56 protein-coding genes, 2 tRNA genes and 1 pseudogene (1 of these 59 only partly in view) are annotated in these 57,492 nt (G+C 40.2%); 41 read left to right on the top strand and 18 right to left on the bottom strand.

The window, feature by feature from the left end:
- The 7 genes in view from AC056_RS17820 to AC056_RS17790 are tightly spaced (at most 52 nt apart) and all read left to right on the top strand, a layout consistent with a single transcriptional unit that may run on beyond the window.
- A protein-coding gene (locus tag AC056_RS17820) for an acyl-CoA dehydrogenase (RefSeq protein WP_077164414.1) crosses the window boundary here: on the top strand, positions 1-1,163 show its 3' portion. Its footprint begins 613 nt before the window's first position; only the last 1,163 of its 1,776 coding nucleotides appear in the window; its start codon lies off the left edge, out of view; its stop codon occupies positions 1,161-1,163.
- Positions 1,160-1,420 carry an acyl carrier protein gene (locus AC056_RS17815; RefSeq protein ID WP_001030690.1) on the top strand — a complete coding sequence of 87 codons (261 nt, stop codon included), beginning with the start codon at positions 1,160-1,162 and terminating at the stop codon, positions 1,418-1,420. The genes AC056_RS17820 and AC056_RS17815 overlap by 4 nt, the downstream gene beginning before the upstream one ends.
- On the top strand, positions 1,417-5,376 hold the full coding sequence (locus AC056_RS17810) for a non-ribosomal peptide synthetase (RefSeq protein WP_077164367.1): 3,960 nt from the start codon (positions 1,417-1,419) through the stop codon (positions 5,374-5,376). The genes AC056_RS17815 and AC056_RS17810 overlap by 4 nt, the downstream gene beginning before the upstream one ends.
- A 24-nt stretch (positions 5,377-5,400) precedes the next feature.
- Positions 5,401-9,051: an outer membrane lipoprotein-sorting protein gene (locus tag AC056_RS17805; protein WP_039252870.1), complete on the top strand. Its 3,651-nt coding sequence runs from the start codon at positions 5,401-5,403 to the stop codon at positions 9,049-9,051.
- A complete protein-coding gene (locus AC056_RS17800) occupies positions 9,048-10,319 on the top strand; it encodes a DUF1302 family protein (RefSeq protein WP_077164366.1) in 1,272 nt (423 codons plus the stop codon). Before AC056_RS17805 ends, AC056_RS17800 begins: the two co-directional genes overlap by 4 nt.
- Positions 10,320-10,371: 52 nt before the next feature.
- Positions 10,372-12,237 (top strand): alpha/beta fold hydrolase, encoded by a 1,866-nt coding sequence (locus tag AC056_RS17795; protein WP_039252875.1) that lies wholly within the window; start codon positions 10,372-10,374, stop codon positions 12,235-12,237.
- Entirely contained in the window at positions 12,230-12,991 is a 762-nt protein-coding gene (locus AC056_RS17790) for a 4'-phosphopantetheinyl transferase family protein (RefSeq protein WP_039252877.1), read from the top strand. The genes AC056_RS17795 and AC056_RS17790 overlap by 8 nt, the downstream gene beginning before the upstream one ends.
- A gap of 180 nt (positions 12,992-13,171) precedes the next feature.
- On the opposite strand, the gene AC056_RS17785 is transcribed toward AC056_RS17790, so the two are convergent.
- Positions 13,172-13,247: transfer RNA gene (locus AC056_RS17785), tRNA-Gly, on the bottom strand.
- A 45-nt stretch (positions 13,248-13,292) separates the two neighbouring features.
- Positions 13,293-13,368: transfer RNA gene (locus AC056_RS17780), tRNA-Gly, on the bottom strand.
- 230 nt (positions 13,369-13,598) lie between these two features.
- On the opposite strand from AC056_RS17780, the gene AC056_RS17775 reads away from it, so the two are divergent.
- The 5 genes from AC056_RS17775 (at position 13,599) to AC056_RS17755 (ending at position 16,432) form a co-directional block, all read left to right on the top strand.
- Positions 13,599-13,907 carry a BolA family protein gene (locus AC056_RS17775; RefSeq protein WP_039252878.1) on the top strand — a complete coding sequence of 103 codons (309 nt, stop codon included), beginning with the start codon at positions 13,599-13,601 and terminating at the stop codon, positions 13,905-13,907.
- A 12-nt stretch (positions 13,908-13,919) separates the two neighbouring features.
- Positions 13,920-14,312, top strand: a complete 393-nt coding sequence (locus tag AC056_RS17770) for a SirB2 family protein (protein ID WP_039252881.1) — start codon at positions 13,920-13,922, stop codon at positions 14,310-14,312.
- A gap of 75 nt (positions 14,313-14,387) precedes the next feature.
- Entirely contained in the window at positions 14,388-15,230 is an 843-nt protein-coding gene (locus AC056_RS17765) for a ParA family protein (protein WP_019457983.1), read from the top strand.
- 10 nt (positions 15,231-15,240) lie between these two features.
- A complete protein-coding gene (locus AC056_RS17760; RefSeq protein ID WP_005071968.1) occupies positions 15,241-15,627 on the top strand; it encodes a hypothetical protein in 387 nt (128 codons plus the stop codon).
- Between the two features lie 214 nt (positions 15,628-15,841).
- Positions 15,842-16,432, top strand: a complete 591-nt coding sequence (locus tag AC056_RS17755; protein ID WP_004883927.1) for a LysE family translocator — start codon at positions 15,842-15,844, stop codon at positions 16,430-16,432.
- An 8-nt stretch (positions 16,433-16,440) separates the two neighbouring features.
- On the opposite strand, the gene AC056_RS17750 is transcribed toward AC056_RS17755, so the two are convergent.
- Positions 16,441-17,082 (bottom strand): DedA family protein, encoded by a 642-nt coding sequence (locus AC056_RS17750; protein WP_025465185.1) that lies wholly within the window; start codon positions 17,080-17,082, stop codon positions 16,441-16,443.
- A gap of 194 nt (positions 17,083-17,276) precedes the next feature.
- Between AC056_RS17750 and AC056_RS17745 the strand changes: the two genes are divergently transcribed.
- Complete coding sequence (locus AC056_RS17745; protein ID WP_213033514.1) at positions 17,277-17,714, top strand: DoxX family protein; 438 nt, start codon at positions 17,277-17,279, stop codon at positions 17,712-17,714.
- A gap of 59 nt (positions 17,715-17,773) precedes the next feature.
- On the opposite strand, the gene AC056_RS17740 is transcribed toward AC056_RS17745, so the two are convergent.
- Positions 17,774-18,991: a DUF445 domain-containing protein gene (locus tag AC056_RS17740; RefSeq protein WP_171057791.1), complete on the bottom strand. Its 1,218-nt coding sequence runs from the start codon at positions 18,989-18,991 to the stop codon at positions 17,774-17,776.
- Between the two features lie 387 nt (positions 18,992-19,378).
- Here AC056_RS17740 and guaA point away from each other — a divergent pair, with 387 nt between their 5' ends.
- The 8 genes from guaA (at position 19,379) to AC056_RS17705 (ending at position 25,571) form a co-directional block, all read left to right on the top strand.
- Positions 19,379-20,947, top strand: coding sequence for a glutamine-hydrolyzing GMP synthase (guaA, locus tag AC056_RS17735; protein WP_004705956.1), 1,569 nt, complete (start codon positions 19,379-19,381; stop codon positions 20,945-20,947).
- A gap of 65 nt (positions 20,948-21,012) precedes the next feature.
- On the top strand, positions 21,013-21,801 hold the full coding sequence (locus AC056_RS17730; RefSeq protein WP_077164364.1) for an ANT(3'')-II family aminoglycoside nucleotidyltransferase: 789 nt from the start codon (positions 21,013-21,015) through the stop codon (positions 21,799-21,801).
- A 219-nt stretch (positions 21,802-22,020) separates the two neighbouring features.
- Complete coding sequence (locus tag AC056_RS17725) at positions 22,021-22,548, top strand: PadR family transcriptional regulator (protein ID WP_077164363.1); 528 nt, start codon at positions 22,021-22,023, stop codon at positions 22,546-22,548.
- A gap of 13 nt (positions 22,549-22,561) precedes the next feature.
- The gene (locus AC056_RS19725) at positions 22,562-22,951 is read left to right on the top strand and encodes a Fur family transcriptional regulator (RefSeq protein ID WP_151749757.1); all 390 of its coding nucleotides are present in this window, start codon (positions 22,562-22,564) and stop codon (positions 22,949-22,951) included.
- Positions 22,952-22,972: 21 nt separating this feature from the next.
- On the top strand, positions 22,973-23,278 hold the full coding sequence (locus tag AC056_RS19720) for a DUF3861 domain-containing protein (protein WP_004705953.1): 306 nt from the start codon (positions 22,973-22,975) through the stop codon (positions 23,276-23,278).
- 159 nt (positions 23,279-23,437) lie between these two features.
- Positions 23,438-24,385, top strand: a complete 948-nt coding sequence (locus AC056_RS17715; protein ID WP_077164362.1) for a pirin family protein — start codon at positions 23,438-23,440, stop codon at positions 24,383-24,385.
- Positions 24,382-24,789 carry an OsmC family protein gene (locus tag AC056_RS17710; RefSeq protein ID WP_077164361.1) on the top strand — a complete coding sequence of 136 codons (408 nt, stop codon included), beginning with the start codon at positions 24,382-24,384 and terminating at the stop codon, positions 24,787-24,789. Before AC056_RS17715 ends, AC056_RS17710 begins: the two co-directional genes overlap by 4 nt.
- Before the next feature lie 113 nt (positions 24,790-24,902).
- Complete coding sequence (locus AC056_RS17705; protein ID WP_039252904.1) at positions 24,903-25,571, top strand: glutathione S-transferase; 669 nt, start codon at positions 24,903-24,905, stop codon at positions 25,569-25,571.
- 43 nt (positions 25,572-25,614) lie between these two features.
- Here AC056_RS17705 and AC056_RS17700 read toward each other — a convergent pair whose 3' ends face one another.
- Complete coding sequence (locus AC056_RS17700) at positions 25,615-26,235, bottom strand: SPOR domain-containing protein (protein ID WP_004705949.1); 621 nt, start codon at positions 26,233-26,235, stop codon at positions 25,615-25,617.
- A 139-nt stretch (positions 26,236-26,374) separates the two neighbouring features.
- Entirely contained in the window at positions 26,375-28,165 is a 1,791-nt protein-coding gene (gene argS, locus AC056_RS17695; protein WP_077164360.1) for an arginine--tRNA ligase, read from the bottom strand.
- 496 nt (positions 28,166-28,661) lie between these two features.
- Between argS and AC056_RS17690 the strand changes: the two genes are divergently transcribed.
- Positions 28,662-30,359 (top strand): NAD-dependent malic enzyme, encoded by a 1,698-nt coding sequence (locus tag AC056_RS17690; RefSeq protein WP_039252907.1) that lies wholly within the window; start codon positions 28,662-28,664, stop codon positions 30,357-30,359.
- A 239-nt stretch (positions 30,360-30,598) separates the two neighbouring features.
- Entirely contained in the window at positions 30,599-31,036 is a 438-nt protein-coding gene (locus tag AC056_RS17685; protein ID WP_077164359.1) for a hypothetical protein, read from the top strand.
- Between the two features lie 134 nt (positions 31,037-31,170).
- Here AC056_RS17685 and AC056_RS17680 read toward each other — a convergent pair whose 3' ends face one another.
- Positions 31,171-32,091 carry a Dyp-type peroxidase gene (locus AC056_RS17680; protein ID WP_039252912.1) on the bottom strand — a complete coding sequence of 307 codons (921 nt, stop codon included), beginning with the start codon at positions 32,089-32,091 and terminating at the stop codon, positions 31,171-31,173.
- Between the two features lie 157 nt (positions 32,092-32,248).
- Between AC056_RS17680 and AC056_RS17675 the strand changes: the two genes are divergently transcribed.
- On the top strand, positions 32,249-32,875 hold the full coding sequence (locus AC056_RS17675) for a LysE family transporter (protein ID WP_004705944.1): 627 nt from the start codon (positions 32,249-32,251) through the stop codon (positions 32,873-32,875).
- A gap of 1 nt (position 32,876) precedes the next feature.
- On the opposite strand, the gene znuB is transcribed toward AC056_RS17675, so the two are convergent.
- From znuB to AC056_RS17660, 3 genes are read right to left on the bottom strand one after another with little or no spacing between them, the layout of a single operon-like run.
- Entirely contained in the window at positions 32,877-33,686 is an 810-nt protein-coding gene (znuB, locus tag AC056_RS17670) for a zinc ABC transporter permease subunit ZnuB (RefSeq protein ID WP_077164358.1), read from the bottom strand.
- A gap of 3 nt (positions 33,687-33,689) precedes the next feature.
- Positions 33,690-34,478: a zinc ABC transporter ATP-binding protein ZnuC gene (znuC, locus tag AC056_RS17665; RefSeq protein ID WP_004705942.1), complete on the bottom strand. Its 789-nt coding sequence runs from the start codon at positions 34,476-34,478 to the stop codon at positions 33,690-33,692.
- Positions 34,451-34,948 carry a transcriptional repressor gene (locus AC056_RS17660; protein WP_002054239.1) on the bottom strand — a complete coding sequence of 166 codons (498 nt, stop codon included), beginning with the start codon at positions 34,946-34,948 and terminating at the stop codon, positions 34,451-34,453. Before AC056_RS17660 ends, znuC begins: the two co-directional genes overlap by 28 nt.
- Positions 34,949-35,075: 127 nt before the next feature.
- Between AC056_RS17660 and AC056_RS17655 the strand changes: the two genes are divergently transcribed.
- The 10 genes from AC056_RS17655 to AC056_RS17610 all read left to right on the top strand — a co-directional run bounded on the left by AC056_RS17655 (position 35,076) and on the right by AC056_RS17610 (position 43,252).
- Positions 35,076-35,915, top strand: coding sequence for a metal ABC transporter solute-binding protein, Zn/Mn family (locus AC056_RS17655; RefSeq protein ID WP_139344675.1), 840 nt, complete (start codon positions 35,076-35,078; stop codon positions 35,913-35,915).
- A gap of 170 nt (positions 35,916-36,085) precedes the next feature.
- Positions 36,086-36,484: an ATP synthase subunit I gene (locus AC056_RS17650; RefSeq protein WP_004705940.1), complete on the top strand. Its 399-nt coding sequence runs from the start codon at positions 36,086-36,088 to the stop codon at positions 36,482-36,484.
- A gap of 104 nt (positions 36,485-36,588) precedes the next feature.
- Complete coding sequence (atpB, locus tag AC056_RS17645) at positions 36,589-37,464, top strand: F0F1 ATP synthase subunit A (protein ID WP_004705939.1); 876 nt, start codon at positions 36,589-36,591, stop codon at positions 37,462-37,464.
- An 84-nt stretch (positions 37,465-37,548) separates the two neighbouring features.
- The gene (atpE, locus tag AC056_RS17640) at positions 37,549-37,794 is read left to right on the top strand and encodes a F0F1 ATP synthase subunit C (protein ID WP_000424060.1); all 246 of its coding nucleotides are present in this window, start codon (positions 37,549-37,551) and stop codon (positions 37,792-37,794) included.
- A 38-nt stretch (positions 37,795-37,832) separates the two neighbouring features.
- Positions 37,833-38,303, top strand: coding sequence for a F0F1 ATP synthase subunit B (locus AC056_RS17635; RefSeq protein ID WP_002054137.1), 471 nt, complete (start codon positions 37,833-37,835; stop codon positions 38,301-38,303).
- Between the two features lie 12 nt (positions 38,304-38,315).
- Positions 38,316-38,852: a F0F1 ATP synthase subunit delta gene (locus tag AC056_RS17630; RefSeq protein ID WP_004705938.1), complete on the top strand. Its 537-nt coding sequence runs from the start codon at positions 38,316-38,318 to the stop codon at positions 38,850-38,852.
- A 46-nt stretch (positions 38,853-38,898) separates the two neighbouring features.
- A complete protein-coding gene (gene atpA, locus AC056_RS17625; protein WP_004705937.1) occupies positions 38,899-40,443 on the top strand; it encodes a F0F1 ATP synthase subunit alpha in 1,545 nt (514 codons plus the stop codon).
- Positions 40,444-40,520: 77 nt separating this feature from the next.
- A complete protein-coding gene (atpG, locus tag AC056_RS17620) occupies positions 40,521-41,390 on the top strand; it encodes a F0F1 ATP synthase subunit gamma (RefSeq protein WP_002114131.1) in 870 nt (289 codons plus the stop codon).
- A gap of 30 nt (positions 41,391-41,420) precedes the next feature.
- A complete protein-coding gene (gene atpD / locus AC056_RS17615; RefSeq protein ID WP_004705936.1) occupies positions 41,421-42,815 on the top strand; it encodes a F0F1 ATP synthase subunit beta in 1,395 nt (464 codons plus the stop codon).
- Between the two features lie 17 nt (positions 42,816-42,832).
- The gene (locus AC056_RS17610) at positions 42,833-43,252 is read left to right on the top strand and encodes a F0F1 ATP synthase subunit epsilon (RefSeq protein WP_004705935.1); all 420 of its coding nucleotides are present in this window, start codon (positions 42,833-42,835) and stop codon (positions 43,250-43,252) included.
- Positions 43,253-43,313: 61 nt separating this feature from the next.
- Here the strand turns inward: AC056_RS17610 and AC056_RS17605 are convergent, their stop codons facing one another.
- The 4 genes from AC056_RS17605 to AC056_RS17590 form a co-directional block, all read right to left on the bottom strand.
- The gene (locus AC056_RS17605) at positions 43,314-43,913 is read right to left on the bottom strand and encodes a hypothetical protein (RefSeq protein WP_004705934.1); all 600 of its coding nucleotides are present in this window, start codon (positions 43,911-43,913) and stop codon (positions 43,314-43,316) included.
- Positions 43,914-44,059: 146 nt separating this feature from the next.
- A complete protein-coding gene (locus tag AC056_RS17600) occupies positions 44,060-44,605 on the bottom strand; it encodes a glutathione peroxidase (RefSeq protein ID WP_004705933.1) in 546 nt (181 codons plus the stop codon).
- Positions 44,606-44,726: 121 nt separating this feature from the next.
- A complete protein-coding gene (locus AC056_RS17595; protein ID WP_077164356.1) occupies positions 44,727-45,491 on the bottom strand; it encodes an AraC family transcriptional regulator in 765 nt (254 codons plus the stop codon).
- A 20-nt stretch (positions 45,492-45,511) separates the two neighbouring features.
- Positions 45,512-46,726, bottom strand: coding sequence for an MFS transporter (locus AC056_RS17590; RefSeq protein ID WP_039252932.1), 1,215 nt, complete (start codon positions 46,724-46,726; stop codon positions 45,512-45,514).
- A gap of 135 nt (positions 46,727-46,861) precedes the next feature.
- On the opposite strand from AC056_RS17590, the gene AC056_RS17585 reads away from it, so the two are divergent.
- Together AC056_RS17585 and AC056_RS17580 are read left to right on the top strand one after the other, a co-directional pair.
- Positions 46,862-47,515, top strand: coding sequence for a TetR/AcrR family transcriptional regulator (locus AC056_RS17585; RefSeq protein WP_077164355.1), 654 nt, complete (start codon positions 46,862-46,864; stop codon positions 47,513-47,515).
- 105 nt (positions 47,516-47,620) lie between these two features.
- Positions 47,621-48,541, top strand: coding sequence for a DMT family transporter (locus tag AC056_RS17580; protein ID WP_077164354.1), 921 nt, complete (start codon positions 47,621-47,623; stop codon positions 48,539-48,541).
- 390 nt (positions 48,542-48,931) lie between these two features.
- On the opposite strand, the gene AC056_RS17575 is transcribed toward AC056_RS17580, so the two are convergent.
- From AC056_RS17575 to AC056_RS17565, 3 genes are read right to left on the bottom strand one after another with little or no spacing between them, the layout of a single operon-like run.
- Complete coding sequence (locus AC056_RS17575; RefSeq protein ID WP_019458003.1) at positions 48,932-49,501, bottom strand: L-threonylcarbamoyladenylate synthase; 570 nt, start codon at positions 49,499-49,501, stop codon at positions 48,932-48,934.
- A gap of 50 nt (positions 49,502-49,551) precedes the next feature.
- Entirely contained in the window at positions 49,552-50,682 is a 1,131-nt protein-coding gene (gene dprA / locus AC056_RS17570; RefSeq protein ID WP_077164353.1) for a DNA-processing protein DprA, read from the bottom strand.
- 20 nt (positions 50,683-50,702) lie between these two features.
- Positions 50,703-51,857, bottom strand: a complete 1,155-nt coding sequence (locus AC056_RS17565; RefSeq protein WP_019458005.1) for a LysM peptidoglycan-binding domain-containing protein — start codon at positions 51,855-51,857, stop codon at positions 50,703-50,705.
- Positions 51,858-51,979: 122 nt separating this feature from the next.
- Here AC056_RS17565 and def point away from each other — a divergent pair, with 122 nt between their 5' ends.
- From def to AC056_RS17545, 4 genes are all read left to right on the top strand, one after another.
- Complete coding sequence (gene def, locus AC056_RS17560) at positions 51,980-52,510, top strand: peptide deformylase (protein WP_004705924.1); 531 nt, start codon at positions 51,980-51,982, stop codon at positions 52,508-52,510.
- A 35-nt stretch (positions 52,511-52,545) separates the two neighbouring features.
- Entirely contained in the window at positions 52,546-52,971 is a 426-nt protein-coding gene (locus AC056_RS17555) for a DUF2946 family protein (RefSeq protein ID WP_004705923.1), read from the top strand.
- 72 nt (positions 52,972-53,043) lie between these two features.
- Positions 53,044-55,158 (top strand): TonB-dependent copper receptor, encoded by a 2,115-nt coding sequence (locus AC056_RS17550; protein ID WP_077164352.1) that lies wholly within the window; start codon positions 53,044-53,046, stop codon positions 55,156-55,158.
- A gap of 49 nt (positions 55,159-55,207) precedes the next feature.
- Positions 55,208-55,414 carry a hypothetical protein gene (locus AC056_RS17545; protein WP_039252952.1) on the top strand — a complete coding sequence of 69 codons (207 nt, stop codon included), beginning with the start codon at positions 55,208-55,210 and terminating at the stop codon, positions 55,412-55,414.
- A gap of 68 nt (positions 55,415-55,482) precedes the next feature.
- Here AC056_RS17545 and AC056_RS17540 read toward each other — a convergent pair whose 3' ends face one another.
- Positions 55,483-56,697, bottom strand: coding sequence for an oxygenase MpaB family protein (locus tag AC056_RS17540; protein WP_077164351.1), 1,215 nt, complete (start codon positions 56,695-56,697; stop codon positions 55,483-55,485).
- 87 nt (positions 56,698-56,784) lie between these two features.
- On the opposite strand from AC056_RS17540, the pseudogene AC056_RS17535 reads away from it, so the two are divergent.
- Positions 56,785-57,352: pseudogene (locus AC056_RS17535) on the top strand (TetR/AcrR family transcriptional regulator).
- Positions 57,353-57,492: the final 140 nt, after the last annotated feature.

Genomic DNA, 57,492 nt, shown 5'->3' with positions numbered 1-57,492 from the left:
TGCGTGGTCTAGATATTAGCGGTATTGGTTTTAACAATGCTGAAATTCACAAAGATGCCCTGATCGGTGAAGAAGGCCAAGGCCTAGAGCTTGGGCTTAAGACGCTACAGGTAACACGTGCATATTGCAGTAGCTTCTCTCTAGGTGCTGGCGATACGATGCTACGCATTGCGACCGAGTTTGCTATTGAACGCGAGTTATATAACAAAAAAGTAATCAGTATTCCATTGGTACGTGAGCAACTCGCGACAGCCTATGCCTACCTTTTAGCGGCTGAGGTGTTATCACTTGTTGGTGCGCGTGGTTTGCACGTATGTATCAATCAGTTCAGTACATGGTCACCAATCGTGAAAGTACTAGTACCTGAGTATGTAGAGTCGCTTGCCAAGATCACTTCTTCAGTGCTTGGGTCACGCTTTTTCTTAAGAAATGCGTATGCGGATGGAATGTATCAGAAAGCATTCAGAGACCATCTGATTGTTAGTGTGTTTGACGGTAGTAGCACCGTTTGCCTAGACAGTCTGAGTTTTCAGCTCAAATCTGCCAATAAAGGTCGTAGCAAAAAAGCCGACCATCTCAATCAATCCGAAGCTAAAGCACGTTATCGCCAGTTGTTTGACTTGCAGGTAGAGACAGGCGCTATTGATTTCCGCGAGCTTGAGATTTTCAACCGAGATGGTGATTTGGTGATGGAATCACTCGAAACAATCATCGAAATGCTCAACGATGCCGATGTCACAGCAGGATTGTCTACTGAGACACTCACTACGCTACGTGAACAAGCAGACCAACTTCTAGTTGAACAACGTTCTTTGGATCAAAAAATTCAGGATTACTTCTCAAATTCTGAGCAGAGCAAAGAGTTTGAAACGTTGCGCTTTAGTCTTGCTCGTAGCTACGCCGAGTTATTTGCTCGTATTGCCGTGTTGGGTTTCTGGGTCTTTAACCGTCAGGGCCTAAGACCAGCTTTACAGGATGGTGCATGGCTGATCATTTTCTTAAATGCCGCTGAAGGACAGACAGCTCCTCCTATGATGTCATTGCGTGAAAGTACATTGGCAGATTTGCTAGACCGAATTTCAACTAACCATATGTTATCCGTCATCGATTTTGCACTGGCACCACGTGATGCCAAACCGGTTAAAGAGGAGATTACCCCATGAATAAAGATAAAGCTTACTGGAGCGCAATTATTCGTACGCTAGTAGCCAAAGAAATGCGCGTAGAGCCTGAGACGATTGATCCAGATCAAAAATTTACCAGTTATGGTCTTGATTCGATCGTTGCTTTGTCTGTATCTGGGGACTTAGAAGATCTGACAAAACTGGAGCTTGAGCCGACCCTCTTATGGGATTACCCAACAATCAATGCGTTGGCCGAATATCTTGTTTCTGAGTTGCAACAGGGAGTTGCTTCATGAACAACCTTGCACGACTAGAACCGGAAGTTCTGTCGCGTCATGCGATTTCTGCGGAACAGCTTGGTATTTGGTACATCCAGCGTCTTGAGCCAACTTGCAGTGCCTACAATATGGTGGTGGCCTTTGATGTGAAGGTCAATCAACCATTAGGCAACAAGCCGATGGAGATTCTGGAAGCGGTCATGCATGATTATCCGCTGTTGCGTGTCAGCATGCCTGCCAATGATCAGGGAATTGAGCAACTCATCTGGGATCGCGTCTATCCGAATATCATCTTTTCTGATGCTCGTCATATTGAAGCTTCTGATTTAACGCAATTGGTTGAGCAAGATACTAAGCAGCCATTTGACCTGACTCAGCCACCATTGTGGCGTGTTCATTGTTATGAGCGTGGACAAAATCACTATGTGATTGCCGTTGTGATTCATCATGCGCTCATGGATTTTTGGTCAATTGGTCTATTGCTGCGAGACGTCAGCAAACGTTTTGGACTCGTTGCAGAGTCGGATACAGTGAACGGAATTGAGTTTGCACAGTATGCCGATAAGCAGCAGAGCAGCGTAATCGATGATGCTGATGAAAGTTTAATTTTCTGGAAAAATGCACTGAAGCATGCACCACATGTGCATAGCATTCCACTTGATTATCCTCGTCCAGCTGTACAGCAGCATAAGGGTAGCTCACTGGCTTTCCGTGTACCTGAATCAGTGTCATATGGTCTTGTAAACTTGGCGAAAGATTATGAGATCACATTGTTCGGACTTGTGCTATCGGGGTTCTATATCCTGCTGCACAAACTCTCTAATGAAAATAATCTAGTTATTGCCACACCTGTAGCTGGTCGACTTGAACGCTCTTTGCGTAATGCATTGGGGCAGTTCGTCAACACAATAGCTATCCAGATGGACATCGATGCTGATTTGACTTTACGTCAATTTACCCAGCAGGTTCAGGAACAATTAAGACAGAGCCTTAAGCATCAAAAAGTTGCTTTTTCTAGAGTAGTTGAGGCGGTCTCGCCAAAGCGTGATGGCAGTATTAACCCATTGGCTCAGGTAGGAATGTTCTGGGAACGTCTAGGTGGTATGGATGAGTTTAAAGAACTACTTCTGCCAATCCAGACCCCAGCTACTTTGGTTGGTCAAGATTTAACTTTAGGAAGTTTTCCAGTTCGTCAGCAAGAAGGACAGTTGGATATTACGCTAGAAATGGGCGGTGAATATCAGGGTGAACTTGTTGGTGTATTGAAATATAACACTGAGCTATTTTCTGCGCAGTCTGCCGAAAATATGGTACAGCTGCTGCAAGCTGTACTATCTGAGATGGTGGCTCATCCTGAACGTAAGATCGTTGAGTTAAATATCGCACCTGATTATAAAGATGGCATTCAGTTCGAGGCCCTCCGTGGAAAGGCGACTGATTATGCTCAGCATGATCTATTCGCAATGATTTTAAAGCAGATCGATGATCGTGGTGATCATCATGCTTTGACCTCGAACGATCATGCGGTTAGCTACCGTGAGTTAGGTCAACATATTGCTGGTATTGCTGAATATTTGCGTGAACACGGCATTACACGTGGCGATCGTGTAGGTCTCATGTTAGACCGCACAGCGTTACTGCCAGCAGCAATCCTTGGGATCTGGGCGGCAGGGGCAGCTTATGTGCCACTGGATCCTAACTTCCCAACTGAACGTCTACAAAACATCATTGAAGATGCCGAACCTAAAGTCATCTTGACTCAAACCGAGTTAATGGATGCTCTTAACAGTTCTGTGCCTCGCTTAGATATCAATCAAGCTGGTGTTGTAGCACTTGAGAAAGTGCGCGAGACGCTTGCTTTTGGTGACATAGCTTATGTGATGTACACATCAGGTTCGACAGGTAAGCCTAAAGGTGTTCGTATTGGGCATCCTTCAATCATCAATTTCTTGCTATCTATGAATGATAGATTGCAAGTAACGACTGAAACTCAGTTGTTAGCAATCACCACGTATGCATTTGATATTTCAATTCTTGAATTACTCATTCCGCTTATGTACGGCGGTGTGGTGCATGTTTGCCCACGTGAAGTATCACAAGATGGTAATCAACTCGTAGACTATCTAAATGCTAAGTCTATCAATGTTTTGCAGGCTACACCGGCTTCTTGGAAAATGCTCTTAGATAGCGAGTGGAGCGGCAATGCAGGGTTGACTGCACTCTGTGGAGGCGAAGCGCTAGATACTATTCTTGCAGAAAAACTGCTGGATAAAGTTGGTTGTCTATGGAATGTCTATGGCCCGACTGAAACTACAGTGTGGTCTAGTGCAGCTCGTATCACCGATGCAAAGTATATTGATTTAGGTGAACCACTGGCGAATACCCAGCTTTATGTTCTTGATGAGCAGCAGCGTTTGGTTCCACCAGGCGTTATGGGTGAGCTTTGGATTGGTGGTGATGGTCTGGCAGTTGATTACTGGCATCGACCTGAATTGACAGATGCACAATTTAGAACATTACCATCTCTACCAAATGCCGGTCGACTTTACCGAACAGGGGATAAAGTCTGTCTGCGTGCAGATGGACGCTTGACTCATCATGGACGTCTAGATTTCCAAGTCAAGATTCGTGGATTCCGTATCGAACTAGGTGAAATCGAGAATGTTCTCAAACAGATCGACGGTATCACAGATGCGGTAGTGCTGGTTAAGACCACAGCTGACAGCGACCAGAAACTGGTGGCGTATGTAACTGGACAAGAGCTTGATATTGCTGGTTTAAAAAAGACCCTGCAAATCCATCTTCCAGCTTATATGGTGCCAAGTGCGTTTATCCGATTGGATGAATTTCCAATGACGGCCAACAATAAGTTGGATCGTAAGGCATTTCCTGAGCCGATCTTTGAGCAGAGCAATGATTATGTTGCACCGCGTGATCCGATCGAAATCGAATTGTGTACTACCTTTGAACAGATCTTGTCGGTCAAGCGAGTGGGTATACACGATGATTTCTTTGAATTAGGTGGGCATTCTTTATTAGCTGTGAAGCTTGTCAACCATCTTAAAAAGGCTTTCGGTACCGAACTGTCAGTTGCTTTGTTGGCACAATATTCCACTGTGGCGAGTCTGAGTGAGATCATTCGCGAAAATAAAGAAATTAAGCCATCTATCGTAATTGAACTACGCCGTGGAACCTATGAACAACCGCTGTGGTTGTTCCATCCAATTGGTGGCAGTACCTTCTGTTATATGGAGCTTTCGCGTCACCTCAACCCGAATCGTACTTTACGTGCTATTCAGTCTCCTGGACTGATTGAAGCCGATGCTGCGGAAGTGGCGATTGAAGAAATGGCGACGCTCTATATTGCTGAAATGCAAAAGATGCAGCCTCAAGGCCCTTATTTCCTCGGTGGCTGGTGTTTCGGTGGTGCGATTGCATATGAGATCAGTCGTCAGTTACGTCAAATGGGGCAACAGGTCACAGGTATTGTCATGATCGATACTCGTGCTCCAATTCCAGAAAATGTGCCTGAAGATGCTGACGATGCCATGCTTTTGTCTTGGTTCGCCCGTGATTTAGCTGCACCTTATGGCAAAAAGTTAACGATCCCAGCGCAATACTTGCGTGAATTGAGTCCAGATCAAATGTTTGATCATGTACTTAAAGAAGCTAAGGCCATCAATGTTCTACCGTTAGATGCTGATCCATCAGATTTCCGACTTTACTTTGATACCTATTTGGCGAATGGCATCGCACTCCAGACCTATTTCCCAGATCCTGAAGATTTTCCAATTCTACTGGTCAAGGCCAAAGATGAGCAGGAAGACTTCGGAGAAAGTCTAGGTTGGGATCAACTGGTCAAAGAAACGTTTACACAAGTGGATTTGCCTGGTGACCATTCATCAATTATGTACGCTGAGAATGTCGTGGCTGTAGCCCAGACCATTGATCAGATGTATCCAATTCCTGCATAAGAAATACAAGAAGGTAGAACCACTATGGTGACCATAGAACATGCTTTCCTCATACCGGCCGATATTGACAAGGTTTTTAACTACCTTGCAAACCCGGCCAATGATGCAGGTTGGCAATTGTCGTGTAAGCATTCTGAACTGCTAGACAGTACTCCGCGTGTGGGCAGTAAGTACGAGATTGGTTTTAGCTTTATTGGTCGTGAAATGTCCTTTAAAGGTGAAATTACACATCTGGTACCGAATGAATTGTATGCGTTTAAAGTAGTGGAAGGACCCTTTCACTACACCGGTACTTACCGCTTTAAACCACATCCGGAAGGTACGTGGATTGAATGGGTGTTTGAGGCAGAACCGGGTAGCTTTTTTGGTGTATTACCGCCAGCGCTACTAAAAAAGATGGTACTCGCTCAGTTCAAAAAAGATGTTGATAATCTTCAAGCATTGGCTCAAAAGGGTGAAGCCTATGAGTCGGTTGGCAATGAACATAAACCAACTATCGAGACCAGTAAACCACCTCGTAAGACTCAACAAGTAATGGAGAAATACGCACGTTGGATTCTTAGCCATCGTCGTATTGTGTTGGCTGTGGTGATGCTCTTAACACTTGCTCTAGCGTATCTGGCATCTGGCGTAAAAATTATTATTGACCCAGATGCACTTGCGCCTAAAGGGCATCCGTACATCACCTCGACCAAGCTGATTGAAAAGAAATTCGGCTCCAAATATATGGTCGTGATCGGTATTACTCCAAAGCAGGGTGATATTTATCAGCCACAAGTGTTGGAGAAAGTCAAACGCATTACCGAAGAAGTGGATAATGCACCTGGTGTAGTTCGCTCAACTATGATGAGTCTAGCTGCACGTCAGGCGAAAGGAATCGAGGCGAATGCAGAAGGGTTTGATGCCAAGAAACTATTGCCGAGTAGTTCAGTCACTCAAGAAGATATCGATCACCTGAAAAAACTACTGGCACTGAATCCAACCTATATGAATTCAGTGGTATCTAAAGATCAACGAACTGCTGCGATTTTGCTTGAGCTTGAGGAAAGTCCAGAGGGCTTCCAAAAGATGATGGGCCCAATCAACAAAATCGTAGAGAGTGAACAATCTAAAGATATGACCATCAGTGTCGGTGGCAATCCTGTGTATCTGGATAAAGCTGAAGATTACTCTAAACGTATCAATATCTTGTTCCCGATTGCCGTATTAGTAATTGGTTTATTGCACTTTGAAGCATTCCGCAGCAAGCAAGGTTTGATTCTGCCACTCGTTACAGCTTTATTGGCTGTGGCATGGGGTATGGGCATGATGGGCTTGTTCAAACAGCCAATGGATATCTTTAACTCGCCTACGCCAATTCTGATTCTGGCCATTGCGGCAGGGCACGCCGTGCAGTTGCTCAAGCGCTACTATGAAGATTTTGATCGCCTGATTGCTCAAGGGATGGAGCCTAAAGCTGCCAATAGCGAAGCTGTAGTGCAGTCTTTGGTTCGTGTGGGTCCGGTTATGGTATTGGCTGGAGGTATCGCAGCGGCTGGTTTCTTCTCTCTGTTGACTTTCAATATTCCTACGATTCGTTCATTCGGTATTTTTACAGGAATCGGGATCATCAGTACGCTGGTGATTGAGATGACTTTTATTCCGGCACTTCGCTCAATGTTGCCACCGCCTTCGGTTGTGAAGGTCAAACGTAAAGGCTTGCCGATCTGGGATTGGATTCCAAACCGTATTGGTGATGTCATTTTATCAGTTCGTCCAAGAATGATGCTAATGACTGCGATTGCGGCAATGGGCGTCTTTCTTGCTATTGGCACGAGCCGTATTGTGGTAGACAACGACAGCCGTAATTTCTTCGCTCGCGACTTACCAATGCAGCAAGACGACAGATTCTTGAATCAGTCTCTTGGTGGCACAAACAGCCTTTATATTATGGTTGATACGAAGGTTCGTGATGGTATTGAAAACCCTGAAATCCTAAAAGCGATTGATAATACAGAAAAGTTTGCAAACTCAATTCCAGAGGTCGGTAAAACCATCTCTATCGTGGACTATATCAAACGAATGAATCAGGCAATGAATGCTGATCAGCCTCAAGCATTTCAGGTTCCTGCAACCAAAGATGTCGTTGCTCAGTATCTGCTGTTGTATTCAATGTCTGGTGAGCCGACTGATTTTGATTCATACATTGATACCACTCAGCGCTATGCCAAGATCACTGTTCTTCTGAAAACAGGCAGTAATCATCGCATTAAAGAAATCCTAGAGTCGCTAAAAACGTATATGGCGGGTCAATTGGGTGATAAAGCTGTAGTAAGTTTTGGTGGTGATGTGACGCAGACCATTGCCTTAACTGAAACAATGGTTCACGGCAAGCTCATGAACATTTTACAAATTTCATTTGCCGTATTCTTTATTTCAGCATTGGTTTTCCGTTCGATTTCAGCGGGACTGATTGTTCTTACACCACTTCTGTTCTCAATTCTTGCGATCTTTGGCGTGATGGGATGGCTCGACATTCCGCTCAATATTCCGAACTCTCTCATCTCGGCCATGGCTGTAGGTATTGGTGCGGATTATGCCATTTACTTCCTCTACCGCTTGCGTGAAATTTTGCGCGAAGAAGGCGGCGATATCAAAGACGCAATTCGTAAAACTTTAAGTACTGCTGGTAAGGCATCTCTTTTTGTCGCGACTGCGGTTGCCGGTGGGTATGGCGTATTGTCTTTGTCGCAAGGCTTCCACGTTCATCAATGGCTCGCAATGTTTATTGTGATTGCGATGCTGTTCAGTGTATTTGCAACCTTAATTATGGTACCTACAATGATTCTGATGTTGAAACCTCGTTTTATCTTTTCTTCAAATAAAAAGAGCATTCCTGTTGCACAAACAGTTGTGACAAGCCTTTTGTTGGGTACAGCGCTCACTTTTTCATTACCTAAAACATCTCATGCAGATGAAGTTCAAGACATTGTTAATCGTAGTGATGATGCCTCTAAATTCTTGTCTTCAACCGCTAGCGCCAAATTTATTTTGACCTCTAAAAATGGCGAGCAACGTGTACGTTTAACTAAAAATATGACCAAGCTTGCTGGAAATACTCAGAACAACATGCGTTTGACTGAGTTCATCTCGCCAGCAGATGTTCAAGGAACCACGACGCTGTTAATTGAAAATGCGAAAGGCAGCGATAGCATGTTTGTCTATTTGCCAGCATTGAAAAAAGTACGTCGTCTTGCATCAGCGAATAAAGGTGATGCTTTTATTGGTACGGACTTTAGTTATGGTGATGTGCTTGGCTATAAGCTCAGTGACTGGAAGTATACGAAACTGGCAGATGGCAAATTTAATGGTAAAGATTGCTACATGATTGAAGCAACGCCAATTAACAATACTGTGAAGAGTGACTTTGGTTATAGCAAACGTCGTATGTGCATACTCAAAGATAACTTTGTTACAGCAACCATCGACATTTGGGATACAGCAGGTAAGCCTTTAAAACACATTGAGTTCACCGATATCCGTCCTTACGGCAAAGTGAAACCAAGATGGCAGGCTATGAAATCTATGGCGAAAAATCTGCAAACTCAACATATGACGCAAGTGATCGTCAATGATTTTGTGGCAGAAAAAACTTTATCCGATAAGCTTTTCTCACCGCAGAGCCTTGAAAAATGACGCAAGGTGCCTATTGGGTATTTGCATGCTGCAGTAGCTTTATGCTACTGCAGCATGCTTATGCAGATGACAGTGAAATTAGTTTTGTTAGCCAGAACTCAGCCAGACTCGATGTGTGGTCATCAGATCGTGATTTAAGTTCGTTAAAAAACATTGGACAGGCAAGTTTCTGGTCCAATGGTACGCTCAAGTTTAACCCCGCATTTAAGCTGCATTACGACATCGTGGTTGGAGACGAAACGGACCATACTGTGAACCCAGATCAAGTGAGTAAGGTAAACCGTAACTTACGTGAGTTATATGCCTCTTATAACTGGGATCAGACAGTTTATGTTGATGTTGGTCGTCAGATTGTCATCTGGGGAAGGGCTGATGGCATTAACCCAACGGATAATCTCTCGCCTCGTGACTATACGCGTCTAGTACCAGATGAGACAGATCAACGTCTTGGAAATGATGCACTCAAATTGACGTATATTCCTGAATCTGGAACCAATAAATGGACTGCATTGTGGTATCCGCGTAGTCGTTCAGATGTGATTCCATTGCGTCAGATTGCTGGTGTTCAGTATGACATAGACCGTAAGAGTCGTCCTATGTTTGCAGTACGTTGGGATTATTCTGTAGATGGTCTAGATGTCGGGGCATCGTATTTTTCAGGTTTGGATCACATGCCTGATTTGTCACTACAGTCGTTATCTTCAGCAGGGGCAACATTACAGCTGAAAAATAATCCTATGTCTGTCTATGGAGTAGATTTCAGTTATAACCATAATGATATCGTATGGAGAGGTGAAGCTGCTTATACAAAGACTGACTCGGATGGCAATGAAGATCTTACACACAAAAAAAATAATTTAACTGTGGTTGTGGGTCCAGAATTGTCATTAAAAAATTCCACGCTGAGTTTAATGGGCGTGTACAAACATACAGAGGATGTAAGGTCTGCCGACAGCTTAACAGATCCATTATTGAGAGAAGTTTATCGTTATCAGCAAACCATCAGTGACCAGTATCAACAGAATCAGTATGGGGCTATGCTGCGTTATGCACTTAACCTAATGAATGACAACCTAAAGCTAGAGTTTACAGGGTTTTATTTTGCACCAGAGCCTAATGAGTTATTGAGAGTGCGTATTAACTACAACCTCAATGATCACTGGCAGTTGAATGCAGGTGGAGATCGCTTCTGGGGCAAAAATGATACGGTATTAGGACAATTTAGAGATAACAGTCTGGTATATGCCCAGATCCGATATAACTTTTAAGATAATTCGCTCCAAAACAATGCTGGATTGCCCAGCCCTAATAAGGTGACTTATGGATAATTTAAAGAACGCAAAAAAAGATAATTTTTCACGGAAGACCATATTAGTAACAGGTGCAGCAGGTTTTATTGGCAGCAGACTGGTGGTTGATCTTTTGCGTGAGGGTCACCAAGTCATTGCTGCACTACGTAATGCTGCAACTAAGAAAGATAAGCTGCTAGGTTTTATTGCAACAGAAGGGCTTGCTGATCCATCTATTTCATTTGTTGAATATGATTTGAGCCGTGATTTTAAGCTGGACTCTCTGCTAGCGGATGCTCAGGCAAAGATCCATGTAATTTATCATCTTGCAGCGTCATTTAATTGGGGTATTAGCAAAGCTGAAGCTGAGCGTACAAATGTTAAGTCAGGACTCGCCTTGATTGAATGGGCCGCAACATTGAAGCAGCTTGAGCGATTTATCTGGATTGGTGGATATCGTGTGGCTGCTCCGCCACAAGAATCGGCTGATGAGTTGTATTGCAAACATGGTGGCTATGAAGCTTCAAAAATTTTGGGTTATCAAGCTTTCATTGAGGCTTGTAAGCGTTTAAATGTGCCATGGACTGCAATAAATCCAGCCACAGTCATTGATGGTTTTTATAATTATGGTGATATGCAATATATCGGTATTGCTGACATGATTGATAAGCTCTATCAGGGACGTCTACTGGCACTGCCGGGTGGCCGTGACACATTTCTGCCACTATGCAATATGCAGTATATCGTGAGCTTTTTGATCCGAACGATGTCTTATCCTGAGACGATTGCTCAGGAGTATATGCTGCTTGATCCTAAGACACCGAAATTTCATCGCCTAGTTCACCTCGCTGCCGAGCATTTAGGGGTTAGCTCACCACATTTACAGCTACCTAAAGGTCTATTAGAAAAACTACCTGAAGTATTACTTGACGGTTCTAAAGAACAACTCTCTTTCATTTCTACTGAGCACTATCATGTTGATGGGGCAGAGGCGATGGCAGCGAAGATGGGCATCGCGGACTTGATTAATATCACTCCATATTTCTCTCGTTGGATTGATCGTCTGGTGCTTACACGCTTTGGTCGTATGCAAGTTTCAATACCTAATTCTTTTAGCTATCAAAACCGGTATTGGACAGAAATCTATACTAAACAGTCAGTTGGTTCGGAAAAATCTTCTGCATTATTTTTACACGGCATTCCATTTGATAGTGCATGTTGGTCTCCAATTATCAATAAAATTACATACGATCAGGTTGCTATGATGGACTTACCCGGACTTGGGCGTTCGGGTAGTTATGAGGTGATTGAAGATAATAATCATCAGTTTATCGATACTGCTGCAAAGCTTTTAGCGCCAAATAGTGTTGTGGTTGCCCACTCGTTAGGATGTCTCTTTGCATTGAACCTTGCAAAGAAATACCCAGATAAAGTTGCACGTCTTATTCTCATCTCGCCTTATTTTGTTCAGGCACAGGCTGCTAAAATGTTTCAGATACAAGCGGTATCTAATCTGATTTTCCGTTTTGTGCCCAAAGATGTGATTGCTAAAGACTTACATCCAGAGGGGCAAAAAAATCCATCTGTTGGTTATGCGATGGATTCATTACGCCGGGTGTCGGTAGCCAAGCATATTAGTGAGTATATGCACCGTATTAGTTTGCCTCAGCAGCGAGCATCTCAAACAGCTTTGTTAAACGAGCTTAGCTCTAAAGTTGAAATCATTGTTGGAGAGAAGGACCCACTTGTTACTACAATCAGTCCTAATATTCCGGTACATATGATTGCTGGTGCAGGTCATAATCCGCATGTGACCCATGTAGAAGCAGTTTATGATTATCTCACGCCAGTTCTAACTAAATACATCAGTACTACAGCACAGCTTAGTGATGTCTAATATAGCCCAAGTAAAAGTTTTTGTTTGCCCAGTTTCACGGGTACCACAAGATCATGTGATATTGAGTCATTATCTCAGCTTTCTCAATGCAGCAGAAAAGTTGAGATATGATCAATATCTTCCTCAAGCAGCACGTCTTTTCTTAATTTCTCGTGTCTTAACGAAGTCTGTTTTAGCAGATAAGCTGGGTATTTCACCCCATCAAGTCAATATTCAATTACAACCGAACGGCAAACCTTTTGTACAAGGCGGTAAGACTATTTATTTTAATCTTAGCCACTCAGCGGATGTTATTGTCCTTGCTGTGACTGAAGAAGGAGAAATAGGCGTCGATGTTGAACGAGTGAATCGAGAGTTCGAATGGAGGCGTGTCGACAGTGTGTTAGCGCTGAGTGAAATAGAGTGGATTCAGGAAAATGAAAGTACTGATCCATTCAGCGTATATCAGCGGTTTTTTCAAATATGGACCTTAAAGGAATCCTATATTAAATGTACTGGTCATGGAATGAGCAGCCATTTAAAGAAGCTTAATTTCCATGTCTTGGCTGAACATATACAGTTTTTTGATGCAACTCATGATGCTCAAAACACAGAACAATATCATTTTCAAAGCTATATCTATGATTGCAATTTTATCTTTTCCATATGTTTACAGCAGAGCCACAATATAGAACGCTTTAATATGGAATGTTTCCAATTACTGCCGTGTATATCTATGCATCCAATGAAGCCGACACTTTGCGAATATACCTAAATTAAATGAAGAACTGCAATTTAAAAAAGTGAATCTGGTAGAAGGTAGAAAGTAGAAAGTCTTTCGTTGGAATTGAATTGAGTTCTTTTCAGTAAGTTATGCTGTGAATCAATAGAGTACAAAAATAAGAATCGATAAAAAGAAAAAAGCCCCAGTCTTTCGACTAGGGCCTTTTAAATTTGGAGCGGGAAACGAGACTCGAACTCGCGACCCCAACCTTGGCAAGGTTATGCTCTACCAACTGAGCTATTCCCGCATATATAAGCAGTTTTTACGAAAACTTTCTCAAAAAAAACCAATTTGGAGCGGGAAACGAGACTCGAACTCGCGACCCCAACCTTGGCAAGGTTATGCTCTACCAACTGAGCTATTCCCGCGTGCCGCTTATAATACATTAAGCAAAACAAGGGTCAACAACTTTATGCAAATAATTATGCTGATTGCATAAAATAAAAACAGAAATGAGCATTTAGAGTTATTTTTATTGATAAGTTGCCGAATAAATAGACATTTTATTCGAAGTCAAAGCATACAAGAGCAACTTTTGTTTGTCCGTAGACAGGGTATACTAGGTCCAAATATACGAATAATCGTAAAAGGAAAAGCTATGAGCCTTGAACAACAGTTGATTGAACGGTTACAAACCCTTGCACCTAGCCATTTGGAAGTTATTAATGAGTCTGCTGGCCACGGTGGTTATTTCCCTGGTAAAGAATCACATTTTAAAGTGATTGTGGTAAGTGAAGAGTTTAACGGCTTGCGTTTGGTTCAACGTCATCAAAAAGTGTATGCGTTGGCTTCTGATTTAATGAATCCAGGTCAAATCCATGCTTTAGCAATTCATGTTTATTTGCCAAGTGAGTGGCAAGGTCAAGCGCCAGCGAGCCCAGAATGTGCACATGCACCTAAAAGCTAAGGGTTAACTTTCATGGATGCACATTTACTCACTAAAATTATTCATATGACTGCGGTGGCTGCCGCACTTATGGTGTTTGTTTTTCGCGCTTCTACACTATTCATTGGTGTGCAAGGTCAACAACCTAACCCAGCAGGGCGTAAAGTATTAGTTGCTTTGCAGCATTTATCCTTTACTGTGGTTTTTATTACGGGTGCAGTTTTACTGGTGATGAAGAACTTTCAGGTTCAACCATGGTTTTACGCGAAAATTATCTTATTTTTAGTGCTGTTATCATCACTAATGAAGGCTTTTAAAAAGGATGACACTATTTTATTGGCACAGCGCCGTGCAGGTTTAGCTATTAGTGCAGTCGCATTTATTGCCATTATTATTTTGGTCATTGTGAAACCAGTTTTTGCTTAATTGTTCTACATTCTTTGCCTTTTTGCTTAAGCTCTAGGTTAAACTGCATACAATAAAAAATATGCAGAGGGAAACATGTTAACTCGTGTGGTATTTAACCAAAAAGGCGGTGTAGGGAAATCAAGTATTACTGTAAATTTGGCTGCGATTAGTGCCAAACATGGCTTTAGGACCTTGGTTATCGATCTGGATCCTCAAGCCAACTCTAGCCAATATCTTTTAGGCGAAGAAGCAACATACGCTGCTGATAAAGCCGTTTTAGAACCAAATATTGAAAACTTCTTTGAAGATGTGCTGGGGAACAATCAACAAAAAGGTCTAATTGGTAATGCATTAGGCTCAATTTTAAAAGCCCCTCGGAACAAAGACCTCGACAGTTTTGTGCACTCAACATCCTTTGATAAATTAGATGTACTTCCAGCAAGCCCTACGCTTGGTGCACTTGAGCATGCACTTGAAAGCAAGCATAAAATTTATAAATTGCGTGATTCTATTCAAAGCTTAATTGGGCGCTATGACCGTATTTATATCGATACACCACCAGCTTTTAACTTTTTCACGTTGTCCGCCTTAATTGCAGCAGATAAAGTCCTGATTCCTTTCGACTGTGATGTCTTTTCAAAGCGTGCGTTACAAACATTGATTGAAAATGTTCTCGAAACGCAAGATGATCATAATGATCGCTTGGAAATTGAAGGAATTGTGGTGAACCAGTTCCAATCCCAAGCAAAATTACCTCGGGAAGTGGTCCAGCAGTTGAAAGATGAAGGGTTACCTGTGCTCAATAGCATGTTACCGCCTTCAATTTTAATGAAAGAATCGCATCAGAAAAATTTACCTTTGGCCCATTTGGCACCAGAACATAAATTGACTCAGGCTTATGAGACATTATTTGGTGAGATTGAGCCAAAACGATAAGAGAAAAATGATGAAAGGCTTATATATTGCGCCTTTGGTGGCAGCCACGTTACTTCTTGGCGCTTGTGCTACAACGGTAAAACCGACTTATGTGTCTCCGACACAATATCAATCTTTGAGTTGCCAACAACTGCAAAGTGAATATAACCGTATTCAACAATATATCGATAATGGCGTACAAACTCCAAAAAGTACAGGTATGGGTGTTGGGCTTGGACTTGGTGGTGGCTGGGGACGAGGCGGTTGGGGATTCGGTCCATCCATCTCTGTTAATATGGGGCAATCTTCTTCAACCAAGAACACCGAACTTTCACGTGTTTTAGGCCAACAAGAAGCAATTGTTCAGGCAGCTCAGTTTAAGAATTGTCCAATAATTGTCCGCAAAAAGGCGAATTAATAGTCATCTTTGCATCACAATATGCTAATAGAAGCATATTGTGATGATTAAAGTTTAGCAAAATGTTTCATAATCAAATAAATATAAATCAGTATCTTAGTTTAATATGGTTACAATGATACTTGTATTTTTTCTCGTCAAGTTATGCTCTTAACTTGCTATATTTTGTCTATTTCGTTTAAGGTGGCCCCATCTTTACCAATGTGGAAACTTTATGATTGAAAGCTGGTTTTTTGTATTAGCAATGTTGGCTGTTTTGCTTATTCCTGGGCCGACAAACGCACTACTTGCAACCGCAGCTCATTCACAAGGTTTATCTAAAACATTCTGGCTTATTCCAATGCAATGGTTAGGTTATGCCTATGGGATTAGCTTTTGGGCTGTCTTTATTCATTTAGCAGCTCCAGTTTGGCCTGCGTTACTGCTCATTTTGCATATTACGAGCGTGTTATATGTGTTCTGGATGGCATTTCGTTTATGGAAAACTACACATTTACAGCAGTTTAGTCAGAACCACCGTAATATTCGCCCACGTCAGTTATTCTTCTCTACTTTAAAAAATCCTAAGTCCTTACTGTTTGCAGCTGGTATTTTTCCTGCCGAAACATGGAATTCGCCTGAAAATTTTCTTATGGTCTTTGCGGCTTTTACATTGACGCTTATTCCTGCGGCGAGTTTCTGGATGATTTTTGGTCGTGCTTTATTGACAGGTTCAATGCAAAAAATAAAAGCCGATCATTTATATAAAGGATCGGCCATGTTACTCATTTTATGTATGCTTCCGGTGGTATTCCGTTTCTTCTAAATGAAGCTTTAAACGTTGGCTTTACGGTTTTTTAACTTCTCACGTATAAACCCGATAATACCCGGTAGAACACTAATAATAATGATGCCGAAAATAAGGTGGGTGAAGTTATCTTTAACGATTGGCATATTTCCAAATAGATAACCTAAGGTTACAAAAGAAGCTACCCAACAGAATGCTCCAATTAAGTTATATGTCAGGAAAAACTTATAATTCATGCTACCAGCACCTGCAACAAAAGGAGCAAATGTGCGGGCAAATGGAATGAATCGAGCAAAAATAATCGTTTTGCCACCATGGCGGGCAAAGAATTCTTGAGTTTTGGTTAAGTGCTGCTTATTAATGAATCGGGAGTTCATTTCAAACACACGTGGACCGATAAAACGTCCAATATGATAATTGACTGTGTCACCTAGAACTGCAGCAATAAAGAGCAGAGTACCTAGCAACCATGGATCCATCTTACCTGTAGATGCAGCTAATGCCCCTGCTGCAAATAATAAACTATCGCCCGGTAAGAACGGCATGACCACTAAACCAGTTTCGACAAAAATAATTAAAAATAATATGCCATAAATCCAGACTCCGTAATTTGTAATAAATTCGGCGAGATGCTGGTCAACGTGTAGAATAAAATCAAGAAGTTCCATGAGATAGCTAAGTGGTAAACCGTGCTCAAATCCTAGCAGTGAGCCTATAGAAAGTCAGTATAGAACATCAAAAAGATACAAATTAATCATCCTATTTGTGCAACGATATATATGGATTTTGAGTATTTAATTATCAATGTCCCAAACCTAGAATGAGTTCATCAACAAATAAGCATTTAAATAAAGGTGGCTGTATGTTTAATCCAAATGTGGTGGTCAAAAATATCGTAACGCAAACAGGTGCGGACAGTTTTATTAGTCTGGTTGCTCGCGTACTTATTGCGTATATCTTCCTTGTTGCTGGCTGGGGAAAAATCACCGGTTACGCAGCAACAGCAGGTTATATGGAAGCTATGGGGGTTCCTGGTGGAATTCTACCATTAGTCATTCTGGTTGAGTTTGGTGGTGGTTTAGCTTTGTTACTTGGTTTCCAAGCACGTTTTGCAGCTTTTGGTCTTGGAATCTTTAGTATTTTGACTGCGTTCTTGTTCCACCAAGGTGGAGCTGATGCAGCAGCGCAATATAATAATAGCATCCACTTTATGAAAAATTTTGCAATGGCAGGGGGATTATTCTTCCTAATGCTTCACGGTGCTGGACGTATTAGCCTAGACCACGCAATTGAAAAATAATATTCAAGACAAAATAAAAACCGGATGAGCAATTCATCCGGTTTTTTTATATTTAAAAATTAGAGCATGAACTGGATTTGTAGCTCACCAACAACAAAACCAAGTACTGCACCTACTGCAATAAGTGCCCACTCATCTTCTTTGAACGCTGGACGCAACATCCCTTCAAATTCGGATGGTGTTAATTTTTGCATACGTTCAATTAAAGTGCTGCGAATATTCATCGCATCTTCTGCATAAGACTCAACATATTTCATGGTCTCTGGCAGCTGTTGCATAATACGTTCTGCAACTTGTGTTTTCATATTCTGGTATTTTTCTCCACCAATTGCATATACAACAAGTGGACGAATGACACCTGCCTGCATATCAATTTCCTGTTTAACATGGCGGTTCACCAAGTCAATCACACGTGCAGAGTGAGTGCCGGAAAATAGCTCTTCCATCATATGACGTGAAGTTAAAAGCTGTTTGGAAATCAAGGCTGCGTAGTCAGCTGCTACTTCATTCTGACGTTTAATAAACAGACCTTGCCATGTATAGCCCAATATCTTTTTAGGATAGAGCGGTCTAAACATCATTTGCAGCGCAATCCAGTCACTGAAAAATCCTACAAATCCACCAAACATCGGTAGCATCCAAGGATATTTACCTTGCGTAATAATCCAGCACAACATTTGGATTACACCAATACCAAAACCGAATACAAAGCCAACATTACTGAAAAATTTAAACTCTTGTTTGCCGACACGTTTAAAAATATTGTTGAGTAAACGCTTATCTTTAAGCAAATTACTAATCACCAAATGCTTAATATCAAAATATCGATTTACGTCACGTTGCACTTCACTCATGATGTGCTCGACAATTTCAGGCGCTTTGGATTGAACTCTGCGGATCAGTCTTTGACGGGCAAACTCAGGCATGCCTTCCCATAAACCGGGTTGATACTCTTGCGCAACTTCACGCGTAATATCTTCTGCTGCTGCCATTAATGGTTTTTCAATTTCTTTGGCAATACGCTTTGGGTCAAGACGAGCAAAAATTTCTTCGGGCTTAATCAGCTTGGCTGTCATGAGTTCAACAGCAATGGTTGCCATTTTTTCAGCTTTACGAGGCACAATACCTTGCCAGCCAAAAAATGGTTTAATACCTTTAAATTCAAGTGGTGAGAACATCATTTGAATGGCAATCACTTTAGTGACATAGCCAATTAAACCACTCATGAAAGGAATAGAGACATACAACCAAAAATGTTGCTGGAAATCTGCAATCATAGTTTGAAGCATTGTTGTTCCTTAGATTTCTATTGATTTTGATATGGGGCAACAAGCCATAAAAAACGGATCACTGTTTAAGGACAGACAAATATCGCTTAATGGTATTTACCTTTCCATGGTAATGCCTGTTTTATCGGGTCATCTTAACATCAAATTCATGAGGATGTTGCATAGAATGTGATGAATTTATCAATGTGTATGAAGATTTTAAGCGGTATACAGTACATTGATAAATATCAATAAATTTGTATTTATATCAATCAATCTAAATATCAAAATGATTATGATATGAAAAAAACAAGATATATGATGATTTGCGGTGCGCCGAAGCGTGAAAAATGTTAAAATGGCGCGCTTAATTCTTTTGCCATTTAGTGGTTTGTCATGACTACCAATACTCAAATTACTGAAGATCGTATCCTGATTCTGGATTTCGGCTCTCAATATAGTCAGCTCATTGCACGTCGTGTACGTGAAGCTGGTGTTTACTCTGAAATGTATGCCTTTGATATGTCTGAAGAAGACATTCGTGCTTTTAATCCAAACGGTATTATTTTGTCAGGTGGACCTGAGAGTGTGCATGAAGAGGGCAGCCCACGAGCACCACAGGTGGTGTTTGAGTTAGGCGTTCCAGTATTGGGTATTTGCTATGGTTTACAAACCATGTCTGAACAGTTAGGCGGTAAAGTTGAGCCGGGTACTGTACATGAGTTTGGTTATGCCGAAGTTGATATCGTTAAACGTGACCAACTTATTGGTAACTTACAAGACCGTGAAAACCAACTTCATGTTTGGATGAGCCACGGCGATAAAGTGAGCCAGATTCCAGAAGGTTTTACGATTACTGCAAGCACACCAAGCTGTCCAGTTGCTGCTGTAAGTGATGAAGCGCGTCGTTTCTATGGCGTGCAGTTCCACCCAGAAGTAACGCACACGGCAAAAGGTGAAGAGTTACTTGCAAACTTCGTTCATAAAATTTGTGGATGTGGTGGCCTTTGGACACCTGAACACATTATCGATTTACGTGTAGAACAATTACGTCAGCAAATCGGTGATGAAAAAGTTCTTTTAGGTCTTTCTGGTGGTGTTGACTCATCTGTTGTTGCTGCGCTTTTACACAAAGCAATTGGCGACCAGTTAACATGTGTATTTGTTGATAATGGCTTACTTCGTTTAAACGAAGGTGACCAAGTAATGCAAATGTTTGCTGAAAACATGGGTATACGTGTGATTCGTGCAGATGCTGAACAACGTTTCTTAACTGCATTGGCTGGTGAAGTTGATCCAGAGAAAAAGCGTAAGATCATTGGCCGTGAATTCATCGAAGTATTTGCTGAAGAAGCACGTAAACTTGATGGCGTGAAATTCTTGGCACAAGGCACGATTTACCCAGACGTAATCGAATCTGCTGCAAGCAAACAAGGTAAAGCACACGTTATTAAATCTCACCACAACGTGGGTGGTTTACCTGACGATTTAGAGTTTGAATTGGTTGAACCTTTACGTGACTTGTTTAAAGACGAAGTACGTAAGTTAGGTACTACACTTGGCTTGCCACACAGCATGATTTACCGTCATCCATTCCCGGGCCCTGGTTTAGGTGTTCGTATTTTGGGTGAAGTTAAAAAAGAATATGCAGATATTCTTCGTCTTGCTGATGACATCTTTATGCAAGAGCTTCGCGACAGCGGCTGGTACGACAAAACTGCTCAAGCATTTGCTGTATTCCAACCAGTTAAGTCAGTTGGTGTAGTAGGTGATGGTCGTCGTTATGCATGGGTAATCGCACTTCGTGCAGTTGAAACGGTTGACTTTATGACAGCTCGTTTTGCACATTTACCATATGAACTAGTTGATAAAATCTCAACGCGTATTATGAATGAAATTAAAGATGTATCACGTGTTGTATACGATGTGTCATCTAAACCACCAGCAACGATTGAGTGGGAATAATCAAATGAAAAGGCAGGATTTAATCCTGCCTTTTTTATGTCTGTTTCTTCCGAAGGAGGTGAGAGATGCCTGATTTAATTCAGTTAGAATATCTTCAAGAAAAATTACAGCAACTTTTAGCGGAATCATTATTTGCAATTTATCTTTATGGTTCAGCTGTTGACGGTGGTTTAGGGCCAGAAAGTGATCTTGATGTACTGGTCGTGGTCACTCAACCATTAACATCTGCTTTACGTGAGCAGCTTGCACAAGAATTACTAAAAATTTCACAGCCTGTTGGGGAATTACAAAGGCCATTAGAAGTTACTATTTTATTAAAAGATGAGATTCAGTCTGGAATTTATCCTTTAAGTTATGAAATGCAGTTTGGTGAATGGCTGCGTGAAGAGCTTAAAGAAGGTGGAACATTGAGCTCACAGAAAGACCCAGATATTAGTATATTACTTAGGAAAGCGAGATCTCATCATACAGTTTTATTTGGGCCAGCTTTAAACCAATGGGCACCTGAAATTTCTGATCAAGAATTATGGCAAGCAATGTCTGACACATATCCCGAAATCGTAGCGCATTGGGATGAGGATGCCGATGAAAGAAACCAGATTTTAGCTTTATGCCGGATCTATTTTAGTTTAGTGATGAAGAATATTGCTTCAAAAGACAATGCAGCACGATGGGTTATGTCTCAGCTTCCTGATGAGATGAAATTCGTATTGCAGCGACTTATACAAGAATATAGAGGGGAAATCGGCAAACAAAATTGGCAAGAGGAGCATTATGCTTTGCAGCCTATTGTCAATTTTTTGAGTTCAAAAATTGAAGAGCAGTTTAAGCAGAAAAGAAATTTGACCACATAATAATTTTTTGATTCTGACTTTATTTACCGACTTTGCTAAACATGTGGCTATATAAGAGTGCTTAAGCACTCTTTTTTTATTGCTTAACTTTTAAAGCTAAAAATTAATCTTGATAACTATCAATACAATAGATCATATATTATTACTTATACTTGATAAAAGATGTATTAAGATATATCTTAATATGCATAAATTAAACATATTAGAGAATCTTCAAAGATGAAACAACAATCAGAACATCATCATACTGAGCACAATGAACATCACCACGGCCATCACCGTTCGGGGCGTCGTGGAAGACTTTTTGAAGCTGGACGAATGAAACTTTTAGTCCTTCACCTTATTCAGCAAAGTCCTAAGCATGGTTATGAAATTATTAAAGAAATAAGTGATTTGGTCGGTGATGGCTATACGCCTAGTGCGGGAACAATCTATCCGACTTTGACCAGTCTTGAAGAAATGAATTTGATTAGTTTGCTAGATGTAGAGCGCAAGCAATATCAAATTACGGAGTTTGGGGAAGCTTATTTAGCTGAACAGCAAGACAAACTAAGTGGACTTTTAGAGAAATTACGTTTGAGACGTGAAATTCACAGTAATGATCAATTAATTGAAATTCACCGCGCCATGGAAAATTTAAAAACTGCCTTACGCTTGAAACTTAATACAACTGATTTGCAGCAAGAGCAGATCTATCAAATTGCCGAAAAAATTGATCAGGCTGCGGTTGCAATCGGGCGTCTATAAGTTGAGATACAACATGTTAGAGCTACAGCAAAAAATCAAAGAAGCGGGCCTAAAAGTCACTCATCCAAGACTTGCTGTTTTGTCTTTAATTCAACAGCAAGCAGAAGATTTAACGGTTAAACAGATTTATCAAAAGCTATATACCCAAAAACAGAAGTTGAGTTTGGCAACAGTTTATCGGGTGGTCAGTGATTTGGTAGGAGCAGGCCTAATTTCAAATACTCAATTTCAACGAGGTGAAGCCAAATTTAACTTATCAGACTTAGCCAATAATCAACTGCTACAGATTCAATGTGCAGAACTGACAGAAGCCAAACAAGAACAATTTCTAGCGAGTTTGCAATCGGTATTTAATCAATTTCAAGTTGATTTGAAGCAGATTGAAATTATCCAAAACCATTAATTTTTGATAGAGAATTTATATATGAAACAGCATCAATATCACGTTACTGTACAACATTTAAAAGATGCCAAAGGCGAAGTTTCTACCTATACGGAAAGACTTGAGTTCTATACTGGTAATCATGACGATATTTTTGAGATTGTTGAAAAGCTAAAGAATGCAGAATTTTTCGATGATCAAACTACAAAGTCTTTTGCTGTTGGTCTAAAGTTATTTAGTGAAGTCATGCTGGAAAATCGAGATCATGCATTGTTTCAAGAGTTCTTTCCGCAGTTCGGACAATTTATGAAAAATCTAAAACAGCTCGTTAAGACTCAGTCATCTTAAGCTGCTGAATGCAGCTTTATTTATTTTTATAACTAAAAAAAGGATTGTCTCATTCATAACACCCTGTGTATTACTAAAAGACTATATTGAATAATGAGTGTATTGTTAAGATCAGTATAACAACTCATTGCAAAAGCATAGGTAAAAGAGAGTAATATCATGAGCAATAATAATGATTACGATATTTCTGATTCAAAAGATTGTGAGAAATTTGCCAATCAATTTATTCAGGAATTTCCAATTCGCTCTGCTGAAATTGGACAGGGGACAGTCATTAAGCGGGCTTTACCTAGCCGTCAAAAGCGAATGATTGGTGCGTGGTGCTTCCTAGATCATGCAGGCCCAGTAACTTTTCCAGCTGGTGATGGTCTAGATGTTGGTCCTCATCCTCACATTGGTTTGCAAACCTTCACGTGGATGATTGAAGGCACCATGATGCATACTGATAGTTTAGGTTCAAAGCAATTGATCCGTCCTAAACAAGTAAACCTGATGACAGCAGGTCATGGTATCTCTCATACAGAAGTTGCCCCTGATACAGAAACTCAAATGCATGCTGCCCAGCTTTGGATCGCATTGCCTGACCATAAGCGCAATATGGATCCTAAATTTGAACACTACCCAGAACTACCCGTTGTTGAAAAGGATGGTTTAGAGTTTACCGTCCTTGTGGGTGAATACTTGGCAACTACTTCCCCAGTTGCAGTGCATACGCCGTTAGTAGGTGTTGATTTAATTGCTACCGAAGATACTAAAACACGTATTCCACTGAATCCTGAGTTTGAATATGGTTTTATGGCATTAGATGGGGTTGCCCATGTGAATGGCAATGAACTCACTGCCGACAACATGGTTGTATTAGATATGGGTTTAAGTGAAATTGAAATTGAAGTAAAGAAAGGGAACCGTGTGCTGTTAGTAGGTGGTGAACCGTTTGAAACTCCAATTTTACTATGGTGGAACTTTGTTGCACGTACAATGGATGATTTAAAAGAAGCGCGGGAGCAGTGGATTAATCATGATGTGCGTTTTGGTGAAATTCCAGACTACGTGGGTGCGCGTTTAGAAGCGCCAGTTCTTCCAGATCAAATGAGAGCATCAAAATGACAGCAGTAATCGCAAGCAGTAAAGCAAAGCCTCTTCCTGAGCAGTGGAAGGGCGAAATCACCAGTGGTCGTCATCAATATTTTTGTGACGAACCAGAGAAGTTAGAAGGGCATGACCAAGGTCCAGCCCCTTATGATTTACTTACCGGGAGTCTGGCAGCTTGTACACTTATTACTTTAAGAATGTATGCAAAGCATAAAGATTATGACTTTGGTGAGTTTTCAGTTGAAATTGATTTTCATACCAATCGTGAGCATGAAGAACATATTGAACGTCGTATTGTTTTTAAAGAGTTACCAAGCGAAGAACTACAGCAAAAAATATTAACAGTGTGTAGTAAAACGCCTGTTACTAAAACTTTGTTACGTAGTTTAGACATTCATACTGTGCTTGTTACAGTGTAAAAATGCTATTTTGTTGAGGTGGATGATTTTATATCCATCCCACAAATGGAATAAAACAGCATGTTCACATGCTGTTTTTTATGTAAAAAAGAAAAATAAAAGTAGGCAATAGCATGATTAGTGTACACCACCTGGAATGTTCGCGATCGTTTCGGATTTTATGGGCTTTAGAAGAGTTAGGTTTGGATTATGATATTCATTATTATCAACGTCTTCCCAACTATTCTGCGCCAGAAACACTGAAATGTATTCATCCCCTCGGCAAAGCCCCAATTTTGACAGACGATGAACAAGTCATTGCAGAGTCAGCGGTCATTTTGGAGTATTTACAGCAGCGTTACGATCAAAATCAGCAATTTAAACCTAAGCAATCTCAGGATTTACAGCAATATATTTACTGGATGCACTATGCTGAAGGTTCACTTATGCCTTTATTGGTCATGACTTTAGTTATGAATAGTGTAAACAAACACGTGCCATGGTTAATCCAACCTGTAGCAAAAAAAATCACAGAAGGGGTTAAAGCAAGTTTTGTTCGTCCACGTATGAAAGATCATATTAGTTTTTTAGAAAACTACTTGTCCGAACATGAATATTTTGCAGGGGATTTTTCATTTGCTGATATTCAAATGAGCTTTCCACTAGAAGCTCTTCAGTCGCGTTTACAAGGTAAATATCCGCATATTCAAGCCTTTTTACATCGTATTCAGCAGCGGCCAGCTTTTCAAAAGGCAAAACAAAAGAGTTTGGGTTCAAACGAAAGAAATTGTGCTGACATATAAAAGAAAAGGAACAAATATTTGTTCCTTTTTTATCACTCTTGCTTTATTTGCGTTTAATTACGATAGAGTCAATACCACTATGTTGTAATGTTTGCTGGGCTGCAAGCGCAGCATCTTGAGTATCATATGGACCAGAAATAACTCGATACCAAGTCTTACCATTTTCAGAACTTTTGACTACATCGGCAGATAAGCCATTTAAAATAATTTCTGCACGACGAGCATCTGCTTGATCGGGGTCTGTATAGCTACGGACTTGTAAAATGTAATTTGGTTGTTGAGGTGCAGCAGCTGTAGAGTCATCGCTATCAGTAGTAGCAACAGACTCTGATGCAGCAGGTTGTGCTGTACTAGGCGCCTCTACAATCATTGCTGTACCCTGATTTTTACTTTCAGGGATTGCTTGTTCCGGAATAGGGGTTACTTGTTGCTGAGGCAATAGATCATAAAAGCGATAGTCTTTATTGGTCTCTTCTTCTTTATAGTGATCAGACGTAATCTGATTTTTTGAAGAAACAGGTTGCCACGGTTTCCACAGCATGAGCATTACCGCAATGCATAAGACGACTAAAATAGCGACAAGTGTCCCTAGCCATTTAGGGATTAAAGGCTTTTTAGGCTTATTAGGTCTTTCAGATACACCGCGTTGCGTTTTGCCAAACACGTGGATTATTCCTCTGTCTTTTGATTGTTTTCTTTCGAGTTTACTTTAAAACATCGCTCTGTAAGGTTTATATCATCACAAAGCGATGTCTTTTACAGCATGGCTGAATATGTAGTTCTACCAAATATCCAGCATTTATTTACATGGCTTCAGGTGCAGAAACACCAAGTAATTCTAAGCCATTACGCAATACTTGTTGTACATTGATTGAAAGTAATAAGCGTGCTTGTGTAAGTTCAGCATCATCACTTAAAACTTTGTGTTCATTGTACCAACCGTGGAATAGCGCAGCTAATTCCTTTAAGTAGTTACCTACTTGGTGTGGTTCATACGCATTAGCAGCACGTAATACAACGTCTGGATATGCAGCAAGTTTAGCAAGAATTTCAGTTTCTGCATCAAGTGATAAACGTGCAGCATGCGAACGAGCAGCATCCACTTCAAACTGTAAGCCAGTGCTTGCTGCTTTTTCTAACATACGGCAGATACGTGCATGAGCGTATTGAATATAATAAACAGCATTGTCTTTGCTTTGTGATACAGCAAGATCTAAGTCAAAGTCAATGTGTTGTTCGCTCTTACGCATTACATAGTAAAAACGAGCAGCATCGTTCCCAACTTCTTTACGTAAGTCGCGTAAAGTCACGAATTGACCTGAACGAGATGACATTTGAACCATCTCGCCACCGCGCCACAAACTTACGAACTGAACTAAAAGAACAGTCAATTTTTTCGAGTCATAACCCATCGCATCAATCGCAGCTTTTACGCGAGAGATATAGCCGTGGTGGTCAGAACCCCAAATATCAACAAGGTCAGTATAACCACGTTGTAATTTATTTAAGTGGTAAGCAATGTCAGAGGCAAAGTAAGTCGTTTGACCATTACGGCGCTTAACAACACGGTCTTTTTCATCGCCAAATTCAGTCGATTTAAACCAGATATTGCCATCTTTTTCATAAAGGAAGCCACGTTGATCAAGTGTTTCTAAAGCTTCATCAATTTTTGCGCTAAGAGATGCTTCACTGAACCATTGATTGAAAGTTACGCCAAAGTCAGCAAGGTCATCTTTAATGTCATCTAAAATCGCATGAAGAGCGGCTTGATGGAAAACACGGTAGCCTTCACCTAATAATTGTTGTGAATTGGCAATAAGACCATCAATGTGTTTTTCTTTGTCACCAGACAATACAACTTTATTGCCTTCGCTATCGAGTTCATCTGCATATTGCACGTCTTCTGGCACATCTTTATAGACGTCTGCTACATCATGAACATATGCATTGTTATCTTTGTCGATAATACTTTGGGCAATCTCTTTAACGTAGTCGCCTTGATAAGCATTTTTTGGAAATACAAGGTCTTGGCCCAATAATTCTAAATAACGTAAATAGGTAGAAGTCGCCAAAATATCCATTTGACGGCCAGCATCATTTACATAGTATTCGCGATCAACTTTAGCACCTGTTGCTTCAAGCAAGTTTGCAACAGTCATACCATAAGCAGCACCACGGCCATGACCTACGTGTAGGCTAGATGTCGGGTTTGCAGAAACGAATTCAACTTGAATCTTTTTCGCTGCATTTGATTGGCTACGGCCAAAGATTTCTTTTTGAGCTTGAATTTGATCAAGAATCGCAAAACGTTGGTCTGCATTTAAGAAGAAATTGATAAAACCAGGACCTGCGATTTCCGCTTTACTGATATCTGCAACTTCTGGTAGAGCCGCAAGAATTTTTTCAGCTAAATCACGTGGTTTCATACCAGCAGCTTTAGAGCCGATCATGGCAATATTAGAAGCAAAGTCGCCATGGCTTCGGTCTTTGGTGCGCGTTAAATTGCTTGAATTATTCCAATCCGAAGGAAGCACGCCTTCTTGCTGAAGGGTTTGCACTGCATGGTCGAGAGCTGCTTGTATTGCCGTATTCATATCAATCGAAAATAGATGTCGCAGAAAAACGTCAAATATAGCAAATTTCCTATGAGTTGGGGGAGTGCATTTAACGCTTTCACTGAATTTCTTTCTTTTCGTTCCCTACAACTATTTTTTTTGTAAATATTGGAAAATAAGCCTAAGAAAACTCTCAAAGCACGTAAATATAGGCTTTTTAGACAATATTTTCTAAATTATAAGCTAGTAAAACACTTGGTATTTCTTGTAAAAATGTAAGAGGCTGAAAAATTATAGGATTGTAAGCCAAGTATAGTGTTAATAAAGAATGATTTTAAAAAACTTGTAAATAATAAGTAATTAATTTTTAATATTTATTTTATATTATATATTTACTAAATAGTCTTTAATTTTAATATCACAGTTTAAAATACCTATTTCGTCTCAAATAGTCTTAAGCTTACGCATACAACGAGCTTTAGAGAGTGCTGAAACTGTACTTTTCGGAGTTCTAAGCTGGAAAATGAGATAGGCAATGATATCAGGACACCCAAGTAAACACCCACTTTATATCCCTTATGCAGGCTATACACTTTTAGAGTTACCCCTTTTAAATAAAGGATCTGCTTTCACTCAAGAAGAAAGAAGTAACTTTAACTTACACGGGTTACTTCCACATATTATTGAAACTATTGAAGAGCAAAGCCAACGCTCTTATCAGCAATATTGTGCTTTTAATGATGATATAAATAAGCACATCTATTTACGTAATATCCAAGATACCAACGAAACTCTTTTTTATCACTTAATCGAAAATCATCTTGAAGAAATGATGCCGATTATTTACACCCCAACTGTGGGTGAGGCGTGCCAACGTTTTTCTGATATCTATCGCCGTCATCGTGGTATTTTTATTTCATATCCAGATCGTGATGTGATTGATGATATTTTGCAAAACGTTAATAAAAACAATGTTAAAGTCATCGTGATTACTGATGGTGAGCGTATCTTGGGTCTTGGTGACCAAGGTATTGGTGGTATGGGTATTCCAATTGGAAAACTCTCACTTTATACCGCATGTGGTGGTATTAGTCCTGCTTACACATTGCCAATCACAATTGACGTAGGGACGAATAACCCTCAATTATTAAATGACCCGATCTACATGGGGTGGCGTCAACCACGTATTAGTGGTGACGAGTACTATGACTTTGTAGATATGGTGATTGAGGCCGTAAAACGTCGTTGGCCAAAAGCACTCATTCAATTTGAAGATTTCGCACAAAAAAATGCGATGCCATTATTAGAAAAATATCGCGACAAGATTTGTTGTTTTAACGATGATATTCAAGGAACAGCGGCGGTATCTGTCGGTAGTTTGATTGCTGCAAGCCGTGCAGCAGGTAAACAGTTAAAAGACCAAACAATTGCTTTCTTAGGTGCAGGTTCCGCTGGCTGTGGTATTGCAGAGCAAATCGTTGCACAAATGATTTCAGAAGGTCTAACCGATGCTGAAGCGCGTGCTCGCGTGTACATGGTAGACCGCTTTGGTTTGATCACTGAAAATCAGCCAAACCTATTAGACTTCCAACGTAAGTTAGCTCAAAAAGCTGAAGTGGTAGACCAATGGGGTAACATTGAAGAAGTGATTTCACTACTTGATGTTGTTAAGAATGCCAAGCCTACAGTGTTAATCGGTGTTTCTGGTCAACCGGGGCTATTCACCGAAGAAATTATTAAGACTATGGCTGCTAATTGTGAGCGACCAATTGTGATGCCGTTGTCTAACCCCACTTCACGTGTTGAAGCTGTACCGGCTGATATTGTGGAATGGACTGAAGGTAAAGCATTAATTGCAACGGGTAGTCCGTTTGCACCTGTAAATCATCATGGCAAACTTTACAATATTTCGCAGTGTAACAACTCATACATCTTCCCAGGTATTGGTTTGGGTGTAGTTGCATCAGGTGCTAAACGTGTTACAGAAAACATGCTTATGGCATCAAGTAGTGCATTAGCAGACTGTTCACCATTGTTGAAAGATCCACAAGCTGACTTGTTGCCACCTTTGGGCGAAATTCAACAAGTGTCTAAAGTGATTGCATTTGAAGTAGCAAAAGCTGCAATGGCAGATGGTGTGGCTGTAACCATTAGCGATGATTTACTTAAACAGAAGATTGAACAATCATTCTGGAAACCAGAATACCGTAAATATAAGCGTATTCCTTTCTAAAATATTAGACGTGTAAAAAAGGGAGTAAAGTACTCCCTTTTTTATTAACTTAATTTGGCTACAGAAGTTTTTTAAATCTTCTAAAAATAAAATAGATGATTCACTTTTAGAAAATATTACTAATCTAAAATCATAAGTTATTTGTAATTTTTGCTTCAGTTAATATTAGATATACTTGCTAGGTAATGGATTTAATTAAGATCAGTTTTTAAATAACACATAATTATGAGTACTTTTTCATGAAAAATATTTATATTTTAATTTTTATAGGCGCTTTAATGGCGTGTGGCGATAAAAGTCCAGATAAAACCCAACATGATGCTAGTCATAAGACAGATGTGGTGCAGGTGGATAAAAATCAATCAGGCTCTGCTGTAAGCGAAAAGAAAGAGAGTGCGGATAAAGCAGTTAAAGCCGCTGATCAAGTAGGGGAAATCTCTTGTTCAAATCCAAATATTACGCAATGGTATGGTTTTAATGAGAGTGTTGCTGAGCCTAAATGTGAAGTGGTAAAAAACTTTCAACTGTCAGCTTATAAATGTGATATTTCTAAAAATGCCTTTGGCGAAAATAAAGATGCCATTTTACTAGAAAATCAAGATAAACGAATTTTTGTTTATTCAACTTCTAAAGACTGTAATGAAATGCTTGAAATAAGAAATGCGAATGGGCCTTAAGTTTATATTTAAGAGTGATTTTTATTAATTTATAAAGGTACAGATAATATCTTTTTAAAATGTCAAAGTACTTGTTTTTGTTCTTTGGTTTTAAATAAAAAAAGTAGCTACCGTGATAGCTACTTTTTAAAAAATTAATCTTCTAAAACTTCTTCTAGTAACTCTTCACTTGGTGCAAAGTAGTATGCGCCGTCTAGTGGCGTTACAAAATGCAATAGGCGGTCATGAATGCCATCGCCACTTGTGCCAAACATACGCTTTAACATGGCATCAATAATGTTCAGGTCTTTAGTATAAGCAATGAAGAATAAGCCTTGATCACCTTTACCATCGCCATAAGGTAAGCTATGGCGTAGGATTTCCATTTCTTCGCCTTCATCATCTTCAACGACAGTACGAGCAACGTGAGCATTGTCTGGCTTAACGTCATCATCTAATTCAATAGATTCAAGTTTAGTACGTCCCATGACATTTTCTTGCGCATCGACTTTAAGTTTTTTCCATTTTTCCAAGTCATGTGCATAGCGCTGTGCAAATATGAAACTACCATCTGCAAATACTCCAGCACTTTCTGGAAGCAGGGCGGTTTCTGCGCGGTCGTCTGGAAATTGAGGGTTTTCGGTACCATCTATAAAGCCAGTAATATCGCGACCATCGAAATAACGGAAGCAAACACGTTCATCCAGAACTTCAACTTTATCTTTAATACCTTCAAAAAATGCTTGGCTTAATGCAAAACAAATATCTGAACGCATACTGGCAATGTGAATAAGCACATCAGCTGGTACGACAGGCATATTGAATGCACCATTTTCTGGTTCAAGTTGTTTAAAGCCAGCAGGAGATTGACTGTAAAGCTGTTTCCAGAGTTCTGGACCAAAAGCGACTGCTGTTTTGATTTGCGCGTCTGAATGCTGAGTAATGAGACGGTCACGTGTTTCGAATAAAGCTTCGAGTTGTTCTTTTAATTCAGCAATTGTTAGATCTTTTAAGCGAAGAACAATAAAACGGGCATGATCAGATGGTAATGGCAAAATGACAGATTGAGCAGTCATTGGAAGGTATCTCCTCAATTATAATTTAGTATGAGCTTCAATTATTGTGCCTGATGCGAAGAGCTGTTAGTAGTCTATTTATTGATTTTATTGTTTGAATTATCGCCGCGATAGTTTTATAAAACGGTATAATTCCACTTTTATTGTTTATTTCGCTATGTCTTTGCAAATTTGGTTTGCTTATATGCTGGCCTGTTGGGTTATTAGTATTTCTCCTGGAGCGGGCGCGATTGCTTCTATGTCGAGTGGTCTAAACTATGGTTTTAGACATGGTTACTGGAATGCGATTGGTTTGCAAATTGCTTTGTTAATTCAAATCATGATTGTAGCGGCGGGCGTAGGCGTTTTATTCGCGACGACGCCGTTGGCTTTTCAGATGGTTAAATGGTTTGGGGTAGCTTATTTATTGTATTTAGCCTATTTGCAGTGGACTGCGCCTATAAAAGATATTGAAATTCAGCATGAAAAAAAGAATAAGTCTATTTCAGCGCTGCTATTGAATGGCTTTGTGGTCAATATCAGTAACCCAAAAGCGATTGTATTTTTATTGGCGGTTTTGCCTCAGTTCTTAGATTTAAGTAAACCTCAATGGATACAATATCTGATTATGGCAGCTACTATGATTACGATTGATTTAATTGTAATGGCTGGATATACAGGGCTGGCATCAAAGGTTTTAAGATTACTTCGCTCACCTAAACAACAAAAATATTTAAATCGTGGTTTTGCTGTCATGTTTAGTTGCGCGGCGTTATTACTCAGTACAGTTCATCAAGCAGCCTGATTTAGGCCGCTTGAGTTTGGTTTTTGATTTTTTGAACCATGAAAATAAGAGCAAAACCCAAAGCCATACATAAAACAATACTGAGGCCAGTTGAGATATTTAGCGCTGCGCTTGACCATAGGCCGACACTGACACCAAGTTGAGCTAAAACAAAAGCCCAAACAACCATTTGCTTTGGTGAATGAGCGAGTAGTCGAGCGCTCAAAGCTGGAATAACCAGTAAAGCACCCATTAAAAGTGAACCTACTGCTCGTAAAGCTAATACTGTAAATAAGGCTAGCAGTAACATAAAAATGAGACGCTGCCATTTCGCATTTACGCCTTCACTAATTGCAATGTCTGGATCAATGGCAATTTGGACTTGAGATTGCCAAAAACGATAAAGAATTGCCAGTGATACAGCAATAATTAATGTGAAAACAGGTAAATCGTGCCAGTCGATACTCAGTAAGTCACCGAATAAATAACTTAAAAGCTCTGGTCTTAAACTTGGAACATGTTGAATAAATAGAAGACCACTACATAGTAATGTTGCTGAGCATAAGGCAAGTAGGGCATCGTTTGGCAAACGATTGTCATGCAATGCCCATAAAATAGCGACTAATAAAATAGCCGTACCTGCCACGCCAAGCCAGAGAGGGAGGCTTAAGGCACCAGCAATTGCTACCCCAAGTAAGGTTCCATGTGCCATGGTGTCTGCAAAAAAAGACATACGTCTCCATAACATGAGACAACCAAGTGGTGCGGTCAAAAAGACCAATAAGGTTCCCATAATCCATGCGGGCAACAATAATTGTAACCATTCCATCATGGCTTAAGCTTCCGGTTCTGGGTGAATGTGTGGTCGACTATTGTGAGGGCAGGGGTGTGCTGCATCACCATGCGCACAGTGGTCATGATGGTGTTGATAAAAAACTCGCTGGGTACCAAATATTGCCTGATACTCAGGATGCTGTTGAATATTTTCAGGTAAACCGCTGCAACATATATGTTTATTTAGACAAACAACTCTATGCGTCCCTTGCATAACCCACTGTAAATCGTGGGAAACAATTAAAATGGCACATCCATAACGCTCTGGCAGACTACGCACATACTCATAAAGCTCAGCTTCAGATTGAATATCTAGACCTTGCATCGGTTCATCAAGAACGAGAATGTCTGGCTTTCTAAGTAAAGCACGTGCGAGCAGCACACGTTGGCGCTCTCCACCAGAAAGCTGCTGTACTTTTGATTGTTGTAGCTTTGCAATGCCAGTATCTTGAATAATTTCTTGGCGAAGGGCAGGGCTACATTTTTCAAGATCTAATAAATCTTGAACACGTAAAGGAAGACTATGAGAAGGGTTAAACTTTTGAGGAACATAAGCCATTTTTAGTTTTTTGTCGCTTATGACACGTCCGCTACTTGGTTTTAAAATTCCAAGTAGAACTTTAATTAAAGTCGACTTACCCGCACCATTTGGACCAATTAAGGTCACAATTTCATTTTGATGCAGATCAAAATCGACTTTTTTTAATATATCCCGATCATCACGGTGAACAGAAACCTGTTCAAGTTGAATCAATACAGGATTTAGCGAGCTGTGCGGCACTGCTGGCATTTCCCCGAAATTTCAATAATGCTGTGTTGTGCTGTGAAATCATCTAAAGCTGCAAGTTGGTCGAGTTGTTGAGTCAGACCTTGTGAAGATGCTTCTTTAACAGTGTGACATTCGGTGCAAATTAAGAATGCAGCTTGATGTCCTTCGCGTGGATGACAGCATGGAATATAAGCATTAATAGATGTTAAGCGATGAATTAGACCTTTTTCTAATAAGAAGTCTAAAGTTCTATAAACAGTAGGAGGAGCGGCAGGACGATCTGTTTGACTTTTAATACGTGCTAATAAGTCATACGCACCCATTGGACCTGAAGCATTTAAAATGAGTTCAAGAACTTCTTTACGTAAAGGCGTAAGACGTGCACCAACCGCAGAACATAAAGTTTCTGCTTCAGCTAAACGACTTGCGACATTATGGTGATCATGCACACCATGCAAAGAATCATGATGTTCATGCGTGCAAGAACTCATAGACATAACCTCAAATTTTTAATGGAATATTAGCATGAAGCGATGCTTCATTCGATTAATCTTAGGTATTTTTGTAACTTTGTTATATTATAACATGCTTCGAGCTATTACTAATTGATGGTCTGTCATGTTCCGCGTTTTTGTTTTCAGTATGTTCTCTCTAATGAGTACGCTAGGTTGGAGTCAGGGTTTGGTTGTCTCTACACACCCAATCTATTTGATTGCAAAAGAAATTACTAAAGGTGTTGAAGAACCTCAGTTATTGCTGCAAGGGCAAAGTGGGCATGACGTTCAATTGACCCCAGCACATCGTAAAGCAATCAATGATGCTTCTTTGGTAATTTGGTTAGGAAAGGCCCATGAAGCTCCTTTAAACAAATTGCTGAGTAACAATAAGAAAGCAATTTCTTTATTAGATAGTGGTATTCTTACTGTTTTGCCACAGCGTAATACGCGTGGCGTTGCTTTACCAAATACTGTAGATACACATGTCTGGTTAGAACCAAACAATGCAGTGCGGATTGGCTTTTTTATTGCGGCTTTGCGTTCGCAGCAGCATCCTGAAAGTAAAGCGAAATATTGGAATAATGCTAATGCATTTGCTCGGAATATGTTGCAGGCAGCTCAAGCTTACGATAGCTCAAGTAATGGTAAACCTTACTGGTCTTATCATGATGCTTATCAGTATTTGGAACGCTCGCTTAATTTAAAGTTTGCAGGTGCTTTAACGGATGACCCGCATGTTGCGCCTACAGCGGCTCAAATTAAGTATCTTAATGATAATCGACCAAGACCTCAGATGTGTTTACTTGCAGAAAGTTTCACAACAAAAGGTCAATATCAGAAACTGGGCAGTATTACCTTCCAACCCGTTGATGAAAGTATGAATAATGAGGACGATTTTGTAACAGCATGGAAGAAACTGGCTATAAAAACCGATAAATGCGTATTAAATACGCAAAAGTAAGATAAAAAGTAAACAAAGGCTGACTGTAGCGTCAGCACCACCTGTCACGAAAAACCCCGACTAAAGTCGGGAAAAGATTGCATGTTCAGGGGTGTAACTCTATAATGCCTGCGATTAAAAGCGATCATCAGCTAAACTTGTCAAGCATTTATGCTGTGAGTGGATAAATAATGAGCCAAACTAGTCGCTTGATTGACCGACGATTAGCAAAAGCTTTGGTCTTCTTACAAGCATGCATGATCCCTGTTTCCGCACTTGTGGCGTGGAGCATAAAAGACATGACAGCAGCATTAAGTGCGGCACTTGGTGCATTGGTCTGCTGGCTTGCTACCAGTTATTTTGCGTGGCAATCCTTCAGAACAGCAGGTGCGAGAGCATCGAAACAAGTGCTGTCTAACATGTATAGGGGCATGTTAGGCAAATTTGCAATCATGATCGTTGGATTTATTTTGATTTTGAGCAATGTTAAACCTTTATCACCGTTAGCATTGCTGTTTGGTTTTATCCTCGTTCAAATGATGTCGTGGGTTGCTCCTTTTTGGGTTTCACGTCTACAAAAACGAGTATAGAAACAAGAAGAATTGAAGATTTTTTGGAGGGTGGCGAGATATCGACAGTACGCCGATGTTCGTTTCCCTTCTTTTTAGTAATTGACATTGACCAGGTGTGATTTATGGCTGCTGAAGAACATGCCCTCACTTCGACAGAGTATATCAAGCATCACTTGACCAATATGACCTATGGCAAAATGCCAGATGGTACATGGAAATTGGCTGAGACTGCTGAAGAAGCTCATTCGATGGGGTTCACTGCAATTCACTTGGATTCAATGGGTTGGTCAATTGGCCTTGGTGTGATTTTCTGTTTGTTATTTTGGATGGTTGCGAAAACTGCGAAAGCTGGTGTTCCAACAAAATTCCAATCTGCAATTGAAATGATCATTGAGTTTGTTGACTCAAGTGTCCGTGATACTTTTCATGGCAAATCACGTTTAATCGCTCCACTTGCACTCACTATTTTCGTGTGGATTTTCCTCATGAACTTAATGGACTTGATCCCAGTTGACTGGATTCCTCAAGTAGCTGCATTTATTGGTGCTAACGTATTTGGTATGAACCCTCACCACGTTTACTTCAAGATCGTTCCATCTACAGATCCAAACATTACCCTTGGTATGTCTTTATCTGTATTTGTACTTATCTTGTTCTACAGCATCCGCGAGAAGGGTGTTGGCGGTTTCGTAGGCGAGTTGGCACTTAACCCATTTAACCCAAGTAATCCAGTTGCAAAAGCGTTGCTTATTCCAGTGAACTTGATTTTGGAATTGGTAACATTCCTTGCTCGTCCTATTTCATTGGCTCTCCGACTGTTCGGTAACATGTATGCCGGTGAGTTAATCTTTATCCTGATTGCATTATTGCCGTTTTGGATTCAATGGGCGTTATCTGTGCCTTGGGCGATCTTCCACATTCTTGTAATCACGTTGCAGGCATTCATCTTTATGATGCTTACCATCGTTTACTTGAGCATGGCAAGCGAAAAACATTAATGGTATTGCCTAACTATCAAATGATGGTTGGGCTGAATTTTTTTAATTTAATTTGGTAATAACCTAACCTCTGAGGAATTTTTCATGGAACTCACTTTAGGTCTAGTTGCAATTGCATCTGCTATCTTGATCGCTTTCGGTGCTTTGGGTACTGCGATTGGTTTTGGTCTTTTGGGTGGTCGCTTTTTAGAAGCTGTAGCTCGTCAACCAGAATTAGCTCCACAACTTCAAACTCGTATGTTCTTAATCGCGGGTCTTCTTGATGCTGTGCCTATGATCGGTGTTGGTATTGGCTTGTTCTTCATCTTCGCTAATCCATTTGTAGGTTAATCAGCTTAATTCCTAAATCCACTATTTGAGGAATTGCAATGAATATCAACCTCACATTGATTGGTCAAGCGATTGCGTTTGCGTTTTTTGTCGCATTCTGCATGAAGTTTGTTTGGCCACCACTAATCAATGCGATTAGTGAGCGTCAGCGTAAAATCGCTGATGGCTTAAATGCAGCAGAAAAAGCGAAAGCTGACCTTGCCGATGCACAAGCGCAAGTGAAGCAAGAACTTGATGCAGCTAAAGCACAAGCGGCTCAATTGATCGAACAAGCGAACCGTCGTGCAGCGCAATTGATCGAAGAAGCTCGTACTCAAGCTGCGGCTGAAGGTGAGCGTATTCGTCAACAAGCTAAAGAAGTTGTTGATCAAGAGATCAATTCTGCTCGCGAAGAATTACGTCAACAAGTAGCTGCCTTGGCAGTAACTGGTGCAGAAAAGATCCTGAACCAACAAGTTGATGCAGAAGCTCATAACGCCATGCTGTCTCAGCTGGCTGCTAAACTTTAAGCGAGGCGAATTATGGCTGAACTCTTGACGTTGGCACGTCCGTATGCCAAAGCAGCATTTGCTTATGCTTCTGAGCAAGGTGCAACAGACAATTGGTCGAATGCGTTACAAGTGCTCAGTGCTGCGGTGCAAGACGAAGCATTTTCCGCTTATTTAAATCGCCCTGAACTTACTCCTGCGGAGCAAGTGAAGCTTTTTGCTAAAGTTTTAGGTGAAGATCAATCTCAAGCAGTGTCTAACTTTTTGACACTTCTTGCAGATAACGATCGATTAGTGTTGTTACCTGAAATTGCAGCAGAATATGAACAGCTTAAATCACAGAATAACAATACGGTTGATGTCGTGATTGAATCGGCGTTTCCGTTAACTTCTGTTCAGGAACAATTGCTTGCACACGCGTTAGAAAAACGCTTCAAGGCAGCAGTTAATGTTTCTGTAGAAGTTAATCCTGCTTTAATTGCAGGTGTGGTTATTCGTGCAGGCGATCAAGTGATAGATGATTCTGCGCTTAACAAGCTTGAAAAAATGCGTACTCGTCTTCTTGCATAATGCAAATGATGAAGACTGAACTAATAAAAGATTGAGGAATAGCGCAATGCAACAACTGAATCCATCCGAGATCAGTGCGCTCATTAAACAGCGTATCGGAGATCTGGACACCAGCGCGACCGCTAAAAACGAAGGTACCATTGTTATGGTATCCGACGGTATCGTGCGTATTCACGGTCTTGCTGATGCAATGTACGGTGAAATGATCGAATTCGACGGCGGCTTATTTGGTATGGCACTGAACCTAGAACAGGATTCAGTGGGTGCCGTTGTTTTAGGTAACTACCTAAGCCTTCAAGAAGGTCAAAAAGCTCGTTGTACAGGTCGTGTTTTAGAAGTTCCAGTTGGTCCTGAACTTCTTGGCCGTGTAGTAGATGCTTTGGGTAACCCGATTGATGGTAAAGGCCCAATTGATGCAAAATTAACTGATGCTGTTGAAAAAGTAGCACCAGGCGTAATTTGGCGTCAATCTGTAGACGAGCCTGTTCAAACTGGTTATAAATCAGTTGATACCATGATTCCTGTGGGTCGTGGTCAGCGTGAGTTGATTATTGGTGACCGTCAAACTGGTAAAACAGCAATGGCGATCGATGCGATCATCGCTCAGAAAAACTCTGGCATTAAATGTGTATACGTTGCGATTGGTCAAAAACAATCAACAATTGCAAACGTTGTACGTAAGCTAGAAGAAACTGGCGCTATGGCGTATACAACTGTTGTCGCTGCTGCGGCTGCTGATCCTGCTGCAATGCAGTATTTAGCTCCGTACTCTGGCTGTACAATGGGTGAATACTTCCGTGACCGCGGTGAAGACGCTCTTATCATTTATGATGATTTGTCTAAGCAAGCTGTTGCTTACCGTCAAATTTCATTGCTTTTACGTCGTCCACCAGGTCGTGAAGCGTATCCGGGTGACGTATTCTATCTTCACTCACGTCTTCTTGAACGTGCTTCACGTGTATCTGCTGACTACGTTGAGAAATTCACTAATGGCGCAGTAACTGGTCAAACTGGTTCTTTAACTGCATTGCCAATTATTGAAACTCAAGCGGGTGACGTATCTGCATTCGTACCAACGAACGTAATTTCGATTACTGACGGTCAGATCTTCTTAGAAACATCATTATTCAACGCAGGTATCCGTCCTGCTGTGAACGCGGGTATCTCTGTATCTCGTGTTGGTGGTTCTGCTCAAACTAAGATCATCAAAAAATTGTCTGGTGGTATCCGTACCGCTTTAGCACAATACCGTGAATTGGCTGCGTTTGCTCAGTTCGCTTCTGACCTTGATGAAGCAACTCGTAAGCAACTTGAACATGGTCAACGTGTAACTGAGTTAATGAAGCAAAAACAATATGCTCCTTACTCAATTGCTGACCAAGCTGTTTCTGTTTATGCATCTAACGAAGGCTATATGGCTGACGTAGAAGTTAAGAAAATCGTAGACTTTGATGCTGCGTTAATTGCTTACTTCCGTTCTGAATATGCTCCGTTGATGAAACAAATCGATGAAACTGGTGATTACAACAAAGACATCGAAGCAGCAATCAAAGCAGGTATTGAAAGCTTTAAAGCGACTCAAACTTACTAAGTTCAGTTTTAGTTAAGTTTGGTTCACGGATCAACCTTCGGAAGCTCGAAAGGGCTTTCGAATACTAGGTTAAGCGTATGGCAAATTTAAAAGAAATTCGCGCCAAAGTAGCTAGTATCAAGAGCACGCAAAAGATTACTCGCGCGATGCAAATGGTAGCTGCTTCTAAAATGCGTCGTGCGCAAGAGCGCATGGCTCAGGGCCGTCCGTATGCCGATAATATGCGCCGTGTAATTGCTCACTTGGTACAAGCAAACCCTGAATACAAACACCGTTATATGGTTGACCGCCCAGTTAAGCGTGTTGGCTATATCGTAGTGTCTTCAGATCGTGGTTTGGCAGGTGGCTTGAACATTAACTTGTTCAAGAAAGTTGTGCAGCATGTCAAAGCACAACAACAGCAGTCAATTGAAGTTGAATTTGCTTTAATTGGTCAAAAAGCGGTTTCGTTTTTTAAGAATTACGGCGGTAAAGTGCTTGGTGCAACTACCCAACTTGGCGATGCGCCGAGTTTGGAACAGTTAACTGGCTCAGTGCAAGTTATGCTTGATGCATTTGATAAAGGCGAATTAGATCGTATCTACCTCGTATCAAATGGCTTCGTTAATGCAATGACTCAGCAGCCTAAAGTAGAACAACTTGTTCCTTTAGCACCAGCAGAAGAAGGCGATGATCTCAACCGTACTTATGGTTGGGACTATATCTACGAACCAGAAGCAGAAGAATTGTTAAATGGTTTGTTGGTTCGCTATATCGAGTCTATGGTTTATCAAGGTGTGATTGAGAACGTTGCATGTGAGCAGTCAGCTCGTATGGTCGCGATGAAAGCAGCGACAGACAACGCAGGACAATTGATTAAAGACCTACAACTCATTTACAACAAGCTGCGTCAAGCCGCGATTACTCAGGAAATTTCCGAGATCGTTGGCGGTGCCGCTGCCGTTTAACATTATTAAGTTTGAATTGAGGAGACAGCAATGAGTAGCGGTCGTATCATTCAGATCATCGGCGCGGTTATCGACGTCGAGTTTGAGCGCACAAGCGTTCCTAAGATCTATGACGCTCTCCAAGTTGACGGTACTGAAACTACTTTAGAAGTTCAGCAACAACTTGGTGATGGTGTTGTTCGTACCATCGCAATGGGTTCTACAGAAGGTCTTAAACGTGGCCTTAATGTAACTAGCACAAACGCACCGATCTCTGTTCCAGTGGGTCCAGCTACGCTTGGCCGTATCATGGACGTTTTGGGTCGTCCTATCGATGAAGCAGGTCCTGTTGCGACTGAAGAACGTTTGCCGATTCACCGTCAAGCGCCTTCTTATGCTGAACAAGCAGCTTCTACTGACCTTTTAGAAACTGGTATTAAAGTAATTGACTTACTTTGCCCGTTTGCAAAAGGTGGTAAAGTTGGTTTATTCGGTGGTGCGGGTGTTGGTAAAACCGTTAACATGATGGAATTGATCAACAACATCGCAAAAGCACACTCAGGTTTATCTGTGTTTGCTGGTGTTGGTGAGCGTACTCGTGAAGGTAACGACTTCTATCACGAAATGAAAGATTCTAACGTTCTTGACAAAGTAGCAATGGTCTACGGTCAGATGAACGAGCCACCAGGTAACCGTTTACGCGTAGCGTTAACTGGTTTGACTATGGCTGAATACTTCCGTGATCAAAAAGACGAAAATGGTAAAGGTCGTGACGTATTATTATTCGTCGACAACATCTACCGTTATACACTTGCGGGTACTGAAGTATCAGCATTGTTAGGTCGTATGCCATCTGCGGTAGGTTACCAACCTACACTTGCAGAAGAAATGGGTGTTCTTCAAGAGCGTATTACATCTACTAAATCTGGTTCGATCACATCGATCCAAGCAGTATATGTACCTGCCGATGACTTAACAGACCCATCGCCTGCAACTACATTTGCTCACTTAGATGCAACAGTAGTATTGAGCCGTGACATCGCATCTTCTGGTATTTACCCAGCGATCGATCCACTTGACTCAACTTCACGTCAGTTAGACCCATTAGTTGTTGGTCAAGAGCACTATGAAATTGCGCGCGCAGTACAAAACGTATTGCAACGCTATAAAGAGCTTAAAGACATCATCGCAATCTTGGGTATGGATGAATTGGCAGAAGAAGATAAATTGGTTGTTTACCGTGCGCGTAAAATCCAACGTTTCTTCTCTCAACCATTCCACGTAGCTGAAGTATTTACTGGTGCTCCTGGTAAATTAGTACCACTTAAAGAAACGATTCGTGGCTTTAAAGGTCTATTAGCTGGTGAATACGATCACATCCCAGAACAAGCGTTCTATATGGTTGGTGGTATTGACGAAGTGATTGCTAAAGCTGAGAAACTCTAATTTAAGGAGATCATCTCATGGCGACTATGCAATGTGATATCGTAAGTGTTAAAGAGTCTATTTACTCTGGCGCAGTATCGATGTTAATCGCGAAAGGTGCAGGTGGTGAGCTTGGTATTTTGCCAGGACACGCTCCACTTGTTACTTTGCTTCAACCGGGCCCGATTCGTGTTCAGTTGGAAAATGGTACAGAAGAAATCGTCTATGTATCTGGCGGTGTTTTAGAAGTTCAACCTCATGTTGTAACGGTTCTTGCAGATACTGCTATCCGTGCTGACAATTTGGATGAAGCAGCAATTTTAGAAGCACGTAAAAATGCTGAACAATTGCTTGCAAACCAAAAGAGTGATTTGGACTCAGCTGCTGCTTTAGCATCTCTTTCAGAGATTGCAGGTCAGCTTGAAACAATCCGTAAAATCAAAAACCGCGCTCAATAAGACGCGGTTTGAGATTGAAAAAGCCACCTTACGGTGGCTTTTTTTATTGCTAAAAAGAAAATTAAGAATCAGTTTTTGAATCTGATTTGTCATCTCCTGCCACAATTAGTGCAGCAAGTTTGACCATATCCATTTGGATTGTATTGAGCTGTTTCTCAATTTGATCGAAATCGATTTGTTCTAATTTTCCATTTAATAAAGGCATGCTTAAAACTTGTTGATTTGCCTGTAATAAGTTTTGACGAATATTTTCAACTTCCTGACTTTTAATATCTAAACTAAGTAGTGCTTGATTTAAGCCTTTTAACTGCTGTTTTAGTGTCGTTACAGTTGTTTTTAGCTCTTGCTGATCTTTATCTTGAATCGCTTGCTCAACATCAAGTTGAGTGTCCTTAAGCTTTTCAATATAGTCACCGGCTTTGAGCTGTAAGTTCGCAGCATCTCGAACAATATAAAAAACATTCCCATTTTTTAATTCATTTTTATTATTTTTAGGCAGAGTTTCTTCTTGAGAATTATCAGTTTGATCTAGTGTTTGTTCAGTAGCTTGAGCAGAGTCTTGATCTTTTGCACGATCTTGTGCCTGATCACATCCAAGTAATAGCATACCTGAAGCAAAAATCACAAAAGGAAGAAATGCACCTTGTAAAACTTTTTTCATAACTACAAACAATACCAACTAAAGCAAGTGCGTACTATATGCATAAAATATGTAGAAATAAGGTATTGTTGCAAATGAACAACATTTTGACCAGACAATAAAAAAGAGTGCTGTAGCACTCTTTTTTTATTAAAGCACTATAAAAATTATTTAGCGAGTTCTGCTTCAACTGCTTTTACAATTTGTTCGTCGTCTGCTGTTAAGTTTGGTGCAAAACGAGCAACAACTTCACCATTTTTATTCACTAAGAATTTTTCAAAGTTCCATAAAACTTCTGGTGCTGGGTTAGTTGGAATACCTAGGCCTTCTAAACGCTCGCGGAAAGGACCTTCACCAACGCGTTCTGGTTGAGCTGTTGTGAGTGCTTGATAAAGCGGGTGTTTATCTTCACCTGCTACAGAAATTTTAGAAAAAAGTGGGAAATGAACATCGTAGTTTAATGAACAGAATTGTTGAATTTCTTCATCTGAACCAGGTTCTTGTTCTTTAAAGTTGTTTGCAGGAAAACCTAAGATTTCAAGACCTTGATCTTTCTTTGCTTGATAAAGCTTCTCTAAGCCTTCGTATTGTGGAGTTAAACCACATTTAGATGCTGTGTTTACGATTAATAAAACCTTACCTTTATATTGGTCAAGGTCAACCGCTTCGCCTGAAATGGCTTTTACTGGAATGTGATATACAGATTGAGTCATGAGTCTTTCCTAAAGATTGTAATTGATATCAAGTAACGCATTTGTTTTAACTGCTATTCTTGAGGAGTGCAATAATATTCGTGTTCAAAAAATAAAAAGAGAAGAAAAAACTGTCTGCGATCTAATTGTTTCTGATTTGAACAGGTGTTTGGCCTGTATATCTCTTAAAAAATTCAATAAAACTGGAACTGTGTTGATAACCGAGGTCATATGCTAAACGTTTAATCGGCATGCCTTGTCGAATTTGATGAATGGCGTAAACAATTTTGGCTCGATTACGCCACTCGGATAAAGAAAGTTGTAACTCTTGCTGACTTAAGCGTAATAAATGACGATCACTGACTGAAAAATTCTGAAGTAATTGTTGTAGAGAGTGGTTAAAGAGCTGTGGATCTGAAAGCTTTTCCAAAATTGGTAGTAAAACTGGATGACGTGTTTGGGGTAAGTAATGAGAATATGCTGTGGCTTGTTGTAACTGATCAAATAGAACTTGCAAAAGATGTTCTAAATATTCAGGTTTTCCATTTTGTTTTTGCTGTTCCACAATTTGTAAAACAAGGATTCTAAAGAAAGGCTGAATACTAAAGCATTTACAGACATTACTTAAAATAGAACAGAGGCTAGGGTGTAGTCGAATACAGATATAGTGAATTTCATGATCGATATGAGTAGATTGATGAACTGTTTGAGGTGGAATCCAAAGTCCATAGCTTGGAGGAGATAAGTAGATTTGTTCTTCTACCTGTATTTCCAAAATACCATTCAAACTGAAATTGAAATCTCCCCAAAGTGAAGCATGAGGACGAACAATATCTTCTTTTTCATATAGAAACTCATGAACTTCTATATGGTTCAATAAGGAAAATTGTTGGCCCTCATTTTTCATCTATTTACTCTAAGTAATATTTAATTTTCACAAGTTACTTTAGGATTATTTAAGCCTTTGGCAAAGGTAAATGTACTAATTAATGCTAAAGCAACGAAGCTTAATACACCATAAATTAAAGTATTTTCATTGAAATGATCAACTACATAACCACCTAATAATGAACCTGTAGCAATCATGACTTGGAACATGCCAACAAAAAGCGGCATACCTTTTTCTACGGCATGAGGTGCATGTACAAACATCCAAATATTGGCAGAGGTAGGGAAAGCACCAAATGCGAAGCCCCATAATGCAGTAAGGACGATTGCACCAAATTCATGAATAGCAAAGATAGGGAAGCCGAAAAACACGATTGCAAAACATGTTCCAACGAAGGCTAGAGTGTAACGGACATTTAAGTTGCCGCTATATCCTGCAAACGCGTTTCCAAAGATACCAGCAATTCCGTAAAGCAATAATAATGAACTAATAGTTGTACCGTTGAATCCTGCAATATTCTTAAAGAAAGGTGCTAAATAGCTATAAGCACAGAAGTGAGCAAGACCAATTAATAAAACAATCAACATGCCACTACGTGCTTTAGGTGTGCGCAGTAGCGCAGGTAAATCACGAATATGAATTGCTGAGTCTGGTATAAGTTTAGGTAGGAAAATCAGTTGAAGTACGAGTACAACAAGACCGATCGCAGCGGTAATACCAAATGCACTACGCCACCCATAAAACTCACTTAGCCAAGTTCCAATTGGTACCCCTAATACAGTCGCAAAGGTTACACCAGCCATAACTACGGCAGTGGCTTTAGCAATAGGCAAATGTGCAGGTGCGAGCTTGCCGCTTAATGCAATAGCTGTGGCCCAAAAGCCACCGATTGAGATACCTAAAATTAAGCGGCTCAGTAATAAAACATGGAAGTTTTCAGCAAAAGCGGTAATGGTATTGGCAATGACCATAATTGCAGTGAGTAAAATAAGCACATAACGACGGTCAAGTTGTTTGACTGAAACAGGTAATAGCGGAGCTGCAATCGCTGCCATAATGCCGGGCACAGTAATGATAAGACCAGCTGTACCTACAGAAATATGTAAATCAGCCGCAACGCTATTTAAAACACCGACTGGTAAAAATTCACTTGTTACTAATGCAAATGCTGCAATGGCAACGGCCAAAATGGCAAACCAGCTCCCTTGAGTGGAGGTCGTGGGTCGCGCTTTAGAAGTAGTAGATTGTTCCATAAGAAATCCTGACTTGGCTAAATTCAAAGTGAAGAAAGACAAATTTTTAATTAACTAACGATCATTATGAAAATAAAATAGTTGATAAAAAATCGAACGTCAATTAATTTAATAACGATTGTTATAAAAATAGATGTGATCTTTATGACAAATAGGCACGAAACAGATCTTGTTGTTAATGAAGAAACGCTGAAAAAGAAGCGTGGACGCCCTAAATGCTTTGATGAGCAGCAAGTGTTAGAGAAGTCAATGTTACTTTTTTGGGAACATGGCTATGAAGCAACGTCGATTAGTGACTTAACGCAGGCTTTAGAAATTACAGCACCAAGCTTATACAGTACTTTTGGTGATAAGGCAGGCTTGTTTTATAAGAGTATTGATTACTACTTAGCTCATGAAGCATGTCCTATAGAAACAATTTTTTTAGAAGCCAAAACAGCAAAAATTGCTTTTGAATTATATCTTTATGATAATGTAAAAAGATTGGTTCAACCTAATAAGCCAGCTGGTTGTATGTTGGTAGTTGCAGCTATGAATTGTTCTGATGCAACGCAAGACGTACAGCAAAATTTATTAGATAAGAGAATAAAGACCAAAGAAAAGTTATTAAAACGTCTAGAACAGGGGGTAGAGCAGGGTGACTTAGCTGCCGATGCACCTCTTCAAGAAATGACAGATTTCTATGCCACAGTTATTCAAGGGCTGACGATTCAAGCCAGAGATGGCGCGAGTACCGAGCAACTACACAAAGTGGTAGAACATGCCATGAAAGCTTGGGCATTATTTTAAAAAATTAATGATGTCCTAAGTTCAATATCAATGTCGAAAATGCGATATTTCAATTTATTAAGACATTCTCCAAAATAAAATCTCTTTTGTAGAGGGTGTATTACTATGAGTCAGGTCATGAAATATCACAAATGGGCATTTATTTTCCCTATTTTGGCAGTATTGATTTGGTCTTTAAATATTGTAGTCACTCGATACGTCTCGGATTATATCTCTCCGGTGAGCATTAGTTTTTATCGATGGCTAATTGCTTTTATCATTTTGACTCCATTTATGATTGTGTCAGTTTGGAGACAGAGACAGTTAGTAAAACCATATTTGCCTAAGCTTGCTGTGCTAAGTGCATTTGGAATGGTGCTCTATCAAGGTCTTGCTTACACAGCAGCTCACTATACCACTGCAACTAATATGGGGATTGTGAACGCATTCATTCCGATCTTTACTATTTTTGTTTCTCTTGCGATTTTAAAAGATGTGCCTAATCGATTTGCAGTTTTTGGCAGTATTTTATCTTTCGCAGGTTTGCTATATGTCATGTCCCAAGGAGATATTCATAAGCTGTTACGTGGTGGTGGACATCTTGGTGATGCATTAATGATTATTGCCGTGTTCTTCTACGCATTTTATGGAGTCTTCCTTAAAAAATGGCAGCTGCCACTGCCAATCATGACAAGCTTATATGTGCAGATTGGGTTTTCTGTGATATTTCATCTGCCTTTAATTTTCTGGTTTGGTCTTGATGGCTTGAATGCAGCAAATGCGCCAAGTGCAATTTATGCTGGAGTATTTGCCTCTTTAATTGCGCCGTTAGTTTGGATGCTGGCCGTACAACAACTTGGCCCAAATAGAACCAGCATCTTCATGAACTTGGTTCCTGTCTTTACGGCAGTCATTGCAAGCGTTTGGTTATCTGAACAGTGGACCATTTATCATACCTTAGGTGGCATCGTGATCTTAATTGGTATCATTATGGCTCAAAAAAAGGTCAGTGTTAAAAAACCAGACTTAATCCAAGAGCAAAACTAAAGTCATTAAAAAAACTATGGCATATTTTTGAAAAAACTGATGAAAATATGCCATTTTTTTCTTAGTTAAAGTTTTTCTATATGATTTATAAATAGATTATAAAAACAAGTTGAAATATAAATATTAAAAAAGACGAGTAAAAATATTAATATAATTTTAACTTATAAGCGAAAAAATCTAAATTCTCTACACTTTTCATGCTTTTTTTAGAGAAATTATATATTTCTCTACGATAATCTCTTACCACATAATAGCGTCCACTACGAAAGACGCTATTTTAAGCAATTTTTCTTTCGTTCCAGAGATATCCAAACCCTCTGGATGCGGTATATACCCATCCTTTTTTATGCTCAGTTATCCCTATATAACTGAGCTTTTTTTTGTCTACAATTAAGGACGAATGACTTCACCAGTTAAGGCATTAATGATTCGGCTTGGTTGCTGACTTTGCCCTAAGTCGCCATTGAGATAGTTTAATTGTGAACCAAAGTATTGGCAGGCATCTTGTAGTGAATGAGCAGGTTCTTGTCCACTAGGATTAGCACTCGTCGACACAATAAAACCATGAAAAGCGTTGCACAATGCCACACATAAAGGATGTGTTGTTACTCGTACAGCAACAAGGGGATGTTCGCCCTTAATCCATGAAGGAATATGTTGATCAGCTGGCAATAACCAAGTCGTAGCTCTTTCTGATGGTTGATGATTAGACCAGCAGTCAATGATCTCTTGTTGAGTCGTTTGAGGTAAAGAAGTCAGCAAATGCTCGACTTGACTAATGTGCCCAGCTAATAAAATGACGCCTTTTTCGATAGGACGCTGCTTCAATTCAAGAATTTTTTGAAAAGCTTGCTCATTAAACGGGTCACAGCCTAGTCCCCAGACTGCCTCAGTTGGATATGCCAAAACTTGACCTTGTTGTAAACATTCGGCTGCTTCGGTCACTGAGGTCGTAATCATGGTAATACTTTCCTTTCAATCAAACAGAGTCGTTATTGTGCGCTCTAATATTAAGAACGACAACGTAAATACAATCCTGATTGTTGCATACATAAACCGAGTAGTTCTAGTTCCATCAGTGATGAGGTGAGTTCAGAAACAGGTTGTGAATGGTGCAAAACAAGCTGGTCAATATTTTGGCCTACCCAGTCTAAAGACTGATAAAGATTAATCAAATGTTCTGGAATTTCTGGGGTGCAAGAAACGATTGCCTCCTCTGTTGAGTTTTGTTGGCTCTGCCATTGGGTGGGTAGGGCGAGGTCTTCAATAATTTGTTCAGGGTGATCGACTAAAATTGCACCTTCACGAATAAGTTGATGGCAACCTTGATGAAATTCACTGTAAATATGACCGGGAATGGCAAATACGATTTTGCCTTGCTCAGCTGCTTTATTGGCAGTAATAAGGGAGCCACTTTTTAAAGTCGCTTCTACAACTAATACGCCTAAACTCAGACCGCTAACAATTCGGTTTCTACGTGGAAAATGCTGCTGTAGTGGTGGTGTTCCCGGTAAAAACTCACTAATGATGGCGCCGTTCTGAGCCAGAATATGTTCTGCCAATTTTTTATTTTGAGCTGGATAGGTACTGTCTAAACCTGTACCTGTCACTGCTATCGTACGTTGATGAACAGATGCACCTTGATGAGCTGCTTCATCAATGCCGTATGCCAAGCCGCTACTTACATAAAAACCCTTTTCACTTAAATAATAGGCAAAATCATAAGCCACCTGACGACCATGTGGGCTAGGTTTTCGGCTACCGACAATCGCAATTTGCGGTTGTAATAATGCTTGTGCCTGACCTTTTCCAAAAATAACAGGTGGATGATCTGTATAAGGGAGTAATTGAGTTGGATAGCCAGCATCATCTGGTGTCAAAATAAAATCAGTATGCTGCTGAACTTGTTGTATGAGTCGTTCAAACTCGGTTTGACCTTGCGCCGTTTGAAACTCATTTAGACGCTTTAAGTGATTAGCATGTAAGCCAAGAGATTGCCACTTTGCTAAACCATCAGGTTGAGTGGCTTTTTCACAGTCTCCAAAATAATCAATAATTTTTTTAAAGCTAACTAACGAGTGTTGCACCAAATACCACACTTTAAGTGTGTGGTAATGGTGTGAAGAAAGTTGGGTAAGCATTGTAAATGGTACATCCAGCACTAATCAGTAAAACGAGGTGGCTGAATGCTTGAACCGACTTTAATTGGTAAGCTGCTTTCTAGAACATAAGCATAGCTTAGCTGATCAAAAGTTCTAAAGACCATTAAACTACCAATTTGTTGACCAGGGAGCTGAATTGGTTCTTTTGTTTTTGGATCGCGAATGGTCTCGCCTTGTTGATCAATATCAAAAACTTGACCAACCTGAACACCTTGTGCTGTACCGCGGTCTAAAGTCACGACACTATTTTTTGCAGCTCTACCAATTGATCCCATGACGCGAATAATTTTGCCGCCATCAGTCACTTGCTTAGCATCTACGGGGTAAAATAATGTTGGTAAATTAGCTTGTTCTTCAGGCATAACACGATCGCCACGACGGACTTCACCATCATAGCTATCGGTAAGTTCCAATGTGGTAATGTCTTTTTCAGTAGACATCGCAACACCAGAAGCAACCTGTGACAGCTCTATGCCTAAGCTATGCTTTTTACCTTTACTGTCTGTGAAATAGTAAGGTTCGCCTTCGCGATAAACAGCATAGCGCTGACCTTCAACTAGACCTTTTCCTCTTGCATAAATAGTTTGGCCTTTTCCTGCAAGTACACGTTGATCTGCTGTCCCAACAATGTAAGGTGTGTTGGCAATTGAATCGGCTGGTAAAATAGTACTGTGCTCTAACCACTGTTTAATATGTTCAAGTGGAATAACCGGTACACTGTTATTTAATGCTTCGACACGAACTTGTGGTTGCAAGTTTGTGGTTTGGCCTGTGTAACGACGAATAATACCTACACAGCCATCTCCTTCATCTTTACCTACCAATGGTCGTCCATCTAAGCTACACAGTAGTAATCTGTCACCTGGATAAATCCAGTGCGGATTTTTCACATGTTGATTGCTTGCCCAGATTTCAGGCCAACGCCATGGTTTATTTAGAAAATGACCGGAAATATCCCATAAGGTATCTCCACGTTTTACAACATACACATTGGGTGCATTGCTTTTAAGAGAAGGCGGATTATGATTCGGACTGGCAGCATGAACCTCTGCTACCGTACCAAATGCAACTCCTGTACAGAGTGCTAAAGCAAGTAAATGCTTTTTTATCCCCAAAGCATGAAATTGAACCATGCCGTCAAAAACCTTTTTCATTATGATAATTCCTAAAAATTATGCGTGCAGATGCGTTATAATAGGCGGCTAACACACAATTTTTCGATGAAGTATTTCCTTCATTTGGTTTTTTAATCAATGGCATAAGTGAGGACGTCAGTATGGCCTTATTACCTATTTTAAGTTTTCCTGATCCCCGTCTTCGTACCATTGCTAAGCCTGTTGAAGAAGTTACTGATGAAATTCGTCAACTTGCAGCAGATATGCTTGAAACCATGTATGCGGCACCAGGTATTGGTTTAGCAGCTTCTCAGGTCGATCGTCATATTCAGCTTATCGTCATAGATTTGTCTGAATCTAAAGATGAACCTTTGGTTTTCATTAACCCCAAAATAACTCCACTGACTGAAGAGACGCAGCCGTACGAAGAAGGCTGTCTATCAGTGCCACAAATATACGACAAAGTTGATCGCCCGTCACGTGTGAAAATCGAGGCAATTAACCTTGAAGGTCAAGCATTTGAGATAGAAGCTGACGGACTTCTCGCTGTTTGTATCCAACATGAAATGGATCACTTAAAAGGCAAATTGTTTGTGGATTATTTGTCGCCACTTAAACGTCAGCGCGCACGTGAAAAAGTCGAAAAGATTGTTCGTCAACGCGAGCGTGAAAAAGTTGCGGTAAAACGTTAAAAGTTTTTTCAAACATTATAGTGTGGATGTGATTTTTGGTTTTTCGTAGTGGTCTGTTGCTCGCATGTGCAGCAGTGTTTTTACAGATTGCGGTATTTCTACAGCCGCTATTACCGAAGCAATATCAAATTGCTCCGGTCTGTGAAACTATTACCCGCGCTTTGCTTAAACCCAAGGCACAGATGGAAACCATGTCACATACCATGCATATGCATCATGAGCGTCATATAGAGCAGGCACAATTACCTGAACATCATGACCACCATGATGCAAACCACCAGTGTCAATATTGTACCGTCTATGCCAATCTGGTTTTACCACCTGAATTTGGTGTGAAAGAAGTTTTAGTCCGCATACAAGTCCGTTTAGTTGCCTATCAACAAGCATTTCGACATGTTTACTTTGCTCTACAACGACTTTTCTTACTCCCCCAAGGGCGTGCACCGCCTCTATTTGCATAAATAAAAGCAATTTTTTGTTGGGGTCTTCATTGACTTCAATATCACTTTATTTATGTTTTAGAGCGTATAAAAATGCCACATTCTAAATTTTTATTACAACCTCTATGGGTTGCGATGCTTGCTGTCTCTCATTCGGGTCTAGTTTTTGCTGATTCAGAAAGAAATGATGTTGATACCAAAACACTTCACTCATTAGCACCTATTGTTGTTACAGCACAACAAGGTAACGATGCAAATGGTTTGATTGTACATGCCGACCCGAAACAGCCCATTCAGCCAGTACCTGCTACAGATGGTGCAGACTATCTACAAAGTATTATGGGCTTCAACTCAATACAAAGCGGTGGAACAAATGGTGATGTGACATTCCGAGGCATGTTTGGTTCACGCATCAAAATTTTGACAGATGGAACGGAAAACCTAGGTGCATGTCCAAACCGTATGGATGCTCCAACTTCTTATATCTCTCCAGAAAGTTATGACCGTATTTCTGTCATTAAAGGTCCGCAAACTGTTCAATATGCTAATACAGGTTCGGCAGCTACTGTGCTTTTTGAACGTCAGCCTGAAAAGCTCACCTCTGAAAAACCTTATCGTGGACAAGCGAGTGTTTTACTAGGTTCATATGGACGTATTGATCATAATGTTGAAGCGGCAATTGGCGATGAAAAAAAATATATCCGTTTAAATGCCAACCGTTCAGAATCGAATAGTTATCAAGACGGTGATGCAAATACCGTGCCTTCAGCATGGAAAAAGTGGAATGCTGATGTAGCACTTGGCTTCACTCCAGATGAAAACACGTGGATCGAGCTCACGGGTGGGAAATCTGATGGTGAATCGCTTTATGCTGGACGTTCAATGGACGGATCTCAATTTGCACGTGAAAGCCTAGGTCTGCGGTTCGAAAAGAAAAACATCACTGATGTCATTAAGAAAATTGAAGGGCAGGTGAACTACAGCTATAACGACCATATTATGGATAACTTTAGTTTACGTACTCCGCCATTAGTTGAAATGAACCATGGTGGTATGACCATGCTCATGCCAAACGCGATGGCAATGGAAGTGACACGCCGTACACTAAATTCGCGCTTAGCCATGACCTCTGAATGGAATAAGTGGAGCCTGATTACAGGTGTCGATTCTCAATTCAATAAACATGGCGGTAGCATGTCATCGCCAAATATGCCTTCTATGAATGTTCCATATCGTCAAGATATGCGTTTTCAATCATACGGTGCTTTTGGTGAACTTGGCTATCAATGGAATGATCTCAATAAACTAGTTACAGGTGTGCGTTTAGATCGAGTCACAGTTGAAGATGAACGTGCTGACTCTAAAGCACAAGGCTTTAATACAAAGCTTGAAAAGACGTTACCGAGCGCATTTGTCCGTTGGGAAAATCAACATCCTGAGCATGACTTAAAAAGCTATATTGGTTTAGGTTATGTAGAGCGTATGCCCGATTATTGGGAGCTTTTCTCGCCTAAACATGGTAACGCTGGCTCAACCAATACTTTTAACGGTGTCAACCCTGAGAAAACATTGCAGTTGGATCTAGGTTTCCAGCAACAACATGGAGCTTTAAATACATGGGCTTCAGCTTATGCAGGTTTAGTAGATGACTACATCTTAATGAGTTACCACCATCACCCAAGTATGGGAATGGGTGGGCATGATATGAGTAATGATATTACTGCGGGTGCCAAAAATGTTGACGCGACTATTGCTGGTGCAGAGGCGGGTATTGGATACCAATTTACTGACCATATTCAAGCAGATTTGAGTGCGATGTATGCATGGGGTAAAAACACCACAGATAACAAACCGCTACCTCAAATTTCACCTTTAGAAGGTCGATTAAATATTCGCTATGTAGCTGATAAGTATAACTTGGGTCTGTTGTGGCGAGCGGTTGCTGAGCAAAACCGAGTGAGTCTACATCAAGGTAATATCGTGGGATATGATCTAAAACCAAGTAAAGGTTTTTCAACTCTTTCTCTAAACGGAAGTTACAACCTTCGTAAAGATATTGATGTCTCTGTTGGCATCGATAACGTATTAGATAAGACCTACACAGAACACTTAAATAAAGCGGGTAGTGCAGGCTTTGGATTTGCGAGTGAAGAGCAATTCAACAATATCGGAAGAAATTACTGGGTTCGTATGAGCATGAAGTTTTAATAAGCCGTAGCGAATGAACTGAAAATATTAATTGAATGAGAGAAATGAAATGACAAATAAACTATCGCCAGAACAATCTTGGTGGGGATGGAAGTTACTTATTGTAGCCTCTATCTTAGCCTTACTATTTATGCTTATTTTCTATTGGGCAATTAACAATGAACCAGACTATATGCCAAGTCAAAAGAACAAGCAGATGATGGAGTCACATGAGCAAATGAATCACGCTGAAATGCACAGTTCATCAGCTCAATAGACTCCTTAATATTTAAAAATGGAAGTCCGGATAACGGGCTTCCATTTTTTATTTTTAGGTTTTAAAAACTATTGATGCATACTAGCTAAGGTTTTTACCTTACCTTGATTTTCATAAAGACGTAGGCCAAGTTTCTGTAGATTACGACCTGATTGAGTTAAAAAAATTTCAACTTTGGATGAAATTTTTGCGCCGTTAAAAAGTACTGAATTACGCAAAATCAGATAATAAGCAAACCATGGAGCAGACTGTTGAGGCAATCCAAGTAATTTCATCCGTTTCTTACCGATAAAAAATTGGGTAAGTTCTAAATGTTGTCGATAAGCAAGCTTCTGCTGCAAAGAGCACAGATGCAGATATTTTCTTTCAAAAGGTTCTTTTGACAAGCTTGATCCTAACTCAACACTGCTGTGATCGGAGTGAGGATGAGCAAACTGCATCCAGTAAAGTAATCGCCAGCCTTCAGTTTCAGATTGAATAAGCCATTTTTCATCAATACCCATTAACCATCCGACATAACGCCAAAAATGTAAAAAACTCTTGGCTTCTTGTTTGGTTGGCCAGATACCTAAAGCTCTCATACCAAGTAAAACTACACTGCTAAAAGCCAAATTAGTCATGGCTAAATCAAACTGATTAAGAGGAATTCCCCAAACGTCACTATTCCAACGATCAGACTTCTTTAATTGTCGGCGAACAAGAGCATGAATAAAACGAACATAAATCGTTGAAGTAAAACCTGAGCTTAAACGATCAAGTCCTTGAGGTTCAGTAATATCAACCCACCATTTTGTAGTTTCTGCTAAACGAGTACCTGCCTCTTTCTTTAGTGCGCCTGTTAAAATTAATGGTTGATTAAATCCAGGATATAAATATCCCGCCATTAATGATAAATCTCTAAGAATAAAACCATTATTTATTCCTAAACGATGAGTAAATTTAACAGCCGCATCAATTTGGCGCTGATCTAACCATTCAGGCTTTTGTTCAATGTAATTAAAGAAATTTTCTAACTCAGTAGGTATAGGCTCGAATAGGTCATTACGGCCTTGAAATAATATCTTTTCAAAAATCATGCGATGATCTTTGGGATTTTGCATAACCCAATCAATCACCTTATCCATTTCAACGTCCCCTTCACAAAGAGCACGTTGTAAAGATACATATTCTGTATAGTTCGGTTGCACAGGTTTTTCACAACAGATGTTTAAAAACTGAGTAAAGAAATTACTGTCTTGCATATCATTAAAAGAAGCAAGTCGAGTCGGGCTAATCATTTGCATATCATTACTTACTTATTGATCTGAATAATAAATAGGCTAATATGAATAATTATTCGCATTCAATTCGCATTTAACGAATAAAAAATGATGAGAAAAGTCCCACAGCAACAGCGTTCAAAAGTTATTGTTGACCATATCTTAGAGGCAACACAGCACTGTATTGCCCAATATGGATTGCTTCATACAACGACTCCTAAAATTGCAGAGAAATCTGGAGTGAGTGTAGGCTCGATTTACCAATACTTTGAGAATAAAGATCAAATCATAGAAGAACTATTACGCCGTAAAAGCGAACTATTAGGACAACAACTCAAAGAATTAGTTATGCATCAAGGAAATATTCCTTTAGATATTCTTATTCCCTTGGCGATAGAGCTAGGATTTAATGCATTAAAAGCCGATCACGGATTTTTTATAGAAGTACTGAAACATTGGCATGACTATAGTCATTCGCAAGCTGCTCAGATTTTAGAGAAGCATTTTTTTGAAGTGGGACTATATACATTTAGTAGAAATCCTCATCAGTGGGACTTCGAACAAGTGAAACATAAATCCTTTGTAATTATTAATAGTACGCTTTTTACGATGATGCGTTACGTGAGTCAGAATAATTTTCTCATATCAGAACAACAACTTAAGCAAGAATTATCGATGATGATACTGGCTTATTTGGGTCAAAAATAAATATTTAAAATAATTGTCAATATAAAACAACAATTTAACCCAATACTTGATTTAAAAGTGAACGCTCAAGTCATAAGTTTTTAATTTTCGCTTGCAACTGGTTCTTAATCC

The sequence above is a fragment of the Acinetobacter genomosp. 33YU genome (genome assembly GCF_001990725.1).
Lineage (GTDB): Bacteria > Pseudomonadota > Gammaproteobacteria > Pseudomonadales > Moraxellaceae > Acinetobacter > Acinetobacter seifertii.
The sequence above is the reverse complement of the archived record's forward strand: the minus strand, read 5'-3'. Positions and strand labels throughout refer to the sequence as shown.

What these genes read in the sequence shown, in the direction of transcription:
- AC056_RS19725 (WP_151749757.1), top strand. Translation starts at nt 22,562, where the DNA reads ATGTTAGAGCTACAGCAAAAAATCAAAGAAGCGGGCCTAAAAGTCACT.
- AC056_RS17595 (WP_077164356.1), bottom strand. Translation starts at nt 45,491, where the DNA reads ATGAAAAATGAGGGCCAACAATTTTCCTTATTGAACCATATAGAAGTT.
- AC056_RS17680 (WP_039252912.1), bottom strand. Translation starts at nt 32,091, where the DNA reads ATGACTGCTCAATCTGTCATTTTGCCATTACCATCTGATCATGCCCGT.
- AC056_RS17710 (WP_077164361.1), top strand. Translation starts at nt 24,382, where the DNA reads ATGACAGCAGTAATCGCAAGCAGTAAAGCAAAGCCTCTTCCTGAGCAG.
- AC056_RS17750 (WP_025465185.1), bottom strand. Translation starts at nt 17,082, where the DNA reads ATGGAACTTCTTGATTTTATTCTACACGTTGACCAGCATCTCGCCGAA.
- AC056_RS17685 (WP_077164359.1), top strand. Translation starts at nt 30,599, where the DNA reads ATGAAAAATATTTATATTTTAATTTTTATAGGCGCTTTAATGGCGTGT.
- AC056_RS17765 (WP_019457983.1), top strand. Translation starts at nt 14,388, where the DNA reads ATGTTAACTCGTGTGGTATTTAACCAAAAAGGCGGTGTAGGGAAATCA.
- AC056_RS17635 (WP_002054137.1), top strand. Translation starts at nt 37,833, where the DNA reads ATGAATATCAACCTCACATTGATTGGTCAAGCGATTGCGTTTGCGTTT.
- AC056_RS17795 (WP_039252875.1), top strand. Translation starts at nt 10,372, where the DNA reads ATGGATAATTTAAAGAACGCAAAAAAAGATAATTTTTCACGGAAGACC.
- AC056_RS17760 (WP_005071968.1), top strand. Translation starts at nt 15,241, where the DNA reads ATGAAAGGCTTATATATTGCGCCTTTGGTGGCAGCCACGTTACTTCTT.
- znuC (WP_004705942.1), bottom strand. Translation starts at nt 34,478, where the DNA reads ATGCCAGCAGTGCCGCACAGCTCGCTAAATCCTGTATTGATTCAACTT.
- atpD (WP_004705936.1), top strand. Translation starts at nt 41,421, where the DNA reads ATGAGTAGCGGTCGTATCATTCAGATCATCGGCGCGGTTATCGACGTC.
- AC056_RS17545 (WP_039252952.1), top strand. Translation starts at nt 55,208, where the DNA reads ATGACAAATAAACTATCGCCAGAACAATCTTGGTGGGGATGGAAGTTA.
- AC056_RS17540 (WP_077164351.1), bottom strand. Translation starts at nt 56,697, where the DNA reads ATGCAAATGATTAGCCCGACTCGACTTGCTTCTTTTAATGATATGCAA.
- AC056_RS17605 (WP_004705934.1), bottom strand. Translation starts at nt 43,913, where the DNA reads ATGAAAAAAGTTTTACAAGGTGCATTTCTTCCTTTTGTGATTTTTGCT.
- AC056_RS17565 (WP_019458005.1), bottom strand. Translation starts at nt 51,857, where the DNA reads ATGAAAAAGGTTTTTGACGGCATGGTTCAATTTCATGCTTTGGGGATA.
- AC056_RS17755 (WP_004883927.1), top strand. Translation starts at nt 15,842, where the DNA reads ATGATTGAAAGCTGGTTTTTTGTATTAGCAATGTTGGCTGTTTTGCTT.
- atpE (WP_000424060.1), top strand. Translation starts at nt 37,549, where the DNA reads ATGGAACTCACTTTAGGTCTAGTTGCAATTGCATCTGCTATCTTGATC.
- AC056_RS17775 (WP_039252878.1), top strand. Translation starts at nt 13,599, where the DNA reads ATGAGCCTTGAACAACAGTTGATTGAACGGTTACAAACCCTTGCACCT.
- AC056_RS17715 (WP_077164362.1), top strand. Translation starts at nt 23,438, where the DNA reads ATGAGCAATAATAATGATTACGATATTTCTGATTCAAAAGATTGTGAG.
- znuB (WP_077164358.1), bottom strand. Translation starts at nt 33,686, where the DNA reads ATGATGGAATGGTTACAATTATTGTTGCCCGCATGGATTATGGGAACC.
- AC056_RS17650 (WP_004705940.1), top strand. Translation starts at nt 36,086, where the DNA reads ATGAGCCAAACTAGTCGCTTGATTGACCGACGATTAGCAAAAGCTTTG.
- AC056_RS17805 (WP_039252870.1), top strand. Translation starts at nt 5,401, where the DNA reads ATGGTGACCATAGAACATGCTTTCCTCATACCGGCCGATATTGACAAG.
- AC056_RS17800 (WP_077164366.1), top strand. Translation starts at nt 9,048, where the DNA reads ATGACGCAAGGTGCCTATTGGGTATTTGCATGCTGCAGTAGCTTTATG.
- AC056_RS17610 (WP_004705935.1), top strand. Translation starts at nt 42,833, where the DNA reads ATGGCGACTATGCAATGTGATATCGTAAGTGTTAAAGAGTCTATTTAC.
- AC056_RS17575 (WP_019458003.1), bottom strand. Translation starts at nt 49,501, where the DNA reads ATGATTACGACCTCAGTGACCGAAGCAGCCGAATGTTTACAACAAGGT.
- atpG (WP_002114131.1), top strand. Translation starts at nt 40,521, where the DNA reads ATGGCAAATTTAAAAGAAATTCGCGCCAAAGTAGCTAGTATCAAGAGC.
- argS (WP_077164360.1), bottom strand. Translation starts at nt 28,165, where the DNA reads ATGAATACGGCAATACAAGCAGCTCTCGACCATGCAGTGCAAACCCTT.
- AC056_RS17600 (WP_004705933.1), bottom strand. Translation starts at nt 44,605, where the DNA reads ATGACTCAATCTGTATATCACATTCCAGTAAAAGCCATTTCAGGCGAA.
- guaA (WP_004705956.1), top strand. Translation starts at nt 19,379, where the DNA reads ATGACTACCAATACTCAAATTACTGAAGATCGTATCCTGATTCTGGAT.
- AC056_RS17815 (WP_001030690.1), top strand. Translation starts at nt 1,160, where the DNA reads ATGAATAAAGATAAAGCTTACTGGAGCGCAATTATTCGTACGCTAGTA.
- def (WP_004705924.1), top strand. Translation starts at nt 51,980, where the DNA reads ATGGCCTTATTACCTATTTTAAGTTTTCCTGATCCCCGTCTTCGTACC.
- atpB (WP_004705939.1), top strand. Translation starts at nt 36,589, where the DNA reads ATGGCTGCTGAAGAACATGCCCTCACTTCGACAGAGTATATCAAGCAT.
- dprA (WP_077164353.1), bottom strand. Translation starts at nt 50,682, where the DNA reads ATGCTTACCCAACTTTCTTCACACCATTACCACACACTTAAAGTGTGG.
- AC056_RS17690 (WP_039252907.1), top strand. Translation starts at nt 28,662, where the DNA reads ATGATATCAGGACACCCAAGTAAACACCCACTTTATATCCCTTATGCA.
- AC056_RS17580 (WP_077164354.1), top strand. Translation starts at nt 47,621, where the DNA reads ATGAGTCAGGTCATGAAATATCACAAATGGGCATTTATTTTCCCTATT.
- AC056_RS17745 (WP_213033514.1), top strand. Translation starts at nt 17,277, where the DNA reads ATGTTTAATCCAAATGTGGTGGTCAAAAATATCGTAACGCAAACAGGT.
- AC056_RS19720 (WP_004705953.1), top strand. Translation starts at nt 22,973, where the DNA reads ATGAAACAGCATCAATATCACGTTACTGTACAACATTTAAAAGATGCC.
- AC056_RS17675 (WP_004705944.1), top strand. Translation starts at nt 32,249, where the DNA reads ATGTCTTTGCAAATTTGGTTTGCTTATATGCTGGCCTGTTGGGTTATT.
- AC056_RS17550 (WP_077164352.1), top strand. Translation starts at nt 53,044, where the DNA reads ATGCCACATTCTAAATTTTTATTACAACCTCTATGGGTTGCGATGCTT.
- AC056_RS17770 (WP_039252881.1), top strand. Translation starts at nt 13,920, where the DNA reads ATGGATGCACATTTACTCACTAAAATTATTCATATGACTGCGGTGGCT.
- AC056_RS17705 (WP_039252904.1), top strand. Translation starts at nt 24,903, where the DNA reads ATGATTAGTGTACACCACCTGGAATGTTCGCGATCGTTTCGGATTTTA.
- AC056_RS17810 (WP_077164367.1), top strand. Translation starts at nt 1,417, where the DNA reads ATGAACAACCTTGCACGACTAGAACCGGAAGTTCTGTCGCGTCATGCG.
- atpA (WP_004705937.1), top strand. Translation starts at nt 38,899, where the DNA reads ATGCAACAACTGAATCCATCCGAGATCAGTGCGCTCATTAAACAGCGT.
- AC056_RS17655 (WP_139344675.1), top strand. Translation starts at nt 35,076, where the DNA reads ATGTTCCGCGTTTTTGTTTTCAGTATGTTCTCTCTAATGAGTACGCTA.
- AC056_RS17630 (WP_004705938.1), top strand. Translation starts at nt 38,316, where the DNA reads ATGGCTGAACTCTTGACGTTGGCACGTCCGTATGCCAAAGCAGCATTT.
- AC056_RS17660 (WP_002054239.1), bottom strand. Translation starts at nt 34,948, where the DNA reads ATGAGTTCTTGCACGCATGAACATCATGATTCTTTGCATGGTGTGCAT.
- AC056_RS17590 (WP_039252932.1), bottom strand. Translation starts at nt 46,726, where the DNA reads ATGGAACAATCTACTACTTCTAAAGCGCGACCCACGACCTCCACTCAA.
- AC056_RS17730 (WP_077164364.1), top strand. Translation starts at nt 21,013, where the DNA reads ATGCCTGATTTAATTCAGTTAGAATATCTTCAAGAAAAATTACAGCAA.
- AC056_RS17725 (WP_077164363.1), top strand. Translation starts at nt 22,021, where the DNA reads ATGAAACAACAATCAGAACATCATCATACTGAGCACAATGAACATCAC.
- AC056_RS17740 (WP_171057791.1), bottom strand. Translation starts at nt 18,991, where the DNA reads ATGATTGCAGATTTCCAGCAACATTTTTGGTTGTATGTCTCTATTCCT.
- AC056_RS17790 (WP_039252877.1), top strand. Translation starts at nt 12,230, where the DNA reads ATGTCTAATATAGCCCAAGTAAAAGTTTTTGTTTGCCCAGTTTCACGG.